Origin of the sequence: Cupriavidus agavae (genome assembly GCF_004217045.1) — a bacterium.
In the GTDB taxonomy this organism is placed as follows: Bacteria; Pseudomonadota; Gammaproteobacteria; order Burkholderiales; family Burkholderiaceae; genus Cupriavidus; species Cupriavidus agavae.
In genome coordinates this window covers 1-57671 of record NZ_SGXM01000014.1, presented here as the reverse complement: position 1 = coordinate 57671, position 57671 = coordinate 1, and the positions used below count along the sequence as shown (strand labels likewise).

Here is a 57671-nt window from a genome sequence, read left to right as displayed (position 1 = left end):
CGTGCATCAACTGCATCCGCACGCTGCCCTACCTGCGCGCCTGGGCCGAGAAGTACCCGAACCTGACCGTGGTCGGCGTGCACACGCCCGAGTTCGCGTTCGAGAAGAACCCCGAGAACGTGCGCCGCGCGATCGCCGATTTCAAGATCAGGTTCCCGGTGGCCCTGGACAGCGACTACCGCATCTGGCGCGCCTGGGGCAACAACTACTGGCCCGCCGCCTATTTCGTCGATGCGCAGGGCAACATCCGCCACCACCAGTTTGGCGAGGGCGACTACGCCGAGTCCGAGCGCGTGATCCAGGCGCTGCTGGCCGAGGCGGGCCAGCCGTCCGCCGCGCAGGGCCTCGTGACGCCCGACGCGCCCGGAGCCCAGGCCGCCCCCGACCTCAAGGACCTGCGTTCGGGCGAGACCTACCTGGGCTACGCGCAGGCGTCGAACTTCGTCTCGCCGGGCGGCTTCGGGCTGGACCTACTGCGCACCTACACGGTGGGCCCGCTGCGCCTGAACCAGTGGGGGCTGCTCGGCCCGTGGACCGTGAACGCCGATTCCGCCACGCTCGACCGCGCCGATGGCGGCATCCGCTACCGCTTCCAGGCCCGCGACCTGCACCTGGTGCTCGGCCCCGCGCCGGACGGCCGCGCCGTCCGCTTCGTGGTCACGATCGACGGCAAGCCGCCCGGCGCCAGCCACGGCGCCGACATCGACGCCAATGGCAACGGCGCCATCACGGCGACCCGGCTGTACCAACTGGTGCGCCAGGCCGGCGAGGTGGGCGAGCACACATTCGAGATCCGCTTCCTCGATCCCGGTGCCAAGGCGTACGTTTTCACATTCGGGTGATCTTTAGCTCACTCCCGGTCGTCGACGCGCCGCTTTGACCACCACGCCCGCGCGTGGCAGCATCGCGGCTCGTGCCTTTTCAGGAACAGGAGCCTCGATGACCGGATTTCGCGCCGTGCTGCTTGCAGCGATTGCCACCCCCTTGCTGGGCGCCTGCGCCAGCGGGACGAGCATGCAGTATCTGGAATCTCAGGATGGCAAGGAACTGCGTTCGGACGCCAGCGTGGGCGACCTCGTGCTCTGCCTGAAGCGCAAGCTCGGCGACGATGCCGACGTGCTGGCCTACCCCGAGCCGGGCAAGGTCGATGTGCGCGTGGGCTACGGCCACCGCGCGGACGCCGGCTATTCCTACCTGATCCGGCTGCGCGCGGCGCGCCAGGGCACCAACGTGGAAATCAACAGCGCGGGCGACTTCCGGCCGATGCTGAGCCAGGGCCGTGTGACGGGCTACATCAGGGACTGCAAGCCGGGCACGGCGGTGCGCTGATACGCTGCCACCCGGGCCGCGCGTTAAGTCCTTTCACGCGCCGATCTGACACCTTTCGAGCGGGGCCCGCACGCCGGGGCCCGTGCGGCATACTGCGCCGGCGGGGCGCCTGCCCCCGGAACATGAAAGGTGAGCCAGTGAAACAGACTCGTATCCTCCAGGTCATCGCCGGCACGGCGCTGGCCGTCGCCGCGGGCATGGCGTCCGCCCAGGACAAGCCCGTGGCAGCCGGCCATGGCGTACCGGCCACGCTCGACAACTTCGTGCGCGCCGAATCTGACATGTACCTGGCCAACCTGGCCAAACAGGGCGGCCTCGGCAAGCTGCACCACCGGCGCGAACCGGCTTCGATCGACAACCAGACCGTGATCCGGCTCAACCGCGACACGATTTATTCGTCCGGCGTGTTCGACCTCGACGCCGGCCCGGTGACCATCACGATGCCGAACCCCGGCAAGCGGTTCTTCTCGATGCAGGTCATCAACGAGGACCACTACACCCAGGCGGTCTACTACGGCGCGGGCAAGCGCGTGTTGACCCGCGACAACGTTGGCACGCGCTACGTGGTGGTCGGCATCCGCACGCTGGTGGACCCTGACGACCCGGAAGACCTCAAGCGCGTGCACGCGCTACAGGACGCCATCCAGGTCAGCCAGGCGTCGGTGGGCAAGCTCGAACTGCCAGACTGGGATGCCGCCAGCCAGAAGAAGATCCGCGACGCGCTGCTGGTGCTGGCCTCGGCCATGCCCGACTTCCGGGGCGCATTCGGCCGCAAGCAGGACGTCGACCCGCTGCGGCACATGATCGGCACCGCCGCCGGCTGGGGCGGCAACCCCGACAAGGACGCCCAGTACCTCAACGTCACGCCCAGGCAGAACGACGGCAAGACCGTCTACCGGCTGCGCGTGAAACAGGTGCCCGTGGACGGCTTCTGGTCGGTCAGCGTCTACAACGCCAAAGGCTACTTCGAGAAGAATCCGGCCAACGCGTACACCATCAACAACCTGACGGCCAAACGGGACACCGACGGCAGCATCCGCATCCAGTTCGGCGGCTGCGACACCGGCACGGCCAACTGCCTGCCGATCACGGAAGGGTGGAACTACACGGTCCGGATGTACCAGCCGAAGAAGGACGTGCTGAGCGGCAAGTACAAGTTCCCGGAGCCGGAAGCGGTGCGGTAGTCGTCTCCGCTCTCCCGCAGGACGGGAGAGCGGTGCAAGGCGCACTCAATGTGCCTTTTCCGCGTCCGGGTTGGCGGCCAGCAGGTCCAGCATCTCGTCGGCGTGCTCTTCTTCCACGGCCAGGATGCTTTCCATCAGGCGCCGTGACGTCGGATCCTTGTCGCCAATGAACTGGACGATTTCCCGGTAGGTATCGATGGCGATCCGCTCGGCCACCAGGTTTTCCTTGATCATGTCGGCCAGCGTCGTGCCTTCCACGTACTCGGCGTGGCTGCGCGTGGCCAGGCCCTGCGGCGCGAAATCGGGCTCGCCGCCCAGTTGCACGATCCGCTCGGCGATCTGGTCGGCGTGGCCCTGTTCCTCGTTGGAATGCGCCATGAATTCATCGGCCACGCCCTTCGAGTTCGGCCCCTTGGCCATGAAGTAGTGGCGGCGATAGCGGAGCACGCAGACGATCTCCGTCGCCAGCGCGTCGTTCAGCAACTGGATCACCTTGTCGCGGTCGGCGTCGTAGCCGGCGGTCACCGCGCCGTCGTCGATGTGCTGGCGGGCACGCTCGCGCAGCGTCTTGATGTCCGTCAGGAACGGTTGATTGTCAGACATGGGGACTCCTTCGTCATCGTTCGAATGATCCCGCCCCGGCACGACCCAGATTGCGTGCGGCAGCGGACTTTGCTCTTGCAGGCAAATTCGGTGCCACCCGCGCCAGCCGTGGTAAATCGGTGCCCGCGCCGGGCGCCATGGGCGTTTTTTACAATCGCCGGGCAACGCTGCCTGCAACGGTGCGCAGCGCAGGCCATCCGCCTCCGGTATGCCGTCTTCATGCCAAGGACCGACTTGTCCCCCTCCGGCAACCCGCGTAGGGTGACGTTTCGCGCGCATTTTCTCGTGCGATATCGCAAAAATACGAAAAAGCAGGGGGTACTTTCCTATGAAGTCATCGCTCCACCGGCCGCTGTCGGCCCTGATCCTCGCCGCCGCCGCCGCCGCCGTGGCCGGTGCCGCGCTGGCGCCGGCCGTTGCCCAGGCTGCGCCGCCGGCCCAGCAGAAGACGCAGGTGCCGGGCTACTACCGGATGATGGTCGGCCAGCTCGAAGTCACCGCGCTGTACGACGGCTACATCGACGTCGATCCCAAGCTGCTCAAGTACACCAGCGCCCGCGAGGTGCAGAGCCTGCTGGCGCGCCTGTTCGTGGCGTCCACGCCGGGCATGCAGACGGCGGTCAACGCCTATCTGGTCCACACCGGCTCGCACCTGGTGCTGGTCGATTCCGGCGCGGCGGCCTGCTTCGGGCCCACGCTCGGCGGCATTCTCGGCAACCTGCGCGCGGCCGGCTACACGCCGGAGCAGGTGGACACCGTGCTGCTGACCCACCTGCACGGCGACCACGCCTGCGGCCTGGCCACGGCTGACGGCAAGGCCGTGTTCCCGAACGCCACGATCCACGCCGACAAGGCCGACGCCGACTACTGGCTCAGCGAGTCGGTGGCCGCCGCCGCGCCCGAATCGGCCCGGGGCTTCTTCACGATGGCGCGCAACGCGGTGGCGCCGTATCAGGCAGCGGGCCGCTTCCAGACCTTCGACGCCGCCGCCGGCGACGCCCCGCTGCCGGGCGTGCGCGCCGTGGCCGAGCGCGGCCATACGCCGGGCCACACCGGCTACCTGTTCACGTCGGGCAAGGACAGCCTGCTGCTGTGGGGCGATGTGGTGCACAGCCACGCCACGCAGTTCCGCCGCCCGAACATCGCCATCGAGTTCGACGTGGACAGCCACCAGGCGGTGCAGACCCGCAAGCGCGTGCTGGCCGATGCGGCGAAGAACCGCCTGATGGTGGGCGGCGCCCACCTGCCGTTCCCGGGCCTGGGCCATGTGCGGCGCGACCACTCGGGCTACGCCTGGGTGCCGGTGGAATTCGGGCCGATCCGCAACGATCGCTGATTTCCCGAGGCCCCCGGGCGCGCGGTGTGCGAACATGGGCCTTCCGCCCGCCCCGTACACCGCCGCCGATGATCGTCCGCCCGCCGCTCCACTGGCTCCGCATGCTGTTCGTGCTGCGGGGCTCGGTCCTGCCCCGGATCACGCCGCAGCTCGTTGGCATCACGCTGTTCGCGGCGCTGATCACGCTGGCCCACGGGCGGATCGGCGACTGGAAGGTGTCGCTGAACTTCGTGCCGTTCTCGCTGATCGGCCTGACGCTGGCCATCTTCCTGGGCTTTCGCAACAGCACGAGCTACGCGCGCTACTGGGAGGCCCGCACGCTCTGGGGCAGCGTGCTCAACGAAACCCGCTCGCTGACGCGCCAGGCGCTGACGCTCGTGCATGACCGCGACGCCGCGCGGCAGCTTGCCTTCCGGCTCTGCGCGTTCGTGCACGCGCTGCGGCATCAGTTGCGCGGCACCGACGCCGGCCCGGACATCGCCCTGTTCCTCGACACCGCCGGGGCCGCCCGCCTGCAGGCCGCCCGCTTCAAGCCCGCCATCGTGCTGCTGATGGCCGGCGAGTGGGTGGGCGAGCAAGTGCGCGGCGGCCGGCTGGCGCCGTCGCTGGCGCTGCCGATGGAAAGCTCGCTGAGCCTGCTCAGCACGGCGCTGGGCGGCTGCGAGCGGCTGGCCGGCACGCCGATCCCGTTCACGTACTCGGTCATCATCCACCGCTGCATCTACCTGTACTGCGTGCTGCTGCCGTTCGGGCTGCTCGACAGCATCGGACTGATGACGCCGGTCATCGTCTGCTTCATCGCCTACACGTTCTTCGCGCTCGAAGCGCTGAGCGCCGAGATCGAGGAGCCGTTCGGCGAGGAAGCCAACGACCTGCCGCTGGCGGCCATGTCGTACATGATCGAGTCCACCGTGCTGGAAATGGTGGGCGAGCCGCCCCGCACCGCCGCGCCGGCGCCGCAGGGCTTCATCCAGACCTGAGCCGCCGGGCCACGCTAGGCCGGCCGCCTGACCGCGCGGATCTTGCCGCTGTTGCCGCCGCCACAGTAGAAGCGCCCGGCCCCGTCAGACTCCAGCCCCGAGACCCCGGTGCCGGCCGGCATCTCCACGGCTTCGAGCACCTTGCCCGTGGCCGGGTCGACGTGGCGCAGCTCGCTGCGGTCGGCCTCCCAGGTGCCATGCCAGAGTTGCCCGTCCACCCACGTCACGCCCGTGACGAAGCGGTCGGACTCGATGGTGCGCAGGATGGCGCCGGTCTCCGGGTCGACCTGGTGGATCTGGCGCGCCTGGTACTGCCCCACCCAGAGCGACCCCTCGGCCCAGGCCAGCCCCGAATCGTTGCCATTGCCGGGCGCCGGGATCGTGCCCACCACCTTGCCGGTCTGCGGGTCGATCTTCTGGATCTGGCGCTCGGCAATCTGGAACAGGTAGCGGCCATCGAACGCGGTGCCGGCATCGGCCTGCACGTCGATGGCCCGCCCGGTCTTGCCGCTGGCGGGGTCGAGCGCGAGCAACTGCTGCCCCACGGCAAACCAGACCTGCTGGCCATCCCAGGTCAGGCCGTGCACGGTGTCGTGGCCCGGGAACGGGCCGTATTCCTCGATGATCTCGGCGGCGTGTCGTTTCATGCTGGTCTCCTTGGTTTCCCCGGTGGGTATGGAAACCATGCTACGCGCCGGGCACCGGCAGGGGGAGTAACAATGCCGTCGTGAAACCGGGCGGCACCGGCGTCATCCAGCGCCGGGCACGGCCCTGCCCCACGGCTTCGACCTTGCCAGCCGCCGCCAGCGCGTCCAGCGCGCGCTGCACGGTGCGCTGGCTGGCCCCGAGCGCCAGCGCCAGCGCGGAACTGGACCACGACGCGCCATCGGCCAGGCAGGCCAGCACCGCCGCGTGCGCTTGCTCGGCCGGCGGTGCCAGCACGGCCACCGGCCGCCCGTCCTGCGGCAGCAGCGTGTAGCCCTGCGCGGTGGCGCTGACCGTCGCCAGCGGCGCCAGCGCCGCGCGCAGCCGGCCCATCTCCACCCGCAGCCGGGCGCGATGGGTCTCGTCGGCATGGCGGGTGCGAAAGGCGCTGGCGATCAGCGTGTCGCGCGGCACGTCGCCGGGCCACGCTTGCGCCAGCGCGCGCGCCAGCGTGAACAGCACGGGCCGGCGCGCCAACGGCACGCTGGCACCGAGCTGGCGCACGGCCATGCGGCAGGCGTCCACCACGAGCGTGTCGGTGGCGAACAGCGCCTCGACCTCGGCCAGCCGCAGCGGGCGCGCCGCGCCACCGGCCAGCAGCCGTGCCACCGGTGTCGCCAGCGCCCGGTGCGCGTGCTCCACCTCGGCGCGCAGGGCCGGAATGCCGGCGGCAGCGGCGGCCTCGGCCGCACGCGAGAGCGCCGCCTGCGCCGCCGCGCCGTGCAGCCGCCGCACCGCGATTCCCGCCACCACGAGTTCGTGCGCGGCGCGCAGCGGCGGCGGCAGGGCAGGATCGAGGTGAGAGTCGGGATGCGGAGCGGCGATGGTGCGTTCGGCGGCGTCGATCTGGCCCACCAGCAACTGGTGCCGCGCCACCAGGTAGCGTGCATGCGCCGCGTTGGCACGGTCGCCGTGGGCCTGCAGCACGGCGCCGGCGGCCACCAGTGCCCGCTCGGGCCATCCCAGGTCACGCGCCACCAGCGCGATCTCGGCCTCGGCCACCGCGCAGCGCGCCCGTGCCATGGCCTCCCTGGGACCGAACGCCCGCGCCGCCGCACGCACCAGCGTGCGGGCGCGCGGCAGGTCGCCAAGCTGGGCCATCGCAATGCCGCGCAGCGCCAGGGCCGGGGCGTCGTCGCGCAGCGCCACGCGGTTCAGCGCGCCGAGCGGATCGCCAGCCGCCAGCGCGCGGGCCGCGGCGGCAATCAGCGCGTCCACCGGTCAGGCGCCGGCCATCGGGCGCCGCCGGTCAGGCGCCAGCCTCGCCGGCCAGCGCCTGCATCTTGTGGACCACCTCCACCACGGTGCGCGCGTTGATCTTGCGCATGGCATGGCCCCGATGGATCTTGGCCGTGATCTCGGCCACACCCATCGCCGCTGCAATCTGCTTGTTGACGAGGCCCGCCGCCAGATGCCCCAGCACCTCGCGCTCGCGCAGCGTCAGCGTCTCCCAGGCCGCGCGCAGGCCGCGCAGCGACTGCTCGGTCTCCAGCCGCCGCGCGTCGTGCTCCAGCGCGGCGATCACGGCGTCGATCATGTCCTGCTCGCGGAACGGCTTGGCCAGGAAATCCACCGCGCCGGCCTTCATCGCCTTCACGGTCATCGGAATGTCCGCGTGACCGCTCATGAAGACAATGGGCATGTGCGGCTCGCCCTTGTCGACGATCGCGCGCTGGAAGGCCAGCCCGCTCTGCCCGCGCAGGCGCACGTCGAGCACCAGGCAGGACGGGCCGTCCACGGGCGGGGCTTCCAGGAACTCGGGGATCGAGGCAAACGCCCGCACGTCGAGGTCGAGCGATTCGAGCAGCGTGGTCAGCGCGCCGCGCACCAGGTCGTCGTCGTCGACGATATGGACGGTACGCGGCACGGAACGGGGCACGGCAGACGCCGGCGCGGACTTCAGGGCATGGCTAGTGGCGGGCATGATCGGTCTCCAGGGACTGGCCTCTGGTTTCGGGCAGGAGCAGGACCATCAGCAACACCACCCCATATGCGGCGCCCGAGAAGATCGCAATGGCCGTGGCAAGCCCGGTGGAATGGCTGAGCCAGCCCACCAGGGTCGGGAACAGCGCACCAATGCCGCGCCCGAAGTTGTACGTGAAGCTCTGGCCGTTGGCGCGGTTCTCCGACGGATACAGCTCCGTCAGGTACGCGCCCACGCCGCTGAAGATGCCGCACGAGGCAAACCCGAGCGGAAAGCCGAGCCAGAGCATTTCGGCATTGGACAGCGGCAGCGTCAGGTAGAGGCACACCGAGGCCAGCGACAGCGCCGAGAACACCATGAAGTTCCTGCGGCGCCCCCAGAAGTCCGCCAGATGGGCACCCACCACGTAGCCGCAGAACGAGCCGACGATGATCACCAGCAGGTAGCCGCCGGTATCGAGCACCGACAGGTTGCGTTCGAGCTTGAGGTAGGTCGGCAGCCAGGTGGACATCGCGTAGAAGCCGCCCTGGATGCCCGTGCACAGCAGCGCGGCCAGCACCGTGGTGCGCAGCTGCCGGCCCGAAAAGATGGCCCATACCGAGGTGCGCCGGCCCTGCTGCCGCGCGGCGTTGGCGGCCCGGAACACGTCCGGCTCGGGCACGTGCTTGCGCACGTAGATCACCAGCAGCGCGGGCAGGATGCCCACCCAGAACAGGCTGCGCCACGCCAGCGATTCGGGCAGCACCGAGAACGCAATGCTGTACAGGATGGCCGCCGCGCCCCAGCCCACGGCCCAGCCGCTCTGCACCAGCCCCACGGCCTTGCCGCGATGCTTCGGCGCGATGATCTCGCCGATCAGCACCGCGCCCACGGCCCATTCGCCGCCGAAGCCCAGCCCCTGCAGCGCGCGCAGCACGAACACCTGCTCGAAGTTCTGCGCAAAGCCAATCAGCAGCGTGCAGACCGAAAACCACAGGATCGTGCCCTGCAGCACCTTCACGCGGCCGTAGCGGTCGGCCAGCATGCCGGCCACCCAGCCGCCGATGGCCGAGAACACCAGCGTCACGGTGCCCAGCAGCCCGGCCTGGGCGCGGTCCAGGTGCCAGAGGTCGATCAGCGCGGTCAGCACGAAGCTGAACACCATGAAGTCGAACGCGTCGGTCGCCCAACCGGCGAACGACGCCTTGAACGCCCGCTGCCCGCCGGGCCCCAATTCCGCGTACCACGACAGCGGCGCGCCGCGCTGCGCTGTATCCCGATCCAGCTTGGTTGTAGTCATTGTTCTTTGGAATCCTGTGGAAGGGCGCGCAGCCTACGGCGCGGGACCGGGGCGGGCCGCCAGCGCCTGGCGCACCACGTCCGGCGTGGCGGGCGCCTGCCCGATGCGCGCGCCCGTGGCGTCGTGGATCGCGTTGAGGATGGCCGCCGCCGTGGGCACCAGCGCCGGCTCGCCGATGCCCTTGGCGCCGTAGGGCCCCAGCGGGTTCGGCGCCTCGACGAAGATTGCGCGCACCTCGGGCATGTCGTGCACCGTGGGAATCAGGTAATCGTGCAGGTTGTTATGTTGGCCGGGGCGGTACTGCTCCATCAGCGCCAGCCCCACCCCCTGCGCCACCGCGCCCTCGACCTGTCCGGCCAGCAGCGTGGGATTGACCATGCGGCCCACGTCATGGGCCGCCACCACCTTCAGCACGCGCACGCGGCCGCTCTGGCAATCGACCACCACCTCGGCGATCTGGGCGCCGAACGCGTAGGTGGCGTAGGGCTTGCCCTGCCCGTCGGCGTCGAGCGCGGTGACCGGCGGGTCGAAGCTTTCCTCGGCCGCCACGGCATAGCCGTGCGGGTCCGCCGGCAGCGCCGAGAGATCGAGCGGGTGGCCATCGACGCGGATGCCATCGGCACCGGCCGAGAGCGTGGCGTCGTGCGGCGCGCCGGCCAGCGCCAGCAGGCGCCGGCGCAGCGCCTGCCCGGCCAGGAACGCCGCGCGGCCGGTGATGAAGGTCTGGCGCGACGCCGAGGTGCGGCCGCAGTCCGGCGTCAGGTGCGTATCGGGGCCGACGATGCGCAGGCGGTCCACCGGCACGCCCAGCGCATCGGCGGCAATCTGCGGAATCACGGTATTGGCGCCCTGCCCCGCGTCCACCGCGCCCTGGTGCAGCACGACGATGCCGTCCGGCCGCACGCCAAAGCGCACCGTCGACGGGTTCGGCAGCGCGGTATTGCCGCAGCCGTAGAAGAACGCGGCCAGCCCCACGCCGTGGCGGAGTTCGGCCGGCGCCGACGCGTTCAGCGTGGCTACGCGCGCCTGCGCTTCGCGCCATGCCGGACGCAGCGCGTCGAGGCAGGCCAGCAGGCCCACGCTGCCGTCGAGCACCTGCCCGGTCGGCAGCGAATCGCCCGGTTGCAGCGCGTTGATCGCGCGGAATTCCAGCGGATCGATGCCGGCCTTGCGCGCCAGTGCATCGACCAGTTGCTCCTGCGACATCGTGGTCTGCGGCACGCCGAAGCCCCGGAACGCGCCGGCCGGCGTGATGTGCGTATGCACGGCCCGGGCGCGCGCCGCGTAGTGCGGCACGCGGTACGGCCCCCCGGCGTGCACCGGCACGCGGTTGGCCACGGCCGTGCCCCACGACGCGAACGCGCCGGTGTTGTAGTCGCCCTCGAACGACACGGCCGTGATACGGCCCTCGGCGTCGGCGGCCATCGACGTGGCGATGCGGGCCGGATGGCGCTTGGTGGAGGTTGCCATCGATTCCTCGCGCGAGAACACCATGGCCACGGGCCGGTCCAGGTGCCACGCGGCCAGCGCGAGCCAGGGCTGGACGGTCATGTCGAGCTTGCCGCCGAAGCCGCCGCCCACGGCGGTGGCCACCACGCGCACCTGTTCGGGCGCCACGCCGAGGATGCGCGCGAGATCGGCGCGATGGGGGTGCGGCGCCTGCGTCGACGAATGGACTTCCACCATGCCGCCCACGCGGCGCGCCCAGCCCGCCTCGGGCTCCAGATAGGCGTGCTCGACAAAACTCGACTCGAACGTGGCGCTGACCACGTACGGCGCCTCGCGCAGCGCGGCCGCCACGTCGCCACGGCGCACCACGCCTTCGATCAGCCGGTTGCCGGGCCGCTCGGCATGCAGTTGCGGACTGTCGGCGCGCACGGCGTCGGCCACGTCCAGCACCGGCGGCAACGGCTCCCACGTCACGGGGAAGTCGCGCAGGTCGAGCGCCTCGACCACCTCGCGCTCGCCCGCCACCAGCGCGATGGCTTCGAGGTAGTGGCGCGTCTCGGCCACCGGCAGCACGGGCTGGTCGGCATAGGGCGTTGCCACGCCGTGCAGGTTCAGGCCCGGCACATCGGCATGCGTGAACACGCGGTGCACGCCGGGATGGGCCGCGACGAACGCGTCCAGGTCACCCAGCGCGAAGCGGGCGCGATGATGGGGGCTGCGCACGGCGCGCAGGATCAGGCTGTCGGCCGGCCATGCGTCGGCGCCGAAGCGCTGGCTGCCGTCCACCTTTTCCGGCCCGTCCAGCCGCGTCAGCGGCACGCCGACCGCCGGCCCTTGCGCCGGGGGCGGCGTACAGCCCCGGGCCACGGCGCCGCAGCCCACTTCGGTCACGGCATCGACGATCTTCTGGTACCCGGTGCAGCGGCACAGCACGCCCTCGATGGCGGTGCGTGCGCTGGCGCGGTCGGTCACGCGGCCGGCATCGACCGCCGCCGCGGCAGCCAGCAGCATGCCGGGCGTGCAGAAACCGCACTGCACGGCCTGATGGGCGAGGAACGCATGCTGGAGCCGCGCGCCGCTGCGCGTGCCCGCGGCGATACCCTCCACCGTGACCACGCTGCGGCCGGCCATCTGCGCCGCCGGCACGAGGCAGGCGTAGCGCGCCTCGCCGTCCACCAGCACGGTGCAACTGCCGCAGTCGCCCTGCCGGCAGCCTTCCTTGGTGCCGAACTGGTGCAAAGCGTGGCGCAGATGGTCCAGCAGGCGGCGCGACGGGTCAGCGGGCAGCGGCACCCGCGCGCCATTGAGTTCGAACCAGCCGGGCTCTGCCGCCAGCGGCCGCGCCTGCACTGCCACGGCCTCATCGGCCACGGCGGCGCAGGGCGGGCCCTCAGAAAGCGGGGGCGTCATGGGCGAATTCCTCCAGGCAGAACCGGACCGCACGCGTGACGGCGAGCCGGGCAAGATCGATGCGATGGGTCGCCGTGGCGCGGCAATCGTCGATCGGCGAAAGCTCCGGCAGCGCGGCACCTGCGATGATGCCAGCCATTGCCGATGGCTGCAGGCCGGTCAGCGCCGCTTCCAGCCCGTGCAGGCGGCGCGGCACCGCCGAGGCGCCCCCCACGCAGATGGCGGCCCGCGCAAGCGCCCCACCGTCCGCCAGCCGCAGATGCACCGCCGCCGACACCACGGCCAGCGCCATGCCGTCGCGGTTGGTGCATCTGACGAAGGCCGTACGGTCGCGCGCCGCCGGCAGCGGGAAGCTGATGGCGACCAGCAGCTCATCGGCCGCCAACGCAGTCTGCTGGCGGCCCCGCAGGAAATCGCCCAGCGCCAGACGGCGTTCGCCGCGCATGCTGGCCAGCTCCACCTCGGCCTGCAATGCCAGCAGCGGCGGCACGCCATCGGCCAGCGGCGACGCGTGGCACAGGTTGCCGCCGAGCGTGCCCTGGGTGCGGATCTGGCGCGAGCCCACGCCCGCCGCCGCCTCGCGCAGCGCCGCCGGCAGCCATGCGCATTGCGTGATGTCATCCCAGGTAGTCGCCGCGGCAATGCGTGCCACGCCACCCTCGCGCGAGACGCCGCGCAGCGCCCCGATGCGGCCGATATCGACCCACTCATGGGCGGCCGGCACCAGCGCCGGGTCGGCGTAGCAGTCGGTGGCGCCGCAGACCACGCGGCGCGGCCGTTCGGCCAGCGCCGCGAGCGCCGTTTCCAGGGTCGGGGGGCGGAGGTAGTTCATGGCAGGGTGGGGCGAGGGTCAGGCTGGGGCGCGTTCGGCGCGCACCACGCGCAGCACGCTGTCGATCACGAACGACTCCCAGTGCTGCACGGCTTCGGGCGTGTCAAGTTCTTCGCCCAGGAATACCGACAGCGTGTAGCGGTTCGAAGTATAGAAATAGGCGGCCGAGGCGATCAACAGAAAAACGTCGCGCGGGTTCAGATCGGTCCGGAACAGCCCCTGCGCTGCACCACTGTGGAGAATGCCCGCGATGATGTCCACCGCGTGCGACGAATACTCGCCCTTCGATTCGAGCTTGGAGACGTGCCGGCCCTTGTGCAGGTTCTCGGTATTCAGCAGGTTCACGAAATCGGGGTTGCGCCGGTAGTAGTCGAGCTTGAAGCGGATCAGCGTCTTGAGCGCCTCGACGGGCGTGGCGGGGTCCGGCGCGACCTTGGCCTCGGCCTCGTCCATGCGCCGGTAGATGCCCTCCAGCACCGCCACGAACAGGCCCTCCTTGCTGCCGTAGTAGTAATAGATCATCCGGTCGTACGACTTGGCCAGCCGGGAGATCTTCTCCACGCTGCCGCCTTCATAGCCGTAGCGCGCGAAGACCTTGGTCGCCGCGCGCAGGATGTTGTCGCGCGTGGCCTGGGCGGCGGCTTCCCGCACGCCCGTGCCACGTACCGCCTTCTTTACTGCTTGCGTCATATCACTCCTATGGCAGCGGCTTTTTCCGCTGTCCCCGCTCTCCGGCGGGGCGGCCATCTGTGTTTCGTACAGGGAACACTACATGAGTGAAGGATCATACAAGGCGAACTTCCGCCTAGCAAGCATCACACTGTATCTCGTTATATATCAATGCGTTACATGCGCCCATGGCGTCTGGAACGACGGCTCGCACCATCGCAAAACAAAAACTGAGTTTGTCATTACCGGAAAGGTTGTGCTAAGGTTGGTTTATGGAGTGTTCACTACATGAACTAACGATGTGCGCGGCGCCAGAGGCAACCGAGATGAACGCAGAACCCGATTTTTTCCGCTCGATCTGTCCCCCGCCGGGCTGGCCGCTCGACGCGGACCGGCATGGCGCGCTGGCGCACGAGAATGCCCGCCTGCGCGAGTCGCTCGCCCGCCAGGCCACCCGCCTCGACGAGACCGAGCACAAGCTGCGCCACGCGCAGGCCGAACTGGCACGCGCCAACCGCCTGAGCCTGTATGGCGAACTCGTCGCATCGATCGTCCACGAAGTGGCACAGCCGGTCACCGCCCTCGATTCCGCGGCACGCGCCGGCCTGCGCTGGCTGGAACGCGACGAACCCAACGTGGCCCGGGCGCGTGAGGCGCTGACGCATATTTCCGCCTGCGCCAACCGGGCCCGCACCATCATCGAGAGCCTGCGTGCCCGGGCGCGCGAGGACGCACCGGGCTTTGCCGTCTTCGATCTGGGCGCGTCGCTGCGCGAGGTGGCGGACCTGGCAACCCACACGTTCGGCGCCATGAAGGTCACGCTGCGCCTGGACCCGCGCGTGCCGCCGCTGCCCGTGCGCGGCGAACGCGTGCTGCTGCAGCAGGCCATCCTGAACCTGCTGATGAATGGCGCCGAAGCGATGCAGGACCGGCCCGAAGGCCAGCGCGAACTGGTGCTGGACTGGGAACTGGCCGGGGACAGCCTGCGTATCCACGTGGACGACCGGGGCGAAGGCTTCGACCCCGCGCTGGCCGAGCGCGTGTTCGAGCCGCTGTTCACGACCAAACCGAGCGGCATGGGCATGGGGCTGGCCATCTCGCGCTCGATCGTGCAAGCCCATCAGGGGCAACTATTGCTGGCGCCGCGCCCCGATGGCGGCACGCGCGCCACCCTCACGCTGCCCCGGACCGCCGCCTGAAGCCTTGCCGGCCAACACGCCAGGCCGTTGCACGATTCTTTCTTGACTGATCGTTCCAGTATTACTAGAATCCGGTGCATGGCAAGACCTAAAGAATTCGACAAGGGCGAAGCCCTCGACGCCGCGATTGGCGTCTTCTGCGAGCACGGCTACGCGGGCACCTCGGCCACGATGCTGACCAGCGCAATGAAAATCGGCCGCCAGAGCCTCTACGACACGTTCGTGGACAAATGGCAGTTGTACTGCGCCGCGCTGCGCCGCTACGGCGAAGGCGAAACGCAGGCGCACATTACGGCACTGCGCACCGGCCCGAAGGCCATCGACGGCATCTACCGGATGATGGGCCGCGTGGTGCGCACCGCGCACACCCCCTGCCTCGGCGTTGGCTCGATCAGCGAGTTCGGCGACAAGCAGGATGAACTGAACGCGATCCGCGCCGAACTCGGCATGCCGCTGTCGGCCGCGCTGATCGCCACGATCGCCCAGGCGCAGGCGGACGGCGACGCCCAGAACGATGCCGATCCCAAGCTGCTGGCGGCGTTCCTGCTGGCGAGCATTGCCGCGCTGCGGATCTCGGCACGCGGCGGGGCGGGGCCGGATGAGCTGGAATCGCTCGGACAACTGGCATTGCGGGCCCTGCGTTAAGGCCGGGCCTTATTTTTTACTAATTCTGGAATGATCATTCCACAAAGGAGCAGGAACATGGCTGGAACGATGCAGGCAGTTCTCATGGCAACCGCTGGCGACCCGGCTGTGCTGCAGGGGGTGGAGCGTCCCGTGCCGTCGCCGGGGCCCGGGGAAGTGCTCGTCCGCGTGGCAGCGGCCGGGGTGAACTTCATGGACATGGGCGTGCGGCGCGGGCAGTTCTGGACCGAGATTCCCATGCCGCGCGTGCCGGGAGTCGAGGGCGCGGGGCGCGTGGTGGCAGTGGGTCCGGACGTGCAGGACTTCGCCCCCGGCCAGCGCGTGGCGTGGGCCTACGTGCCGGGCAGCTATGCGGACCACGTGGTGGCGCCCGCCGCCGCGCTGGTGCCGGTGCCCGATGGCATCGATGACGAGGCGGCCGCCTCGGTGATGATGCAGGGCCTGACCGCGAGCCACTTCGCCACCGAGTTCTATCCGGTGCAGCCCGGCGACGTGGCGCTGGTGCACGCGGCGGCCGGCGGCGTGGGCCTGCTGCTGACGCAGATCATCAAGCTGCGCGGCGGCCGGGTGATCGGCCGCGTGTCGTCGGCGGGCAAGGCCGATATCGCCAGGGCGGCCGGCGCCGATCACGTGATCGTCGATGCCGACGGCCAGTTCGCCGCCGAGGCGGTGCGGCTGTCGGGCGGCGAGGGCGTGAACGTGGTCTATGACGGCTCGGGGCCGGCCACGTTCCAGGGCTCGCTCGACGCGCTCAAGGTGGCCGGCACGCTCTGCTGGTACGGCCCGATCCTGGGCGGGCCGGGGCCGCTCGACATCATGTCGCTGCCGCGCAGCATCAAGATCGGCTACGCGGTCTTTGCCGACCACGTGCGTACGCCGGAACGCCTGCGCAGCCATGCGGCGCAACTGTTCCAGTGGATGCTCGACGGCCAGCTGCGCCCGACCATCGGCCGGCGCTATCGGCTGGCCGACGCGGCACGCGCCCACGCCGACATGGAAAGCCGCGCCACGACCGGCAAGCTGCTGCTGGTGCCGGGGCTGGCGGGGTAGTCGTCCTGCGCCACGGCGCGGGGGAGGAGGCGTCAAGCAGCGCCGTAATGCTATCGTTCGTCCTTCCCGCCCGGCTCCGCCCCCCGATGCCACAAAGCACGCTACAGACTCCCGCTGCCCCGCTGTGGCTGCGCATTGCCCCGGCGCTGTTCCTGCTGCTGTGGTCCTCGGGGTTCGTGTTCCTCAAGCTCGGGCTGCAATACGCCGATCCGCTCACCTTCCTCGCGCTGCGCTACGCGTGCGTGACCGGGCTGCTGATCCTGCCTTGCCTGCTGCTCAGGCCGCCGCTGCCGCGCGGCGCAGCGCCATGGCTGCACCTGGCGATGATCGGCCTGCTGATCCAGGCCGGCTATTTCGCATTCACCTATCTGAGCCTGAAGCTGGGGATGTCTGCCGGTGCCGTGGCGCTGGTCACCTCGCAGCAGCCGATCCTGATCGGGCTGCTGGCGCCGGCCGTGGCCGGCGAGCGCGTGGACCGCGTGCACTGGCTCGGGCTGGCGCTCGGGGTTTCCGGCGCCGCCGTTGTGATCGGGGCGCGGTCGTCGGTGGAAGTGGGTTCGTTGCTGGCACTGCTGTTCGCCGTGCTGGCGCTGCTGGCGATGACGGGCGGCACGCTCTACGAAAAACGTTTCGGCGCGCCCGTGCATCCGGTGCTGGCCAACACCGTGCAGTGCGGTGTGGCGCTCGCGGTCACCGCGCCGCTCGCGTGGTGGCTCGAACCGATGCATGTGGCGTGGACACCGGGCCTGTTCGGCTCGCTCGCCTATCTCGTCTTCGGCAACTCGCTTGTGGCGATTTCGCTATTGCTGGCGATGGTCCGACACGGCGAGGCGTCGCGCGTCTCCGCGCTGTTCTTCCTCGTGCCGCCCTGCACCGCCGTGATCGCGTTTCTGGTGCTCGGCGAGGCGATGCCGCCGCTGGCCTGGCTCGGCATGGCGATGGCCGCCGGCGGGCTGCACCTGGTCATGCGGCACCGGCCCGGCGGAGGGACGTGACGTACCCGCCTCGGCGTTCCACATCACGGATTCGCTTTTGATCGAGCGCAAACCACATAGTGGTTTCGCCAAAACCTGTCGCACGAAGGACTACCATCGATGGCGCCGGCACCTTTCCGCGTGCCGGCACCATCCATGGCCAAGAAATTTCCCATCCATCCCCGGCACCCCGAGCGCATCTGCTGGGGCTGCGACAAATACTGCGCCGTCGACGCCATGGGCTGCGGCAACGGATCGAGCCGCACGCAGCATCCGGCGGAACTGCTCGGCGACGACTGGTACGAACACGGCGACTGGGGCATCGAAGTCGACGCGCCCACCCGCCAGCCCGCTCAATAGCCGTAGTACGGCTGCGGCGCGTACTGGACCGGGGCCGGGCGGCCGCACGGCACGTAGGCACCCTGGTACTCGTTGTAGCAATAGCCGGGCGGCACGGCCGGCGCGGCATAGCTGACCGGCTGCGGCGGTGCGTAGACCGGTTGCGGCGGCATGTAGACCGGCGCCGGCGCAGCCACCACCGGCTGGCTGCTGGCCACCAGCGCACCGAGCGCCAGCCCTGCCACCGCCGCCACGGCAATCGCCGCCCCCGCCGATCCGCCACCGCCGCGATGGTGATAACGGTCACGCGCCGAGGCCGTGCCGGCAACGAGCATGGTGGCACTCAGGACAGCAATCCCGGCGTAACGAATCGACTTGCGCATTTCAGGCTCCCCGGGGCCAACTCCGGCCCGCTTTTACGGAAACCATGATGGACGCCGAATGATTACAGTGGGTTACGCACTGGTGAGCAGATGTAAATGCGCGTGCACGTGCCGATGTCGATTTCTGGCCGTTTTACGATGCGCGGAGGCTTTGTCAGCGTCACACGACAAATGCTGCGTTACAAATGACTGACGGTTGACAGCCCGGCGCCCGGTGCAAATACTGCTCCTCGCAACGCCTCAGTCAGTTGCTGCGCGAAGTCCGCTGAAGCGGTGCGGTAGGAAATGTCGAGACAACCCTCACCCGGAACGACCATGCACGCACCCCGCCCCGCCCTTCGCACCCTGTTGCTGGCCAGCGCCGCCGCCCTGCTCGGCGCCTGCGCATCGAACGTCGGCAACCCGCCCGCCCCCATCCCGCCCACCGCCGCAACGGCGCCCGCCACGGCGGGCAAGACCGAAGTGCTGTGGCTCGGCCAGGCCGCCATGCGGATCACCACCCCGGGCGGCAAGGTCATCGTGATCGACCCCTGGCTGACCCAGAACCCGAAAACCCCGGCCGGCTTCAAGCAACTGGCCGCCCTCGGCAAGGTCGATCTGATCCTCGTCACCCACGCCCACGGCGACCACCTCGGCGACGCCCCGGCGCTGGCCAAACTGACCAACGCGCCGATCTACACCGGCGGCGGCCTCGGCCAGCAACTGGTGCAACTGGGACTGGTCCCCGCCAACCTCTCGCAGCGCTTCAACAAGAGCGGCACCGTCATGCCGTTCGGCCCCACCGGCCCCAAGATCACCGCCGTCCACGCCGAACACTCGTCAGAACTGATCCACAAGGACCCCGTCACCGGCAAGGACGAAACCCACTACGGCGGCGAACCCGTGGGCTACATCATCGAAATGGAAAACGGCTTCAAGGTCTGGCACATGGGCGACACGGGGCTGTTCGGCGACATGACCCTGATCGGCACCCGCTACCGCCCCGACCTCGTACTGATCCCCATCGGCGGACATTTCACGATGGGCGCCGAAGACGCCGCCATCGCCATCCGGGACATGGTGAAACCGAAGTATGCGATTCCCATGCATTACGGGACATCGCCCAATATGACGGGGACGCCGGATGCGCTGAAGGGGTATTTGGGGGTGGGGACGGCGACAGCGGTGATTGTGCCGGCGCCGGGGGAGAGGGTGGTGTTTTGAGGGGGTCTTGGGGGATGGTGGTGGTTGACTGTCTCTCAAGACTGCATAGACCTTGAGACTCAGCTCCGTTGTCGGCGGCTCAACGATGGCGTGAGAAAGGTTTCCCGGACCACCTCCACGTCTCTGACCAGATCATTGTAGTACCCGGCATGATCTGAATGAAGTTGAGGGGGACGATGAGGACTCCTACGCTTGACATAAGCGGCTTACACCGACGACGACAGGAACTGACCCGGTTTTCCGCAACCAGATAGTAACCGCTGGTCCGACGCACCAGATCGTCGAAATCGAGCGCGGCGTACCTCAATATGCAAGAATTAGCGTCCGCATCGAGCCCGACTGTCTGAAAACGGTTTGAGATAAGTCTCCCGAACAACCGCCAGATCACCGATCAGCTCCCTGTCCTGGCAGAATGGAAATTCTTCGCGGTGCGCATCAAACTCCTTTGCTGAGCCCTCTAATTCCAATAGCACGTCCTCAGTGAACGGATCATCATACTCGAAGCAAATATGCGCCTCCCTTGCACGCATGAAAAGTGCTACCAGCAGGCAGCATCGCGTGAATATCCCTTCAGACAGTACAGTTTCCAGCTCGTCATACGTGTAGGCGAATGCCTGATATGGGCGCAGATTTCCATCTCGAATGCCCAACTGAAACTGATCCCTAACGAGACGCTGCCAGTAAATATAGGGTTCGACAGTATTGCTCATTTAGTAAAGATATTAAGCTGAATGTTGGGATACCTGCTCCGAAATTGCATGATTACGCCGGTGCAACTTGGACAAACTGCCTTCTCTGAAAACAGATTGACAGTGCCCGAAGCAGTCCGGTTATCGCCCAGCTTCTGGCTTCGGCGCGATCTCGTTTTTGCGTATGGTTCAGGTAGTTATTCTCCGTCGCCACCTTCCCCACATTCGCCCCGGCCGCCGCATCTCCAAGCGAACCGCCCGCAATTCCTCCCGCAGCCCCGCCCACGATTGCCCCGGCCAGTTGCACCAGCGCCTTGCGGTCCGACTCGCTGAGGTCTTTCTGGTCGAGCAGGGCCTGGCCGAACGCCTCCATGGCCAGTGAGGCGGCTGCGCCGCCAGCCGCGCCGGCGGCGAAGTTGCCGCCCATGGCTTCGGCCATCAGGCCGCCCACCAGCGCGTGGACGGCGGCCTTGGTCCCGGGGGAGCTGCCTACCAGCACATCGCCGACCTTGTTGTAAATCAAAGGCGCCGCCTGCTGCGCCACCTCGCGATGGATCACCGGCCCGATGTCATCGGCGCGTTGTACCTATGCGGTTTCCAAATGTCTGGAAGTTGTCCATGGCGTCCGATGCCGCAGCCGTGACGGCGGGGTCCTTCTGCAACAGCAGGAGGAGCTGTTCGACAAGCCCGTCATCGACGGAAGAATCTATCCACACCATGCCCAAGACAATTCACAGCAAGACATCTCTGCGCACTCGATTGATCGAAGGCAATATCCCGCAATCTGCTCAGTACCCGCTCACAATCGTCTTCGAAATACACCATGCTTAGGCAAGCATCGGCAACGGCTTCCGGTGAACCTGAACGAAGAGCGAGTCCAATGTCAGGTTTTGGAATCCGCTTTGGGACAGAGTATTGCAATGTCATATTTGAACACGGCCCCAGCCATAACCTTCGCGCAATAGGTTTAGTGTGAGCGATTATGTGTCAGTAATTCATTTGCCACTTCCTTTGCGATCGCCAACCTCACAGGGAGACCAATTCTCTCCGCCTCCACCCAGACCAAGTAACTTGACAGAACATCCAAGTCCGCACCTCTTTCTATTAGTTCTAAGATTGCAGGAATGTATGAGTCGTATTCATCCCTCGCCTCGGGCACGTCCTTGATGCCTATAGGATCCCATTTATTAATCAATACATTTCTTATTTCTAGCTCACGACCCTCATCGCTATCGTGCTTCATTTTCCTGGGCTCCCTGGAATGACCGTAATAACTTTTCCGGTATCAGAATTTACAATAACTCTAATTTTATTGATCGGGTCAAAATAACCGATTGTTCCCACACTCGTCGGGTAGACCGATCCGGCATTTATTACCTGTTCCACCACTGAAGGGGGAATACCCCTTCCTTGCATTCGATCTAGTGCGTGACCAGAATAGTCTCTACCATCAATCACAGCCGGTTTGTTAGTTCCGTTTTTAACCTCGCCCGGGCTTCCGCGACGTCCCGTAGGGGTGGTCGGATCCTTTCCCTCTCCGCTAAATATTGCACCTAATCCGTCCAAGGGAGCCAATGGATTCGGCAGGATAGTTCCAGCAACTTGCGAAAGTACATCGTTAGCTTCCTCCAGACGGTTCCATGCATCAACCAAAGGCTGATACATGGGAGGCGTACCATTCTCCCCCGCCTGATCCGGCGTCCCGGTCAGAACACGTTCCTCTCCGTCACTAATAGGCTTCCCCGGCGGCGAACTAGGCCCCTGCGTGTCCGCCGGTGTCGGCGGGAGAAGTCCGCCACCGGGCAAATGCATTGCCCAGTTGAACTCCGTACCCAGCCCACCTACCGCTCCCGCCGCAGCCCCTTCATGCCTTGAGTCGCCGATGGCCGCACCAGCGCCGGCCGCGATGATGGTGCCGGCGAGCTGCACCAGCGCCTTCCGGTCGTCTGCAGACATGCCTTGCAAATCCGGATTGCTGAGGATCTGCTGGCCGACCATTTCGGCGGCGGCAGTTGCTACGGCATCGCCTGCCGCGCCCGCCACGAACTTGCCGCCCATCGCCTCTGCCATCAAGCCACCGACCAGGGCGTGCACGGCGACCTTCGCTTCAGTCGGCTGACGCTGGATCAGATCACCCACCGCCGTGTAAATCAAAGGCGCCGCCTGCTGCGCCACTTCGCTCTTGATCCGGTTCAGCTCCTGCTGGTCCTTGACCTTCTGCGCGTCGAAGATCTTGTCGATGCTGTCGTTCGCGTTTTCGGTGTCGCGGTTCAGGTTGGCGAGGGTTTCGTCGGCGGTCTGGCCGGTCCTTTCCAGCTGTGCGGCATCGTCGGTGATCTTGACCGTGCCGGCGGCGATGGCGCTCTTCGTCTTGCCCGACGCGTCGCCGCCGAGGTCCTTCTGGGCGTTGCCGGCGGCAGTGGCCGCGAGGCTGCCGGCCACGCCCTGCAGCAGGTTGCTGTCGCCGCCCCACTTCACCTGGGCCGGTGCTGCCGGGCCGACGTCGGGGGTGTCGGCCGGCACGCTCTTGCCGCCGCTGTAGCTGCCGACGAACGTCGACGAGCCGCTCGTGTACGACGCGTGGTTGTCGATATCGCTTGTGGTCAGCGTGCCGGTGACCAGGCGGTTCTTCTCCGGGTCCGCCGTGCTGGCGAGGATGCCGCCACGGAGGTCGGTGTTGCCCTTGACCTCGATGTCGAAGCCGCCCTGGCCCGCGTAGATGCCGCTTTGTTCCCTGACCGAGCTGTAGGTGCTGTCGGTCTTGCCTTGCGTGTGGGTGCCGCTGGCATTGACCGTGGTGCCGACGCAGAACGGTGGTACGCACAGGCTGGCCTGCATGCCCGATGACGTTTCGCGCGAGGTGAAATCGTCGGTGTCCGGGCGGCTCTCGATGTTGAAATCGCGGCCCACCGAGCCGCCGATGGTGTCGGCGATCAGTTGTGCGCCCCGGAGATTGGCGTCGCGGCCGCTCGTGACGGTCAGCTTGTCGGTGGCCGTCACGCTGGCATTGCGGTTCGTCACCGAGTTGCCCCGCGCGTTCCCCTGCTGCTGGCTCGCGGCCAGTTCGAGGGTGAAGCCGTTCTGGTCGCCGCCGATGCCGAAGCCCACGCCCACGCTGGCGTTGTTGCCGCTGCTGCGGCTGTCCAGGCTAGTGCGGTCCCGGGCGCTTTCCAGATCGACATCCCGAGCGGCGCTGAGGTCCACCGTCCTGCCGCTGATCTGGACGCCACGGCCGCTGATGGTGCCCTCGCTGGCAAAGCCGTCCGCGTCCTTGCCGCCCGATCCGGCTGCCACGATGGTCACGGCATTGCCAGCCTTTACCGTCGTGCCCTGGAACGTGTTCGACTGGCTGCGCGATTCACTCGACTGGGTGCCGCCGCCCACGCTGGCGGTCACCTTGATCGCGGCGGTGGGGCTGGTGCCACCGCTGGTCACCGCCTGAATGCCCTGCACGCCATTGGCCACGGCCAGGCCGGCCTGCACGCCGTACAGCGTCGCCACGCGGCCGTCCTTCTTCTCCTCCACCGCCCGCGCGGCGTTCTCGACGGCCTGCGCCGCCGTGACCGTATAGCCGGACAGCGCGAGCGTGGTGCCGTACTGACTCACGCGGTGGCGCTCGTTCAGGCTCGCCGCATCCTCGGCGGGGTCGAGCACGACGTTGCGGCCGATCATCGTCAGGTCGTTGCCGGCGGCGATGTCGGCGCCGCGCGCGGTGATGTCGTCCTTCGCCACCATCGTCACGTTGCCGGTCTGGCTGACCACCTGGCTGCGGATCGTGTTCTGCGTGGCCTGCGTGCCGTCCGCATGGCGCGATTCGCTGCGCATGCCAACCGTGCCCGCGTAGCCGGTGCCGCCCAGGTCGCCGATCTTGCGGCTGACACTGTCGCTGCGTTGTGACAGCGTGTCCTGGCCGGACAGGATGTCGATCTTGCCCTGGGCAGCCGACAGGCCGATGTCGCCCTCGGCTGCAAGGCCGCTGCCTGTCAGCGTGATGTCGCCAGTGCGTGCCTTGATGCCGACGGTATTGCCCGTCACCATGCTGGCGTTCTGCCGGCTGCTGGCAACCTCGCCGCTACTGCTGGCGCGCTCGGTGCCGAAAGGCACCATGCCCACGCCGCTGTTGTTTGGTCCGCCGCCGATATGCCGGGCCACGTCGCCGAGCGAGGGCGAGGCGCCACTGATCTTCCAGCCGCTGTTGCGGGCGCTGCTGCGCTCGCTGTAGGTGTCGGTCGAGGCCTGTATCGTCACGCCGCGCTCGGCGTCCAGCAGCGCAGCGCCGCCAGCGCTGATGGTGCTGCCCGAGGCGAGGATGTTGCCGTCGAGCGCCTTGCCGGCAGCATCGGTCTCTCCGCTGCCGGTTGCGCGGACGCGAACGTTGCCGGCGCCCGTCAGGCTGCTGCCGCTACTGACCGTGGCGACGCTGGAGAACTCGCTGCTGCTGCGCTGGCTCCCGGCCGAGACCGCGATCTGCGGCGTGGTCAGCGCCGAGGCGCCCAGTTCCTTGACGGTGCCAAGCGCGCGGGCACGGCGCTGCCGTCCTTGTGCACCGCGTCGAGGTTCTTGTGGGTGTCGAACGGCGTGCCCACCAATGCCACCGACAGGCCGCTCGACCTGCGGCTGGCGCTGGCATCTTGCGCGATACGATCCACGCCCTCGGCGACCATCACGTTCTTCGCCTGGATATCGATGTTGCCCGCCGCTGGATCGGCTTCGGCGGCATGGCGCCCAGCCACGAGATCGCTGCCGATGATCGCCGCGTCCTTGCCGGCCACGATCACCACGTTGCCGTTGCTGGCGCCGACCATGCTGCGCGCGTCGCTCTGGGTGACGGCCAGCGTATGGCTCGCGCTGCTGGCGCGGCTGCTGCCAACGCCCACGCCGATGCCGCCCTGCCCGGCGAAGCCGGAAACGCCCGAGGTCTTGCGCGATTGCGACTGGCTTTCCTCGCGGATGTTCTGTCCGGCCGTGACGAGTACGTTGCCCTCGGTGGCACGCAGGGTCACGCCGGTGGTGCCGGCAATCTGGCTCTGGCGCACCAGCAGGTCGTTGCCGGCCTGGATCTTGACGGAATCGGCGGACAGCGTGCTTCCCACGCCGAGGTCGGCGCGGCTGCTCGTGCTGGCATTCTTCGACGTGCGGCGCACGAAGCTGCCGCTGCGCGAGCTGACATCGAGGCTGCTGTCGTGCAACTCGCGCGCTTCGGCCACGGTGACGTTGCGGTCACCCACTACCGTCAGGGCGCCTTCGCCCTTGCCATCGGCGCCGGCCGTGACCGTCGCACCGATCAGTTCGACGTTGCCCTTGCCGTCCGTGCGCTTGACGCCGCCGCCGTTGTCGCCGGCCTTCACGGCCGCCAGCGTGGCGTTACCGCCCGCCGAAATCGATACACCCACCGTGGCCTGGTCGCGGCTGTGTTCTTCGCGCTGGTGCTTGCGGCTGCGGCCGACGCTGTCGTGCGTGCGCTCGTCGGTCACGGCCTGGGCGACAAAGTCGCCGCCGGCGATCATCGTCAGGTCCGCCCCAGCCTGCACCTGGGCGCCGCGCAGCGTGGTATCGCCGCCGCTGCTGGTGGCCAGGCTGCCGCCCGTGCGGAGGGTCGAGACGGCGTGCCGGACCTCGCTGTCGGCGCTGTTCTGCCTCGGGCTCTCATAGACCGACTGCGCCGTCCGGCCGGCCAGCGCGTCGAGCGTCAACTGTCCGCCGGCCACCACCGTGCCGTCGCCGCCGGCTGCCAGCGTGGCGGCCGCCAGCCTGACATCGCGCCCGGCGGAGACCAGCAGGTCCCCGGTCGAGGTGATGCCAGCCTGCCTGCCGAACAGGCTCGCCGACGCCTGGGCATTGCCCGCCGCGTGCGTCACGCCTTGCTGGTCGAACAGCGTCTCGTTGCGAATGTCGCGGCCGGCCACGAGCCCGAGCTGGTCGGCCCGGATCTGGCCTGACTCGTTGACGATGTCGCGACCCGCCGTGATCGCCGCCACGCCCGCGCTGCGCAGCGTGCCGCCACGGTTGTGCAGGTCCTGCGCGGCGCCGATCGACAGCCGGCTGCCGGCGTCGATCACGCCACTGTTGCGCATCGATCCCGACTCGCGCAGTTCGATATCCTCGGCGGCGATCAATGCCCCGTTGGGCTTCAGGTCCGCGGCGTTGGCCTGCGCCAGGTAGACACGCGGGACCATGACGCTCTGCTTGCCGCCATCGGGCAGCGTGACCGTCTCGGAGACCAGCCAGACAATGTCGGTGGTCAGCGCCGACATCTGCGCGGCGGTCAGCGCCATGCCGGGCAGGATGTTGAACTGCTGGGCTACCTGGACGCCCGCCGCCATCAATGCCGTGTACTGGTCCTCGGCATTGTCATGGCCGGCCAGGTACACGCGGCCGCTCAGTTCGGTAATCTGGTCGCGGATCAGCTTCTGCTCGTAGAAGCCGTCGCCAAGGCGCTTCTGCGTCAGCGACGGATCGATGCCGAGCAGACCCAGCATGTAGTCCGACGACAGGAAGTTACCGTAGCTGGCGAAACGCGGGTCCGACTCGATCAGGTACGTGGCGTCGGGGTCGCTGCGATAGTGGAACAGCCCGTTCGACGGCAGCGTCAACGGGGTATTGGCCAGCGACGCCCTGCCGCCCGTGGCCCCGCCATCGATGCCCGGCAGGCCGGTGCTGCCCGTGCCGGCCAGCGGGTCCAGCTTGCCGACGTCCTCGTTGCGGATGCCGCCGCCGTATATCGTCAGCCTGTTTCCGGCGGTGATCGTGCCGCCGATCGAGCCGACTTCCTTCGGCGTTTCGATGATGCTCGGCTGCACCACCGGCCCCACGTCCTTGTCGATCTCCTTGTTCCAGGCGTAGGTCGAGACAATGTCGTGGCGCGTGCGTTCGAACAGCGTGCGGCCCGTGTTGACGACCTTGGTGGAGCCAAACTGGCCGGAGGCGACATCGCCCGACTGTTCCACGTCGCCGATCAGCATGTCGCCGCCCGAGGCGATCTGGCTGTAGGCGTTCGTCAGCGTGCCGACGTTGGCCAGTATCATGCCCCCGCCGCTGATCAGGTTGGCGCCGCGCTGGTCGGGATTGGCGTCGCGCTCCGTAGTGGTGGTGGTCGTCGTGTCCCGGGCGATCTCCACCCGCTGCCAGTTCTTGCGCGCGTCGTTGCGCGTGGCGTACTCGCTGGCCGGGTCGTAGTGGATGTCGCGGTCGTAGCCGTCCCAGTAGTTCACGGCCAGCACGCCATCGGTGTCCGTCAGCGTGTTGTAGTCGATCCGGGTCGCCACGCCGTTGATGTTGACGACCAGCCGCTTCTTGCCGGTATCGTGCGAGACAATCTGCGCCGCGTCGAACGTGCCGTCGACAGGCGTCTTGTAGGGCCCGGCCCAGACCGCCCAAGTACATCCCATCTGCGGGTAGGCGTTGGACGTGGCGCAATGCACGTACTTTTCGCGCTTCCGCTCGTGCTTCGTCTCGGTGGTGGTGTCGCGCTCCACCACGGGCGCGGGGCGCTGATTGACCAGTTCCTGCGCGGCGATTTCCACCACGCCATAGCTGCTGCCGCCCTCGATGGTGCTGCTGTCGTTGACCACTCGCGCCGCGCGGTGCTTCAGCAGGCCCCGCTCGTCGCGCTCGCCATCGGCGGCGATGTTGATATCGCCGAGGCTGTAGACCGTGGCGCCGTTGGTGTTGCTGACCAGCGCGCTGCCGTACAGGTTCAGCACGCCGGTAGCCGCCATCACGGCATGGGGGCCATCGTTGCCGATGCGCTCCGCCTGGCTGGTCAGCACGTCGGCGAGCATGGTGCCGCTGTTCGCGAGCGTGGCGCTGGCGGTGGTCAGCGTATCGCCCTCGATCCGGCCAGCGTTGCTCAGGGCCCCCAACGTGGTCAGCGTGGTGGTGCCGGCGTGGATGACGGCGCCGGCCTGATTGTCGATGCGTGCGGCGTCGAGCTGCAAACCCCGTACCGCTTCCAGCCGCGCCTGGTTCGTGAACGCCCCGTGCGCCTTGATTGCCAGGTCACGCTCGGCCCTCAGCACGTTGCCGGCGGCATTGACATAGGCGCCGCCAAGGGTCAGTGCGAGGTCACGGCCGGCATGGATCGTGCCGGGGCCCGTGAGCCGGCCGGTTTCGAGCGCGATATCGGCGTCCGCGAGGACTTTGCCGCCCGCGTTGCTCAGGCTGCCTGCACGCAGCACCGCACTGGTGCCGGCCGCCAGGCTGCCGCCATCGTTACTGACGGCCGCGTCCTGCGCGTCAAGCGCCAGGCCGGTGCCGGCGTAGGTCTTGCCGCCGGCATTGTCGAAGGACTCGCCTGCCGCGATGGCGAGCGCACCGCCCGAAACCAGTTGTCCCCCGGCAGTGTTGGCAATCCGATCCGCCCGGATGCTGGCATCGCCATTGCCGCCCAGCATGGCCTCGCCCGTGTTGTCGATCGTCGCGGCCGCCACCTGCGTGCTGCCCGTGCCGGTGTTGATGATCCGGCCGTTGGCATTGGCGAGTTTGCCGCCGGCTTCCACGTCCAGCGAGCCGGTTGCCTCCAGCGTGCCGCCCGAGTTGTCGATGTCGCCTGATGCTTTCGCGTCGATCGTGGCCGCCGCAACCTGGGCGCCGCGCGTGTCGATCGATCCGCGCGCTCCGGCCTCCAGCCTGCCCGCTGCGTACACGCGCGCGCCGGCCAACCCAACGCCGCCGTTGCGCGCCGTCACGGCGATATCGGCCCCGGCCTGGGTCCGGCTGCCGCCGAGCTGGATGCGGGCCGCATCGATCTCCACGCGTTGGCCGGCGAGGTTGTCGCCAGTCGCCGTGGCGACGCCCCCCGCCTTCAGGCGCAGGCTGCCGGACTGGCTGGCCCTGCCGTTGGCGTCGATGCCGGCCGCGAGCGTGCCCGTCGAGTGCAGCGTCTGCCCAGTCAGGGCGAGATCGCCGCCCGCAATCAAGGTGCCAGTGTTATCGACCGAGGCGTCACTGGCCAGCGTCATCGCGTCGCCAGCGGCCGTCGAGCCCCGGTTATCGATACCCTGCGCGCCGCGCACCGCGAGCGCGCCGGTGGCCGAAGTGGTTCCGCCAAGCACCACGCGCCCGGCGCTGTCGATCGAGAAGTCCCCCGCCTGGGCTGCCAGTGTGCCCGCGTTGCGCACGCCGACGCCCGCCTCGGTGCCCACCAGCCGGATACGGTTGGCGTACATGCCGCCGAGGCTGGCCACGTCGATGCCCACGGTGGGCCGCTCCCCCTCTCCTTCGATCACCTGCACGCCAAGGCCCGGGTAGTCCACGCGGTTCGCTCCGGAGACCACATTGGCGCGGTCGGCCCAGAGCTTGCCATTCAGCGTGACCGAGCGCGCCACGAGGTCCACCTGCTCCAGGCCCGAGCCGTTGAAGCCTGCCCCTTCCACCTGGATGCCGCCGCGGGTGACCCGGAAGGCGGCCAGGCTGCCATCGCCGCCGAAGACCGGTGCGCCCGTGGTCAGTGTGGCCCGATTGGCGTTGATGAAGCCCCCGCCGTTCACTGAGATGCCGTTGCCGTTCGAGATCACCACATCGGCACGCTGGCCCGCCACTTCCACGAAACCGTTGAGCCGGGATGGACTGCCGCCAGTTACCTCGTTCAGGATGATCCGGGCCGGGCCGCTCGTGCCAAGGTTGGCGTTGCCGGGCACATGGCCGCCGAGTTGGGTCTGGCTGATCGCGGCGCCGTTGTTGAGGATCGCGCCCCGGCCATCGACCGAGAACTGCTGGTACTGGTTGTGCGACACCCCGGCGCCCGAAGGCCGGTTGATGTTGACCAGCGGCACGCCGTTCGGTGCCGTGGTCACGCCCGGCCCCCGCCCGGCGGGGTCGGCCACGATCTGGGCCGCCGCCCCGTGCACCACGCCGAGCAGCAGCAGTGCGCTCCAGGCGATGGCACGCAGCGTCGCGAGCACGGGCGAGGCCGGCGCGGCACGCGCTCCAGACTGGCCGCCGGCGGACTTGCCGCGCGATGCCGCGCACTCGGCAACAGCCACGAGCATGCCGCGCGTCTTGTTGAAAACCAGGCGATAGCGATTGTTGTTCATGATCGACGATTCAGGCGCGCTGCGGGCCGCGTTCAGTACTGATGGGAGACAGAGAAGCCGCCGGTTGGCTTGCGGGTCGGGAAGGTGTCGGGCTGGTAGAGCGGCCAGCCGAGAAAGGCGTCGAAGTACAGGCCCCGGAACGGGCTGCCGCGCAGGCCCACGGCGGTGCCGGCCAGCGTGCGGCCAGCCAGCCATGCAGCGCTGGGACCGCCCACGGTGCCCGCGTCGAGCGCCAGGTAGGCGGTGTAGCCGCTGCCGCCGAGCGGCACTTCGAGGTCGTTGCGCCAGTAGGCACCGCGCTCGGCGGCCAGCGTCAGGTCACCGTCGAAGCCGCGCACGGTCCAGCGGTTGCCGATCGACAGGAACTCGCTGGAGAACGTGGCTTGCCCGGTGTACTGGCCATGAACCGTGGTGACGTAGCGCAGCGGCAGACGGCGCGAATCGCCCGCGGGCAGGCTGAGCGGCACGGCCAGCGTGGCATCGAGCACCGCCACGCGATAGAGGAACCTGTTGCGCAGGCCTGGCGCGTCGGGTTCCAGCGTGCGGACCTGCGTCTGGCCGCCAAACCACGGCACGCCAAAGCGGTAGGCCAGTTGCAGATCGAGCTGGGCCGGGCCCAATTGCCGCCGATGCAGCCACGCCAGCTCGGCGAACGTGGTGTTGCGCTGCTGGTTCAGGATCTCGGTATCGGCGATGAACGCGTGGCTCCACCGCCGGCCCAGCCGGAACTGCAGCGTGTTCTTCTGGAACTGGTCGCGCTGCAGCAGGTACTGGGCCTTCAGCTCGGCGGATCTGGAATCGCCGCTCGACTCGAACGTCTCGTTATTGCCGGCGATGCGCTGGAAGTACTGGTAGGTGGAGGCGCTGGCGCCGAAGGTCCAGTCGCCCCAGGGCACCGTGTAGCTGGCATTGGCGCCCCACGTGCCGCGACCGCCCTGGCCGGTGTTGGCATCGTGGCTGCCGCCGACGTTGAACAGGTCGTTCAGCCCCAGAAGATTGTCGATGCCCACCGAGGCGTTGGCTTGCAGCTTGCCGGTGCCCGGGCTGCCGCTGTCGTCGAGTCCGGCCACCAGCTTCCACGGCTTCTGCCGTCTCACCGTGATCACGACATCGGATTCGCCGGGCAGCTCGGCGGGCACGATCTGCATTTCCACGTCCTGGCTCGGCACGCGTTTCATCTGTTCGAGACCTTGTTCGAGGTCGCGGATGTCGAGCAGGTCGCCCGGGCGCGCCGGGAAGGCCGTGCGCCACGTGCCACGCGTAGCCGCGTCGGCGAAGCGGATCTGCCGGATCACGCCGGGTATCAGCGTGAGGCGCAGCGTGCCGGAAGCCAGGTCCTGTGCCGGTACGGCCACCCGCGTGGTGGTGTAGCCACGCCCGAGGATCTGGGCGCCGAGCCGGCGGACGATGGTGTTGATGCCGTCGCGGCCGATGCACTGGCCCGCGAAGCGGTCGAGGTAGTCCTGTGCGAAGCGGAAGGGGTCCATCGGCAAGGTGCTGGCGCCGAGGCGGTGGGTCTCCGGTGGCATCTGCGCCGGAACTTCGAGCACCAGCGTGGCGATGTCGAAGCACGGCGACTCCACCGGCAGGTCTGCCGAGAACGCGTCGGATGGGCGGGCTTCGCCTTCCAGCGCCACGGTGGGCGCCTGCAGCTGCCGGGCACGTTCGCTGGCGTCCTCGACGCTGCGCTCGCGCTGCAGTTGCTGGCTCTGCTCGCGCTGCGTGCGGCGCACCGCGTCCGCGACATCGGGCGGCACCTGCGCCAGCGCCAGGCCGCCCCACCACACGCCCGCCGCCGGAATGGCGCGGCTCAACCGATAAGCCAGGCTTCGACCCATGCTGCGATTTCTTATGCCAAATAGGAACTGGCCGGCCCTCGCGCCGGCAGATGTCACGCGGCGCGGAAGTGCGTGGCGTGCAGGCTCCGGACACTAGCAGCGGGCTGTCCTGGCAAAAATCGCCGAACTACGAAAATTGCAACGTGGGAACAAAAAAGAAAAAGGTCCGCACGGAGGCGGACCTTTTCGGGTGATGCAGTGGCGGCGGGTGCCGCCGGGCAGGGCTTTACTGGGCTGCGGTCGGGCGCAGGACCGAGACGTCGAAGAAACGCGAGGCGGCGTCGAGGCTGATCAGAACGCCAACACCTGTGTTGCCGAGGGTCAACGAAATGCCTTCGCGGGCCGTCGCGTCGTTCGTCCGAGCGCGATAGCGCAGGCCGGGGGCCGGGCTGTTCTGCATCCAGGTGTCGATACGGCCGTCGCTGACGCGCTTGCGCGTGTAGACGCCGGTCGAGGGCTCGGCAGTCATGATCTCCGTGCTTTCGGCCGAGGAGGTCGGGCTGCCGACCGGGAAGTACGTCGTGTCCCAGTAGCTGCTCTTGCTGCCCGCCACCGGAAGCGCGCGCGTCACCTGCTTCGAAGCGATCAGCACGCCGTTCTCATGGGTGATCACCGCCGTGTACAGGCCGTCCGTACCCCTGAAGACCAGCACCTTGGCGGTACCGCCTTCATCGGTCAGGACGAAGGAGCCATCGGTGGCGGCGGTCAGCGTGGGCAGCTCGTTGGCGGCCCAGGGCTGGCACGAATTCACGCCCGTGCAGTCGGCACCCGCCGAGAACTTGCCATCGGCGCCAACCTTGAACGTGATGCGCGACGGGATGTAAGGCTGGGTGTTGTCGTCGCGTTCGAAGCCGAGCGCGTTCCAGTCGCCAGCCAGTTCAGCCAGGGCGATCTGCTGGGCCGGGATCATGAAGCCCGGCACCTGCTCCATGCCGCTGCCGTTCACCAGCGCCAGGCCGGAGCTGGAGACCTGGAAGTCGATCGGGTTGCTGCTGCTATCGGACGTGAAGCGGCAGTTCTGGCCCTGGGTCGGAACGAACGTCATCAGGGACGAGGCATTGCCCGACTCGTCGGTGGCCGTAAAAGCCAGCGTAGCGGCGTCGAACTGCGCCGGCGCCACGCCGCCGTTGCCCACGGCCCAGTACTTGCCGGTCCGCAGGCCGGCGCAGGTGGCGGAGGCCGGCTGGAGCGCCGTCTTGATGGCGGCGGTGCCGGCGTTGCTGGCCACGGCCTGCGAGAGATCGGACACGCTGGTCTTCGACTTTTCCAGGATGTCGGCCAGCTGATCGAGCAGCTTGTCCAGCGCGTTACCGGCATTGTTACCGTTGGCGGCGACCAGCGTGCCCTTGATAGCGTCCGTCGAGCTCAGGTCGACCAGCCCGGCCAGCATCTGGGTCACGGTACCGTTCGCGGCAGTCAGGTTCGCAGTGGTCAGGCGGCCTTGCGCCGTGGCGTCGAATTGCGCGAAGAATGCGTTCGTGTCGCCCTGGGCCAGTGCCGCCGTGATCAGTTCGGTCAGCGGCGTGATGTTTGCCACGACCGTGGTGTCCGTGCCGGCTTCCACCACCGAGTGCAGCACCGTCTTGTCCGGCGCCGTCACGCTCAGCACGCAGGGGCGCTTGACGTTGGGAATATTGATCGTGAAGGTGCCATCGGCGGCTGTGGTTGCCGTACCGCTGCCCGACGCGCACTTGGCCTGCACCTGGGCGTTGCCGATGGCGGCGCCCACTGCCGCCGTGCCCGAGATTTTCGTGGTCTGCACGGTGCCACCCGTGCCGCCAGTGCCACCCGTACCGCCAGTGGCCGACCCACCATCCCCACCACCGCCGCAAGCGGTCAGCACGGCCGCCATCAGGCCCGTCAAAATAAGCTTCGATTTCATCCCGGTTTGTCTCTTCTAAGGTTGGATTTTCGTGGCGCGCGCCGGAGTAGCCGACCCCTGGCTCCCGTGTTTGATATAGGCGCGCGCAATCTGCCATGGCGTGACACGTCAATGGCAGTCGGCGTGGAGTGTCACGCAGGCGATGTGAGTCGGATAACCCCCCTCGGGGGCATTGACAGATGACCGTTTTGTCATCTTTTTGTGACAAAGCCGGTACACGATCGCGACACCTTCCAGATGTTAGCGATCACTTTCTTGAAGAAGCCGCATCGACGCGACGTTCAGCTGTAGAACGCCCGTCCAAAACACTCGGCTCCACCTGCTCGCCGCGCTGCACATAGCGAAAACGCCACTATTGCCTATACTCCTCTGACTGTCCCCCACACCAGGCAGAACGTCGCAAGAATCCCCATTGACCGGACCATGATCCGGTACAAGGAGGTGTCCCCATGGTTACGATGAACCGCCGACAGTTCCTGAAGTTTTCAGGCGCGTCGCTGGCGGGCTCCAGCCTGGCGCTGATCGGGTTCGCGCCCGATGTGGCGCTGGCCGAGGTACGTGCCTACAAGCTGGCGCGCACCACGGAAACCCGCAATACCTGCCCCTACTGCTCGGTGGCGTGTGGCGTGCTGATGTACAGCCTTGGCGACAAGGCCAAGAACGCCAAGGCCAGCATCATCCATATCGAGGGCGACCCCGACCACCCGGTGAACCGCGGCACGCTCTGCCCCAAGGGCGCGGGGCTGATCGACTTCATCCACAGCCCCAACCGGCTGCAGTACCCCGAGTACCGCGCGCCGGGTTCGGACAAGTGGCAGCGCATCACCTGGGAAGACGCCATCGACCGCATCGCCAGGCTGATGAAGGCCGACCGCGACGCCAACTTCGTCGAAAAGAACGACAAGGGCCAGACGGTCAACCGCTGGCTGACCACGGGCATGCTGGCGGCGTCGGCCAGCAGCAATGAAACCGGATATATCACGCACAAGACGATCCGCAGTCTTGGCATGCTGGGGTTCGACAACCAGGCACGTGTCTGACATGGCCCGACGGTGGCAGGTCTTGCCCCGACGTTTGGCCGTGGAGCGATGACGAACCATTGGGTCGACATCAAGAACGCGGACGTGATCCTGATCATGGGCGGCAATGCGGCCGAGGCCCACCCGTGCGGTTTCAAATGGGTGACCGAGGCAAAAGCGCACAATAAAGCACGTCTGATCGTGGTGGACCCGCGCTTCACGCGCTCGGCCTCGGTGGCAGACCTCTACGTGCAGATCCGCACCGGCACCGACGTGGTGTTCCTGGGCGGCGTGATCCGCTGGCTGCTCGAACAGGACAAGATCCAGCACACCTACGTGAAGAACTACACGGACTTCACGTTCATCGTGCGCGAGGATTTCAAGTTCGAGAACGGGCTGTTCTCGGGCTACGACCCGGAACGCCGCTACTACGACAAGGCGAGCTGGGACTACGAGATCGGCGACGACGGCTACGTGAAGGCCGACGCCACGCTGCAGCACCCGCGTTGCGTCTACAACCTCATGAAGCAGCACTATGCGCGGTACACGCCCGAGATGGTGGAGCGCGTCTGCGGCACCCCGCAGGACAAATTCCTGAAGGTCTGCGAGATGATGGCCAGCACGGCCACCGCCGACCGCGCCATGACGATGATGTACGCGCTGGGCTGGACACAGCACTCGATCGGCTCGCAGATGATCCGCACCGGCGCCATGGTGCAGTTGCTGCTGGGCAACATCGGCGTATCGGGCGGCGGCATGAACGCGCTGCGCGGGCACTCCAATATCCAGGGGCTGACCGATATCGGGCTGATGTCGAACCTGTTGCCCGGCTACCTGACGCTGCCCGGCGAGAGCGAGCAGGACTACCGCAAGTACATCGAGGCGCGCGCCTTCAAGCCGCTGCGGCCCAACCAGCTCAGCTACTGGCAGAACGTCGAGAAGTTCCACGTCAGCCTGATGAAGGCGTGGTGGGGCGAAGCGGCCACGGTGGAGAACAACTGGGCGTTCGACTACCTGCCCAAGCTGGACAAGCCGTACGACCTGCTGCAGGTCTTCGAGCTGATGCACGCCGGGCGCATGACCGGCTACATCGCGCAGGGCTTCAACCCGCTGGCGGCCGCGCCGAACAAGGCCAAGCTGATGGCGGGGCTGAGCAAGCTGAAGTTCCTGGTGGTGATGGACCCGCTGGCCACCGAGACCTCGGAGTTCTGGCGCAACGCGGGCGAGTCGAACGACGTGGACCCGAAGACCATCCAGACCGAGGTCTTCCGGCTGCCCACCACCTGCTTTGCCGAGGAGAACGGCTCGCTGGTCAATTCGTCGCGCTGGCTGCAATGGCACTGGCAGGGCGCCGATCCGCCCGCCGAGGCGCGCTCGGACATCGAGATCATGGCCGAGCTGTTCCTGAAGATCCGCCAGATGTACGTGAAGGACGGCGGCAAGTATCCGGATCCGATCGTCAACCTGTGGTGGCCTTATGCGCTGCCAGCGTCCCCGACGCCTGAGGAATTGGCGAAAGAACTATCCGGCCGCGCGCTGACGGACCTGGTCGACCCCAAGGACGCCACCAAGGTGGTGCGCAAGGCCGGCGAGCAACTGAACAGCTTTGGCGAACTGCAGGCGGATGGCAGCACCATCAGCGGCTGCTGGGTCTACTGTGGATCGTGGACGCAGGCCGGCAACCAGATGGCCAAGCGCGACAACAGCGACCCGACCAACATCGGCCAGACGCTGAACTGGGCGTGGTCGTGGCCGGCCAACCGGCGCGTGCTCTACAACCGGGCCTCGTGCGACCCCGAAGGCAAGCCGTTCAACCCGGCGCGCAAGCTGATCGCCTGGAACGGCAAGAGCTGGACCGGCTTCGACACGCCCGACTTCAAGCTCGACGAGGACCCGGCCAAGGGCATGGGCCCGTTCATCATGCAGGCCGAGGGCGTAGGCCGCTTCTTCGCGCGGCAGAACCTGGTGGAGGGGCCGTTCCCCGAGCACTACGAGCCGTTCGAGAACCCGCTCGGCTACAACCTGCTCAACAACAAGTCGCCGCAGGCGGTCAGCAACCCCGCGGCGCGCGTGTTCAAGAACGACTGGGCGCAGTTCGGCAAGGCCGACGCCTATCCGGTGATCGCCACCACCTACCGGCTGACCGAGCACTTCCACTACTGGACCAAGCACGCGCGCATCAACGCGATCCTGCAGCCGGAACAGTTCGTGGAAATTGGCGAGGAGCTGGCCAGGCAGGTGGGGGTGAAGGGCGGAGATCGCGTGCGCGTGACCTCCACGCGCGGCTACATCAAGGCCGTGGCGCTGGTCACCAAGCGGATCAAGCCATTCAGGATCGACGGGAAGGTGGTGCACATGGTGGGCATTCCGCTGCACTGGGGCTTCACCGGCATCGCCAAGCCAGGGTTCCTGGCCAACACACTGACGCCATACGTGGGCGACGGCAATACGCAGACGCCGGAGTTCAAGTCGTTCATGGTGAAGGTGGAACGGGCATAGGGAGCGGACCATGGCACTACAGTCACTCGATATCGTCCGGCAGTCGGCCACCACCACGCAGACGCCCAACGTGCGCCAGCCGGTCACGGGCAGCGTGGCCAAGCTGATCGACACCACCAAGTGCATCGGCTGCAAGGCCTGCCAGGCCGCCTGCATGGAGTGGAACGACCTGCGTGGCGACGTGGGCGTCAACGTGGGCGTCTATGACAACCCGGCTGACCTCGACGAGCACACCTGGACCCTGATGCGGTTTGCCGAGTACGAGAACCCGAACGGCAACCTGGAATGGCTGATCCGCAAGGACGGCTGCATGCATTGCGAAGACCCCGGCTGCCTCAAGGCTTGCCCGGCGCCGGGCGCCATCGTGCAGTACGCCAACGGCATCGTCGATTTCCACGAGGAAAACTGCATCGGGTGCGGCTACTGCATCACCGGGTGCCCGTTCAACATCCCGCGCATCTCGAAGACCGACCACAAGGCGTACAAGTGCACGCTGTGCTCTGACCGCGTGGCCGTGGGACAGGAGCCGGCCTGCGTGAAGACCTGCCCGACCGGCGCCATCGTCTTCGGCACCAAGACCGACATGATCGCGCACGCCGAGGAACGCGTGGTGGACCTCAAGGAGCGCGGGTTCGCCCACGCCGGGCTCTACGACCCGCCCGGCGTGGGCGGCACGCACGTGATGTACGTGCTGCATCACGCGGACGATCCCACGCTGTACAACCACCTGCCCGCGGACCCGCACATCAGCCCGCTGGTGAGCCTGTGGAAGGGCATGGCCAAGCCACTGGCCGTGGCCGGCATGGCGCTGGCGGCGCTGGCCGGCTTCTTCCACTACATCCGCGTGGGACCGAACGAGACCGGGCCGGAGGACGAGGCGGCCGCCGAGGACGAGATCGTGCGCAGCGGGCGCGACAGTCCCAAGCCGCGCGGTACCCCCGACGAAATCGTGCCACCCGAGGAGGAGGTCCGCGATGAGAATCGATAAGCAACGCGAAGCGTTCATCCGCCGCTACACGGCCGGCGAGCGCACCAACCACTGGCTCGTGGCGCTGACATTCGTGCTGCTGGCGCTCTCGGGGCTGGCGCTGTTCCATCCGTCGATGTACTGGCTCAGCAACCTGTTCGGCGGCGGCACCTGGACGCGCATCCTGCACCCGTTCATCGGCGTGGTGATGTTCGTGGCGTTCGCCATCCTGGCCGTGAAGTTCTGGCATCACAACCTGATGACCTGGAGCGACCGCGAATGGCTGCGCCACGGCCGCGAGGTGCTGGCCAACCGCGAGGAGAACGTGCCCGAGGTGGGCCGCTACAACGCCGGCCAGAAGCTGCTGTTCTTCGTGATGGTGGCGTGCCTGGTGCTGCTGCTGGCCAGCGGCATCGTCATGTGGCGCGCCTACTTCGCGTTCCTGTTCCCGATCTGGGCCATCCGGCTGGCGTCGGTGGTGCATGCCGTTTGCGCATTCCTGCTGATTTGCGGCATCATCGTGCACATCTATGCGGCGGTCTGGGTCAAGGGATCGGTGCAGGCCATGACGCGCGGCACCGTGACGCCGGGCTGGGCGTGGAAACATCACCGCGCCTGGTTCCGCGAGAACTTCCGGCCGGGCGACAAATAGCGGCGCCGCCGGCTGACCGGGGCGCTCGCCAAAGGACGATACGATGGTGCAGCGCATTCTGGAGCCGGCGGAAATCGAATCGAACGACCACGTTGCCATCGCGCGCGTGCGCCTGCCCGAGCGCGGCGAGCTCTTCGCCGCCCGGGCCGCGCGGCTGCGGCAACTGGCACCGGCCAGCCCGATCGGCGCCTACCTGCTGCTGATGGCCCACGTGGCCGACGCCCAGCACGCACTCGCCGCCACGCACGACGTTCCCCCGCCCTCCCCCGCCGATATCGAGCGCGCCGCCGAGCACTGCATGCCGCTGCTGGCCGCGCCCGACCTGACGCTGCACGGTGCCGACGCGCTGTTCGCCCGGCTGGCCGACCAGCCCGAACTGGCGGCGCCGGTCGGGAAGCTCCGGGCCATGTCCGCCGAAGCCCGCCACGCGCAGTTGCAGGCGCTGCTTGGCCTGCCGGGCGCCGACGGCGAGGCCGATGTCGATGCCACGCTCGCCCCGTTCCTGATGGCCGCGCTGCAGCTGGACCGCACCGTGCTGGCCAGCCGGCTGCGCGAGCAGGACATTCCGATGCTCGACGTGCACACGGTCTGCCCGGTCTGCGGCACCCCGCCCGTGGCCAGCATCGTGCGCATCGGCGGCCGCTACCAGGGCCTGCGCTACCTGCACTGCGGCCTGTGCGCCACCGAATGGCACATGGTGCGCGTGAAGTGCAGCCATTGCGAATCGACCGAGGGCATCTCCTACTACGCGGTGGAGGGCCAGGGCGACGCGCTCAAGGCCGAGACCTGCGAGCCGTGCCATCACTACCGCAAGGTCTGCTACATGGAGAAGGACCAGCTGGCCGAGCCGCTGGCCGACGACCTGGCCTCGCTGGCGCTCGACGTGATGATGGGCGCCGCCGGCTACGGGCGGCCCAACGGCAACCCGCTGCTGTGGCTGGCCGATGACGACGGGCCCGATGACGATGAACGATAGCGTCTCGATGCCGGCCCGGCCCGCCGATATCCCGTCCGTCGACCGGCTGCTGAACCTGCCCGCGCTCCAGCCACTGCTCGACCAGTACGGCCGCGCGCCCGCCACCGCCACGCTGCGGCGCCTGCTCGATACCCTGCGCGCACGCGCCGTCGCCGGCGAACTGACGCGCCAGGCGCTGGCCGAACCCGCGCTCGTGCAGGCGCTGGCCGCCCGGCTCGCCCGCGAGCACCAGCCCCGCCTGCGTGCCGTCTTCAACCTGACCGGCACCGTGCTGCACACCAACCTCGGCCGCGCGCTGCTGCCAGACAGCGCCGTGCAGGCCGTGATGCGCGCGATGACCGCGCCAGCCAACCTCGAATTCGACCTCGCTACCGGCGGCCGGGGCGACCGTGATGACCTGATCGGCGACCTGCTCTGCACGCTGACCGGCGCCGAGGCCGCCACCGTGGTCAACAACAATGCCGCCGCCGTGCTGCTGATGCTGAACACGCTGGCCACGCGGCGCGAGGTGGTGGTGTCGCGCGGCGAACTGGTGGAGATCGGCGGCGCGTTCCGCATCCCCGACATCATGCAGCGGGCCGGCGCCCGGCTGGTCGAGATCGGCACCACCAACCGCACGCATCCGCACGATTACGCCAACGCCGTGGGGGCGCGCACGGCCCTGCTGATGAAGGTCCACTGCAGCAACTACGAGATCACCGGTTTCACGCGCAGCGTGGACGTGGCCGAGGTGGTCCGCATTGCCCAGCCGCACGGCATTCCGGTGGTGGTCGATCTCGGCAGCGGCACGCTGTGCGACCTCACGCGCTGGGGCCTGCCGCGCGAGACCACCGTGCGCGAGACGATCGAGGCCGGCGCCGACCTCGTGACCTTCAGCGGCGACAAGCTGCTGGGCGGCCCGCAGGCCGGCATGATCGTGGGCCGCGCCGACCTGATCGCGAAGATCAAGAGGAACCCGCTCAAGCGCGCGCTGCGCGTGGGCAAGCTCACACTTGCCGCACTGGAGCCGGTGCTGCAGTGCTACCGCGACCCCGACACACTGGCGCAGGCCCTGCCGACGCTGCGGCTGCTGACGCGCCAGTCCGGCGAGATCGCGGCGCTGGCGGAACGCCTGCTGCTCCCGGTGCAGGCCGCGCTGGGCGAAGCGTGGCAGGTGGCAGCGGTGCCGATGGTCAGCCAGATCGGCAGCGGCGCGTTGCCGGGCGGCCAGTTGCAGAGCCACGGGCTGGTCATCGGCCCGCGCGAGCAGGAGAAGCGCAGCGGACGCCGGCTGCAGCAACTGGAAGCCGCGCTGCGCGCGCTGCCGCGTCCCGTGATCGGCCGCGTGGCCGAACAGGCGCTGTGGCTGGACCTGCGCTGCCTCGAAGCCACGGACGAGGCCGCCTTCGCCGCGCAGTGGCCCGCCGTTGCGGAGGCGCTGCGCCGATGATCGTTGGCACCGCCGGCCATATCGACCATGGCAAGACCACGCTGGTGCGGGCGCTGACCGGCGTGGATACCGACCGGCTCAAGGAAGAGAAGGCGCGCGGCATCTCGATCGAGCTCGGCTATGCCTACACGCCGCTGCCCAACGGCGACGTGCTGGGCTATATCGACGTGCCCGGCCACGAGCGGCTGATCCACACGATGGCCGCCGGCGCCAGCGGCATCGACCTGGCCCTGCTGGTGATTGCCGCCGACGACGGCGTCATGCCGCAGACGCGCGAACACCTGGGCATCGTCGCACGGCTCGGGGTGCCGCGCGCCGTCGTGGCGCTGACCAAGGCGGATCGGGTCGAGCCCGGCCGGCTGGCTGCCGTGCAGGCGGAGACCGGCGCGCTGCTGGCCGGCACGCCCTACGACAACGCTCCCTGCTTCGCCGTGAACGCCACCGATCCGGACGATGCCGGCGTGGCCAACCTGCGCGCCTGGCTCCATGACATCGCGCAGCAGTTGCCGGCGCGCGCCGCGCCCGGACGCTTCCGGCTGGCGGTGGACCGCGTCTTCACGCTGGCCGGCCACGGCACGGTCGTGACCGGCACGGTGCTGAACGGCCAGATCAACGTGGGCGAGATCGTCGAAGTGGCGCCGGCCGGCCTGCCCGCGCGGGTGCGCAGCCTGCACGCGCAGCAGCGCGAGGCCAGCGTGGGCGTGGCCGGGCAACGCTGCGCGCTGAACCTGGCCGGCATCGAGAAAAGCGAGATCCGGCGCGGCGACTGGATCGTCGATCCGGCCCTGATGGCGCCCGCCACGCGGCTCGATGTGCGGCTGTCGCTGCAGCCGGGCACCGGCGCGCGCCTGGGACACTGGGCGCCGGTGCACGTGCACCTTGGCGCCGCGCACCGCGTGGCCAACGTGGTGCTGCTCGAGGGCGAAGCGCTCGACGCCGGCGGCTCGGCGCTGGCGCAACTGGTGTTCGGCGCGCCGGTCTGCGCGCTGGCCGGCGACCGCTTCATCGTGCGCAACGCGCAGGCCACGCAGACCGTGGGCGGCGGGCTCGTGCTAGACAACGTGGCGCCCGAGCGCCACCGGCGCGCGCCGGCCCGGCTGGGCTGGCTCCATGCCGTGGAACGCCTGACCGGGGGCGAGGGATTGCTGGCGCTGCTGGAACAGGCGCCGCACGGCATCGAGCGCGGCCGGCTGCTGCGCCTGACCGGGATCGACGCCGCGCAGTGGGTGCTGCCCGAAGGCGTCGTGCCGCTCGGCGACAGCCTGATCCTGCCGGCCTTCCTGGCCGCGCAGCGCACGCGCGTGCTCGACACGCTCGCCGCGTTCCACGACCGGCTGCCCGACGAACCCGGCATGGGCGCCGGCTCGCTGCGCCGCGTGGCATTCGCCGGCGCGCCGGTGCCGGACGCGCTCTGGTCGGCGCTGCTGGACATGCTGCTGCGGGACGGCGCGCTGGAGCGGCAGGGCGGCTGGCTGCGGCTGCCGGGCCGCACCATCGTGATGTCGGATGCAGACCAGGCACTCGCCGCCAGCGTACTGCCGCGTACGGTAGCCGGCGGCTTCGACCCGCCCTGGGTGCGCGACCACGCCACCGCGCTGCAGGCGCCCGAGGAGCAGGTCCGGCAACTGCTGCGCAAGCTGGCGCGGCAGGGCACGGTCCACCAGGTGGTGCGCGACCTGTTCTACGACAGCGCCGCCGTCGAGGCGCTGGCACGCATGTTCGGCACGCTGGCCCGGCAGCACGGCCGCGTGGAGGTGGTGGCGTTCCGCGACGCGTCCGGGCTCGGCCGCAAGCGCGCCATCCAGATTCTGGAGTTCTTTGACCGCGCGGGATACACTCGCCGCGTGGGTAACGCCCGCATGGTGCGGCCCGACAGCGAGTGGCGACCGCTGGCCTGACGCATCATCGCCGGTCGATCAAGAGGAAGGCATCCGTATCCGGTGATGCGGCCGGGCTTCAAACCCGGTTGGGGGCGCCAGACGTTCCCAGGTAGGTTCGACTCCTGCTGCTTTCCGCCACCCCTCTTTTCCCCGTTTCCCTGTTCGCGGCCTGTCACCTACCATGCATGAGCAGCGGTTGGGCACGTTTCGAGTCTCGAACTACTCATCCAGGGGAGCACCATGGACAGACGCAACTTCCTGCGGCTCGGCGCCGCAGTCCCGGTTTCCATCGGCGCCGCGGGCATCGCCCCGGCATTTTCCGCAACCGCCGCGCAGGATTCGGTCTCCGCTTCGGATGGCTGGCGCGTCTACGAGATGACCACGGAAGTCGTGCTGCCCGGCTCGGCCGGCCCGGCCACCGTCTGGCTGCCGGTCACCGCCCGGAGCCTGGGCGACTACCAGCGGACGCTGTCGAGCGAGTGGATCGCGCCGGGCGCCCAGGCCCGCGCGGCCCGCGCCGGCCGCTATGGCGTGGACATCGTGGTCGTCGACTGGCCCCAACCCACGCACGGCGCCCCGCTGACGGCCCGCATGGTCAACACCGTGGCGCTGCGCGACCGCGATGTCGACCTCGGCGCGGCGCCGTCGCGCGCTGCCCGCGAATCCGCTGCGGCGCAGCAGGAATACCTGCGGCCCACGCAACTGATGCCTACCGACGGCATCGTGCGCAAGACGGCCCTCGCCATCACCGCGGGCATGACCGACGACATGACCAAGGCGCAGGCCATCTACCAGTGGGTGGTCGACCACACCTGCCGCGACTCCGCCGTGCGCGGCTGCGGCACCGGCGACGTGGTGACCATGCTGAAGACGGGCGGCATCATGAACGGCAAGTGCGCCGACATCAACGGCCTGTTCGTGGCACTGGCCCGCGCCGCCGGCATCCCGGCGCGCGACGCCTACGGGGTGCGAGTGGATAATTCGGCACTCGGATTCAAGGCGCTCGGCAAGGCCGGCGACATCTCGAAAGCCCAGCACTGCCGCGCCGAGTTCTACGCCGCCGGCCTCGGCTGGATACCGGTGGACCCGGCCGATGTCCGCAAGGTGGCCCTCGAAGAAGTGCCCGGCGGCCTGCCGATGACCGATGCCAAGGTCCGCGCCGCCCGCGCCATGCTGTTCGGCGCCTGGGAGGGCAACTGGGTGGCCTACAACCACGGCCACGATGTCCGCCTGCCCGGCGGCACGACCCAGGTGCCATTCCTGATGTATCCGCAGGGCAAGACCACCGCGGGCATGCTCGACAGCCTGGACCCGGCCGCATTCGGATACCGGATTACCTCGCGGCGGGTGGCCTGAGGCAGCGGGCGGCGGGGAGCGCCCCTCGAACGCTCCCCGGCAATCCTCTCGAAACTTTCACAAAAAACAACTTGAAATGAGATCGATTCCCATTTACTATCCATTCACTGTCTGACGCACGGCACGGCCGAGACCGGACAGGAACAGATTGCAGAGGGTTGTTGGAAGCCGGCTGACGCGATAGTCAGTGTTCACCAACAACGTTCGATACCGTCTTTTGTGGGGACCGCTCCGACACACGGAGCGTTTGGTAGTAGCCAGTCGCAGGAAGATCGGGAAAACATCCAGACCCCGTTTTCCCGATCGCGTCATCCAGCGACAAGCCAGGCCACCTTTTTATTCCGCGCGCCGTCCAGGCACGGTGCGCCGTCCAGGTCGATCCGTCACGGGTCGGCCCGCACGATTCCCGCCTGATTCCGACCAGCCCCGGCAGGGGAGCGCCCGACCGAATGCGTCGGGGCCACGCCCCCTGCCCCGGTTCCACCGATCTGGAGTTCCAACCGAGCGTCCGCTATGCGGCGCGAGCTGCCGCATGACTACGTCCACCGTGAATACCGATGCCGTCCCACTGAAGCGCGCCGGCCTGAAGGCCACCTCGCCGCGCATGCACGTGCTGGAGGCGTTCCGCAACAGCGATCGCCGGCACCTGAGCGCGGAAGACGTCTACCGGATCCTGCTCGACCACGAGATCGACGCCGGGTTGTCCACCGTCTACCGCGTGCTGAACCAGCTCGTGCAGGCCAATATCCTGCTGCGCCACAGCTTCGAGCAGGACCACGCCGTCTTTGAGCTCAACGAGGGCGGGCACCACGACCATCTGATCTGCGTGACCTGCGGCGTGGTCGAGGAATTCCGCGACGAGGGCATCGAAGCCCGCCAGAAACACGTGGCCGCGGAGAACGATTTCGTCCTGCGCGAGCACATGCTGGTGCTCTACGGCCTGTGTCCGGTCTGCCAGGACGCCGCGAAGTAAGCCGCGAAGTCAGCCACGAAGTAAGCCGACTGAAAGTCAGCTGCGCGTTTCTTACACGATCGCCAGGGGCTGTTACAAAGGCGTGCGAATGGTAATACGCCACATGGGTAGAGTGGAGTCATGTCCTCTCACCCCTGGTGAACACCATGAGCAAGCGCCCCCTCTATCTCTCCCTGATCCTTGCCGGCACGGCCTCGCTGGCCGTTTCCACCGCCGCTCTCGCCCGTGTCGATGTCGACGTCAACCTTGGCGTGCCCGTTGCGCCCGTGGTCGTGGCGCCGGCGCCGGTCTACGTGGCACCGCGCCCGGTCTACGTGGCGCCGCCCCCGCCGCCGGTGGTGTACCGCCCGGCGCCGGTGATCGTGGCCCCGCCGGTGGTGATCGGCTGGCACGGCGAGCGGTACTGGGATGGCGCCCGCTGGTACAACCGCCGCGAATACCGCGACTACCACGCGCACTACCGCCACGAGCACGACCGCGGCCCGTGGCACCACTGAGCCGTCGCGGCGCCGTCAGGTCCGCGCCGCCGCCGGCGCCACAGCCGGGGCGGACGGCCTGAGCACCAGCCAGACCGCCACGCCGATCAGCAGCATGCCGCCCGCATGGGCCCAGGACAGCGCCTCGCCCAGGAACAGCCATCCCCAGACGATGCCGAACGGCGGAATCAGGAACGTCACGGTCAGCGACCGCACCGGCCCCAGATCGGCAATCAACCGGAAATAGAGCACGTAGGCAATGGCCGTGCAGAACATGCCGAGCGCCAGCATGGCGGCCCAGAGCCCCAGGCCGGTATCGGGCAGCGTGTTGTGCCGGATCAGCGCGGCCACGCTGAACGGCAACAGGAACAGCGTGGCGCCGAGCAGGCTGCCGGCGGCCACCAGCCGGTTATCGAGTCCGCCCTGCGCCGTGATCCAGCGGCGCGTCAGGAATCCGGCCAAGGCATAGCACGACGTGGCCACCAGGCAGGCCAGCGCGCCCAGCAGCACGTCATGCGAGAACACCACCGGCCCGGTGCGCGTCAGCACCGCCACCCCCGCCAGCCCGATCAGCACCCCCAACCCCTTGGCCCGGTTCAGCCGCTCGGCAAAGAACAGCGTGCCGATGACCACGCCCATCAGCGGCGTCATGGCGTTGAAGATCGCCGAATACCCGGCCGGCAGCCACAGCGCGGCCACCGCGTACATCACGAACGGAATCCCGGAGTTGATGACGCCCAGCACGATGACCGCGCGCCATTTGCCCTGCAGGTCCCATCGCACACCGAGGAACGGGAGGCAGGCGGCCAGCGTCACCGCGCCAATCAGCACGCGGAAGAAGGCGGTTGGCAGCGGGCCGAGCACGGGCGCGGCGATGCGGATGAACAGGAAGCTCGCGCCCCAGATGGCGGACAGCACGAGCAGGCGGACAAGGTGGGCGGGTTGCATGGGCGGGTTACGCAATGATGAGGAAAAGAAGGGACTGACTGTTGCGGCAAGGCGACAAATCAGGGGGTAAGGCCAGTATTGGGGCGAATCGGGCGGGCCGCAGCCTCCATCAGACGCGCTTTTGGACGAGAACGCTCGCTGGTTTCGGACCTGTGCCGGGACATCGCCACGGTGAGCCAGCGCCGCCAAGTTGACGCCAGATCGTGGTCACATGGCCTCGAAACGGTGAAAAAGCGACCGTTGTTGCATTTTTGCTGCACTATCGCTTTCGAAAGCCTTTCGAGGTCACCCCCCCGATGGAGGGGGCAATACCACATGGCGTGACATCGCGTATTAGATTCCTTTAAACTCTGTTCTGCGCCAGAGTTAATTGACCCCTCCGACGCATTCCCGACAAGCCGCCAGGCAACTCCTGGCGGCTTCTTTTTTTTCGGGACGCCGCAAAAACGCGAAAACACGTATCGTAGCGACTGCGGCGCGTCCCTGGGGTAGGACGTATCGTGCACGTTGCATTCCCGCGTCAACCCATTGCCCCGGTTTTGCGTTGCCCGTCTCATGAAACGACAGTTCCTTGGCCTGCTGGCCCGCGTCTACGTCATGCAATTTGCCATGGAGGTGCCCGCCACCGTGGCCATGCTCGCCGAAATGCTCATGGAGTACGGCTTCCAGGTGGATATCGGCACCGTCCGGCCGCTGTTGCGGGCGCTGCAAATGGAGGGATACCTCGAAAGCGTGCTGCGCGACGGGATCGGCCGGGTCTACCAGCTGACCGAGCAGGGCCGGGAAGAACTGGCCAGCAGCCGCGTGCGCATCGATGAACTGTATCGCCGGCTGCACAATCCGCTGCTTGACGATGACAGCGCCGCGGCACCGGCCCGGCTGGCCAAAGTGGCCGCCACGGCGAATTCCTGACGAATACTGACCGACTTTTGAGCGCCCCCGCTCGCGGAAACCCGGCTGCACGCGTGTGCGTCAGCCGGGTTTTTGTTTTTTCCGGCAGCCCCAGGGCTGCCAGAGCGTACCCGTTTCTGCGTGGATGCCGTGGGGCGTGCCGGCTTTACGCGGCGTGCGCAAACCCCTTGCCGCCGTGGAGGATCTTGCGCAGCGCATCGAGGCCCACGGGCTGGCTGAACAGGTAGCCCTGCACGGCGTCGCAACCCTCGCCGCGCAGGAAGTCGAACTGTTCGCGCGATTCCACGCCTTCGGCCACCACCTGCAGGTGCAGCTGATGCCCCAGCGCGATGATGGCGGCAGCCACGGCGCGGTCGTGGCCCGGCACTGCGAGGTCGTCGACGAATGACTTGTCGATCTTGACCTTGCTGATCGGCAGCCGGGTCAGGTAGCCCAGGCCCGAATAGCCGGTGCCAAAATCGTCGATCGATACGCCCACGCCCAGTTGGCGCACGCGGCGGAACGTCTCCACGGTGGTTTCGCCGCCGTCCACGAGGATGCCTTCGGTCACTTCGATGGTCAGGCTCGCGGCCGGCAGGTCGGCCGCCTGGAGGCAGCGCGCCACGGTGTCGGGGAAATTGGCCTGGCGCAGTTGCAGCGGCGAGATATTGACCGCCACGTCGATATCGCGCCCCAGTTCGCGGCGCAGTTGCTGGATGTCGCGGCAGGCGGTGGCCAGCGTCCATTCGCCAAGCGCGCCGATCAGGCCGCACTGCTCGGCGATCGGGATGAATTCGGAAGGCTGCATCGTGCCGCGCTCGGGGGTTTCCCAGGCAATCAGCGCCTCGACGCCGATCACCGCCAGCGTGGCCACGTCGACAATCGGCTGGTAGCGCAGGCGGAATTCCTGCTCGGCCAGCGCGCGGCGCAGCAGCGCCTCGATCGTGAAGCGTGCCAGCGTGGCCTCGGCCATTTCGCTGGCAAACCGGCGCAGTTGGGCACGGCCGCTCTGCTTGGCCGCGTACATCGCGGAATCGGCCGATTTCAGCAGGTCGGTCAGCGTGTCGCCATCGTCCGGAAAGATCGCCATGCCGAGCGACGGCGTGACGCGCAGCAACTGTCCCGCCAGCTGCAACTCTTCGGACACCCGCGCCAGGATCTTGGCCGCCGCCAGTTCGGCCTCGCTGTCGTGGCGCAGGCCGCCCAGCACCACCGCGAACTCGTCGCCGCCCATGCGCGCCACCACATCGCGCGGCCGCACCGCGCCGCGGATGCGGTCGGCAATCGTGCGCAGCACGTCGTCGCCCACCGGGTGGCCGAGCGTCTCGTTGATGTGCTTGAAATGGTCGAGATCGAGCAGCAGCAGCGCCACGCGGCCGTCCTGGCGCCGCGCCTCGGCCAGTACCGCCTCGGTACGGGCATGCAGTTCGGTGCGGTTGGGCAGGCCGGTCAGCGCATCGTGCTGGGCCAGATGGCGGATGTATTCGTCCACGCGGCGCCGCTCGGTCAGGTCGTGCGCGATGGCCAGGAACGTGGTGTCGGCGCCGCCATCGGACATCGCGGTCAGCGTCAGGTGCACCGGCAGCCGGGAGCCGCCCTTGCGCAGGTAGGTCCATTCGCGCTCGTCAGGCACGCCGAGCCGCGGCTTGGCGACCAGCGCCGGCAGCCCTGCCGAGACCGGCGCGCCGATCTCGCCGGCCAGCACGCGCGCGTGGGCCGCCACCTCGTCGGCATCGTGCAGGCTGGCATACGGCACGCGTCCCACCAGCTCGGGCTCGCCGTACCAGAGCATGCGCTGCCCCGCACGGTTGATGCCGGTGATCATGCCCGTGGCGTCGAACGTGATCACGCAGAACGGCGCCTGGTCGAGCAGCCGGGCATAGCGCAGGCTGGCGGTGGCGGCGCTGCGCTCGGCGCGGGCCAGGCTGGCGCGCAGACCGGCGGCCTCGGCGTGGCTGGCCGCGCCGGCCAGCACCACCTGGCGCCGGGCTTCGCGGCGTTCGCGCGCCAGCCTGAATGCCAGCCCGGCCATGATCAGCGTGGCCAGCCCGCCCAGCAGCAGCACGCGCACGCCGTAGCGGCCGGCGTGGGTGGCTTCGAAGGCGGGGCGGGTGGCGGCATGCAGCGTCCAGGCACGGCCGCCGAATTCGAGCGGGCGCTCGGCCTCGATCATCGGCCGGCTGCCGTGGCGGCGCCGCTCCGCTTCGGCCGGCTCGCCCGACAGCAGATCGCCGCCGGCGCCGGACGGGCCTTCGAACAGCGTCAGCACGAGATCGCTGGCGGCTTCGCCCGATACGCCGCGCATCAGGTCGCCCAGCCGCAGCGACACGTGTACCACGCCGGTCATGGCCTGGCGGCGCTCCTCGGCCGTGGCGGCGGGCGCGCCGGCCGGGAACACCGGCACCACCAGCAACGCGCCGCGCTGCGGTGCCTGGGCCTCCACCTCGCGGATCAGCGCCAGGCCGCGTGTGAGGCGGGGCTGGCCGCTGTCGCGGGCGGCCTCGATGGCGTCGCGCCGGGCCGGTTCGCTGAGCAGGTCGAAGCCTTCGGCGCGCGCGTTGCGTCCGCTATAGGGTTCGATGAACAGGATCGGGGCATGCAGCGGGCCTTCGCCAGGGGGATAGACCTCGTAGCTGGCGCGGCCCTCGGCCTGCGCCGCATCGACCACTTCACCGAGCCGCGCATGCGGCACCACCGGTGCGTAGCCGATCGACTGCGTGCCGGCGGGCAGTTCGTCGAGTTGCGCCGAATAGAGGTAGTCGCGCCACTGCTGGCGCGTGGTCTGCGCATTGGCGCCCATCAGCGCCGCCGCGCCGCGCAGCAGGCGCTCGTTCTCCTGCAGGCGGTCGGTCAGCGCATCGGCGGTACGAGCCAGCAGCGCCTGGACATCGCGCTCGGCCATCTGGTGTTCGAGCCGGTCCGCCAGTCGCCACGCGCCGGCCGTCAGCAACGCGCCGCCCGCTGCAACGAGCAGCGCGAGCAAGGCGGGAGACAGCGATGGCAGTTTCATGGTCGGGCTGGCTGGATCGCGAATGGCAAGGTTGGCGCGCAAGCGGTTGGCTGGCGAAGTTGGCCGCACTATAACCCGGCACCTTACGCCCGGAACATCCCGGACAGCCCCGACAGTGCCGGGACGCACACTTCCGCGAGACGTCCCCGGCCGCTCACCGGTGTCGGCCATCGCGCACCTGCCGCACCGCCGCCATGTTGTCAAACCCCGGTTATTCCGGAATCCCTCGAACGGGTGAGCCGTGTTAGCTTACGCTTGGCCGCTCTATCGGCCCCCCCCGCCGCCCTTCTTCATCGCATGCCCAGGTTATTGCCCTCGCTCAAGGTGCGTATCGCACTGATCACCACGGTGCTGGCCGCCGTGCTTGGTGGCGGCATCGTCATGGGTTCGCTCTATTACGCCCACCGCGACCTCGAAGACGCGCTGCAGAACCAGCAGGATTCCATCGTCAAGCTGTCAGCCGACCAGCTCGACACCGCCATGGAAGACCGCATCGTCATGCTGGCCCACCTGGCGCCGCAGTTGCGCGAGCCGCTGGGCCGTGCGGCGCATCTGGCTCCCGACGTGCTGCGCGAGCAGCTGCGCGACACCGTGGCGCGCACGGTGCCGGTCCCGTCGGCCTTCGAGGCGGTGATGGTGGCCGATGTCCACGGCACGATGCTGACGATGGACGGCATGCCGGCCGACGTGAGCGACCGCCACTACTTCCGCGAGGCCGCCCGTACCCGCAACGTGGTGGTGGCGGCCCCGCTGCGGGCGCGCACCGATGGCTCGCGCGGCGTGCTGGTGGTGGTGCCGGTGCTGGGCGAGGCGGGCACGTTCATGGGGCTGGTGGGCGGCTGGCTCAACCTGGACCATCCGAACTTCCTGGTCGAGATCGGCCATAGCCGACTGGGGACCACGGGCTTCTACTGCCTGGTCTCGGCCGGCGCCGCGCCGGTCTACGTGCAGCATCCCGATCCGGCGCGCGCCCAGCAGCCCGCGCGGCCGTTCGGCGATACCTGCGGCGTGGACGACAGTGCCTCGGCCCTGGAATTCCTCACCCCCACCCGCCCGGTGATCGCGCGCCGGCTGATGGCCACCACCGGCTGGGAACTGGTGGCCGTGCTGCCCGCGCAGGAGGCGTACGGGCCGCTCCGGCAGATGCAGCAACGCTTCCTGATGATGTCCGGCATCGTGCTGGCCGTGGTGGCGCTGCTGATCTGGCTGGCGGTGCGGCAGTTGCTGATGCCGCTGTCGCGGCTGCACCAGGTGGTTCGCGCCAGCAGCAGCGACGTGGACGCCTTCGAGCGGCTGCCCCGGCGGCCCCAGCGCGACGAGATCGGCGACGTCACGCGCGCCTTCATCCGGCTGATGCGCGACGTGCGCGAGCGCAGCCGGCAACTGTCGCGCAGCGAGCGCCGGCTGCGCGCCGTGACCGATACCTTCCCTGCGCTGCTGGCCTTCATCGACACCGACGAGCGCTATATCTTCAACAACCTGGCCTACGAACGGGCGTTCGGCATCCCGGTGGACCGCGTGCGGGGCATGACGGTGCGCGAGCTGCTCGGCGAGGAGCGCTACCTGCGCGCCCGGCCGTACCTGCAGCAGGCGCTGGCCGGCGGCGTGGTGAGTTTCGAGGGCGAATACCTGTTCCCGAACCACCACTGGATGGAAACCAGCTACCGCCCCGAATGGAGCGAGGATGGCGCCCAGGTGGTGGGCGTGCACATCCACGTGCAGGACATCACCGAGCGCAAGCTGGAGACGCTGCGGCTCTCGCACATCTCGCGCACCGATCACCTGACCCAACTACAGAACCGGGCCGCCTTCGAGAGCCACCTGCGCGACGCCATGGCGCTGAGCCGCGCCGAGCACCGGCTGATGGCGCTGCTCTACCTCGACATGGACCGCTTCAAGGCCGTCAACGACGCGCACGGCCATGCCACGGGCGACCTGCTGCTGCAGGCTTTTGCGCTGCGCCTGCGCCGTTGCGTGCGCGAGCAGGACCACGTGGCCCGGCTCGGCGGCGACGAGTTCGCGGTCATCCTGTCGGATATCGGCTCGGCGGAATCGGCGCAGCGCGTGGCCGAGGCCATTCTCGAATCGGTGGGACGGCAGTTCTACTTCGACGGCATCCTGGCCGACGTGGACGTCAGTATCGGCGTGGCGCTGTACCGTGGCGCGCTGCTGAGCGAGGAAGCGTTGATGCGCATGGCCGACGTGCTGCTCTACCGGGCCAAGGCGATGGGACGGGGCAGGTTCGAGATGGGGCCGGCGGAGCTGGTGGCGGTAGAGGCTTGAGCGGCGTTCTGTCGACGCCCCTCTCCCGCAATGCGGGAGAGGGGCGTCAACCGGCAGGCCGAACAAATTTTCAATGGCGCGTCGATTCCTCCGACGCATCCGACGCCTGCGGGGCGTCAGCGTCGAAGGCCACGTGCCGGCCGTCGGCTGACTGGTAGCCCAGCTTGGCGCTCTCGCCCATCATCCGTTCGTAGGCGAGCATCGCCTCGGCCACGGCTTTCGATTCGCCACGGAAGACCACGACGTCGTTGCCGCAGCTCGGGCACTGGCCGCCGAACACGGCGTCGATGCCGCGCAGGTCCGGCGCCGGGATGGCATCGAAATTGGTAAAGGCGGTCTTGCAATGTCCGCAGACCAGTTGCGCGGGCCGCAGTGCGTCCACGCGGGCCTGCGCCTGTTGTGCCCGTTCCTCGGGCGTGCCACGCCGTTTCGCTTCACCCATGATGTTTCCTTTCAACGTCGTGATTGTCGTCAACTGCCGCGTTCTTCGCGCTTCTGCGGACAAGGCCATCCGCAATGGACCCTTGCCGCGCCCGGGGGCGATGCAGCGACGGCCCATTGTAGAACAGTCCGCCTCCGGCCTGCCTCCCGCTCCCGGCACACTCCATGCACGCCTGCTATGGTGAATAACGGTTCCCCCGGGTCCGTGCCGGCTGGCGCGGGCCCTCCCACCCCCCTCAGGAGGCCCACCGATGATCCGACCCACCGTGCAGGAAAACTTCGCCCGCTACGCCGACTGCATTGCCGCCTGCAACGCCGCGGCCGCCGCCGCCCTCAAGTGCGCCGCCGCGTGCCTGGAAGAGCCCGACACCCGCAAGATGGCCCGCTGCATCGCGCTGGACATGGATTGCGCCGGCATTGCCAACCTGGCCGCCTCGTACATGCTGCGCAGCAGCGAGTTCGCGCCGCTGGTCTGCGAGGACTGCGCCGAAGTCTGTAAATGGTGCAAGGAAGAATGTGAACGCCATGACCATTGGCACTGCCAGGAATGTGCCAAGGCATGCCAGGCCTGCATGGAAATGTGCCTCAAGATGACCGCCTGAGCGCCACCGGGCAGTGACGGCCGCCGGCACCGTGCCAAGCACATGCCGGCGGCAGGGGCATGCGGCGCATGTAGCACCGGAGGACTATGCTTACGGTCTCTGCTCGCCGATCTCTAGTCCGAAGGAGTCCGTTCATGTCCGAGAAGTCGTCCGCCACCCGCATCGAGAAAGACAGCCTGGGAGACGTTGCCGTCCCCGCCGACCATCTCTGGGGTGCCCAGACCGAAAGGTCGCGTCAGAATTTCCGCATCGGCAGCGAGAAAATGCCGCCGGCGCTGATCGAGGCGTTCGCGGTGCTCAAGCTCTGCGCCGCGCGCGCCAACCGCGAGCTGGGCGTGCTCAAGCCCGACGTGGCCGACGCCATCGAACGCGCCGCCGAGGAAGTGATCGCCGGCAAGTGGCCGGCCGAGTTCCCGCTGTCGGTGTGGCAGACCGGCTCGGGCACGCAAACCAACATGAACCTCAACGAGGTCATCTCGAACCGCGCCATCCAGATGCTGGGCGGCGAAGTGGGCAGCAAGAAGCCCGTCCACCCGAACGATCACGTCAACGCCAGCCAGTCGTCAAACGACAGCTTCCCGACTGCGATGCACATCGCAGCCACTCGTGCCATCCAGCAGACACTGTTGCCGTCGCTGGAGAAACTGCAACAGACATTCGCAAAAAAGGTCGAGGCGTTCTCTGACATCGTCAAGGTGGGCCGCACCCATCTGCAGGACGCCGTGCCGCTGACGCTGGGCCAGGAGTTCTCGGGCTACATGACGCAGGTAGCCGATGCGCAGTCGCGGCTGCAGCAGGCCATGCTGCGCGCCATGCCAGTGGCCCAGGGCGGCACCGCCGTTGGCACCGGGCTCAACGCGCCGGCCGGTTTCGCGCCGGCCTTCGCGCGGGCCCTGGCGTCCTACACCGGCCTGCCGTTCGAGCCGGCCGCCAACCGCTACGCGCTGCAGGCGGCGCACGATGCGCTGGCAGACCTGTCGGGCGCGCTGAACACCACCGCCTCGTCGTTCCTGAAGATCGCGCGCGATTTCATGCTGCTGGGCTCGGGCCCGCGCGCCGGCTTTGCCGAATTGCAACTGCCCGCCAACGAACCCGGCTCCTCGATCATGCCCGGCAAGGTCAATCCGACGCAGGCCGAGGCGCTGGCGATGGTCTGTTGCCGCGTGATCGGCAACCACACCACGGTGACGCTGGCCAACAGCCTCGGCACGCTCGAACTCAATGCCTACAAGCCGGTGATCGTCTACAGCCTGTTGCAGTCTGTGACACTGCTGGCCGATGCCGCGTCGAGCTTCGCCGAACATATGGTGGAAGGCGTAGAGCCGGACCGCGCACGGATTCAGGAACTGCTGGAGCGGTCTCTGATGACGGTCACCGCGTTGAATCCGCACATCGGCTACGACAAAGCCGCCGAGATCGCCAAGCTCGCCGTGAAGAAGAACCTGTCGCTGCGCGAGGCGGCGATCGATTCCGGCCATGTTACGAACGAGCAGTTCGACCAGTGGATCGACTTCAAGGCAATGACGAAGGAAGTGTGAGCCCCGCACGGCGGGGGGCGCCCGCCCCCTTGCCTCGCGTGGCGGACTCGCGTGGTGCTTCGCGCGCCGCCGCCCGTCCCGCCTCGCGCGCCGCGATCCGCGCCAGCAGATGGCCGTTGAGGCGGGTCACCACCTCTCCCCAACCGCCCCGGAAAGGGTGGCGGAACAGCATGACAGTGGGATACCACGGGCTGTCGTCGCGCGCGTAATGCCAGCGCCAGTCCGCGTAGGCGGGCAGCAACAGCCAGGTGGGCTTGCCCAACGCGCCCGCCAGATGGGCGACCGAAGTGTCCACCGTGATGACCAGGTCGAGGCAGGCCACGGCGCGCGCCGTATCGAGCATGGTTTCGGCCGTCACGCCGATATCGTAGAAGTTCGATCTCTGCGCCGCGTGGACGGCCGCTTCCTGTGCGCCGGAACCCTTCTGCAGGCTGTAGAAGTCCACCTCGGCATGGCCGAACAGCGGATCGAGCATGGACAGGCCCGGCAACGAACGGGAGCGATCGTTCTCGTGATTCGGTTCGCCCCGGAACACGATGCCGACCTTGAGCGCACCATAGCGGCCCGGCAACGCGTAGCGGCCCGCCTCCTGCGGCACGCGCAGATAGGGCACGGAGGTTGGCAGGGCGTCGAGTGACAGCGGCAGCCAGGCCGGGATGTCGTGGGGGTAGACCCAATAGTCGTGTTCCGGCAGCGTTGCGCTGTCTTCGGCGGCGACCACGGCGTTCGCCTCGCCCGAGGCGGCGAACAGCGTCTTGAGCGGCGTCTGGCACAGCACGGTCACGCTGGCCGCGCCGGCCCGTTCGCGCAGGATGCGCGCGAAACGCAGGAAGAAGATCTCGTCGCCAAGGCCAAACTCGCTCCAGATCACGATGCGCTTGCCCGCCAGCGGCTGTCCGGTCCACGCCGGGTAGGCCGAAGGCGGCTGCGCGGTGGTGCGACGGCGCCACGGCCAGTCTTTCACGGCGGCCAGCCGCAGTTGGAAACCTTCCTGAAGCCGCCCGCTGGCAATCACATGCAGGAACCGGTAGAGCCGGGGTTCGCGCGCCTCGGGCTGGCGCTCGACGGCCTGCTGCCAAAGCGTGTCCACCGCATCGATCAGATGCCATTTCATCAGCAGCATGGCGGCGCCATGCGCCACATCGAAGCGCAAGGGATGGCGCCGCAGCGCGTCCTGACAGCGCCGCAGGCAGTCTTCGGCGGTGCGTGCCTGTTCGGCGGGCGCCAGGATCTCGGCGCCGCTGGCCCGCTGTTCGCGCCAGGCTGCCGTATCGAGCTTCTCGTTCCAGAGCCCGAGCATCCGCTCGCCCAGTATCTCCGGGCGCCCCTTGAAGATCAGCTTCTCGATGGCCTGCGGACCCGCCAGCTTCGCCGTCAGCGCCTCGCGCTCGCTCCGGTCATCGATCAGCCGCAGCGCCGCCTCGACGTAGTCCTCCCGCGTGCGGGCGATCGTCCACTCCGGGAACCCCAGCCGGCGGAACATCCCTTCGTCGATGTGCTCGTGCACCTCACGCCCCGTCTTGCACACCCCGATCAGCCCCGCCCAGACCGTATCCACAATGCCGTTCGTGTTGCCGAACGGGAACGGGTTCAGGAACAGGTCACACTCGGCAATCACACGCATGTAATTGTGATAATTCTGATGCTTATGTACCACCACTGAGTCACCCACGATCCGGCGCACCAGGTTGCGCACCTGTGGGAACACCAGCCCACTGGCTTGCCCCACCAGAAAGTGGAACTGCACCGGCACCTTGGCCCTGCGCGCGATCTCGGCGCAGGTTTCGAAGAACCG

General features: G+C 68.3%; 44 protein-coding genes and 1 tRNA gene (1 of these 45 running past the window's edge). 25 read left to right on the top strand and 20 right to left on the bottom strand.

Features of this window, described 5'->3' with window-relative positions; translation table 11 throughout:
• The 3 genes from EV147_RS25455 to EV147_RS25445 all read left to right on the top strand — a co-directional run.
• Positions 1-842 carry the end of a cytochrome c biogenesis protein DipZ gene (locus EV147_RS25455; RefSeq protein WP_130394009.1) on the top strand. Its footprint begins 937 nt before the window's first position, so the window shows 842 of its 1779 coding nt (coding positions 938-1779); its start codon lies off the left edge, out of view; its stop codon occupies positions 840-842.
• Positions 843-939: 97 nt separating this feature from the next.
• Complete coding sequence (locus tag EV147_RS25450; protein WP_130394008.1) at positions 940-1329, top strand: hypothetical protein; 390 nt, start codon at positions 940-942, stop codon at positions 1327-1329.
• A 137-nt stretch (positions 1330-1466) separates the two neighbouring features.
• The gene (locus EV147_RS25445; protein WP_407923290.1) at positions 1467-2513 is read left to right on the top strand and encodes a DUF1254 domain-containing protein; all 1047 of its coding nucleotides are present in this window, start codon (positions 1467-1469) and stop codon (positions 2511-2513) included.
• Between the two features lie 45 nt (positions 2514-2558).
• Here EV147_RS25445 and EV147_RS25440 read toward each other — a convergent pair whose 3' ends face one another.
• A complete protein-coding gene (locus EV147_RS25440; protein ID WP_130394007.1) occupies positions 2559-3116 on the bottom strand; it encodes a ferritin-like domain-containing protein in 558 nt (185 codons plus the stop codon).
• Between the two features lie 328 nt (positions 3117-3444).
• On the opposite strand from EV147_RS25440, the gene EV147_RS25435 reads away from it, so the two are divergent.
• The gene (locus EV147_RS25435; RefSeq protein WP_130394006.1) at positions 3445-4452 is read left to right on the top strand and encodes an MBL fold metallo-hydrolase; all 1008 of its coding nucleotides are present in this window, start codon (positions 3445-3447) and stop codon (positions 4450-4452) included.
• A 68-nt stretch (positions 4453-4520) separates the two neighbouring features.
• Complete coding sequence (locus EV147_RS25430; RefSeq protein WP_130394005.1) at positions 4521-5432, top strand: bestrophin family protein; 912 nt, start codon at positions 4521-4523, stop codon at positions 5430-5432.
• A 14-nt stretch (positions 5433-5446) separates the two neighbouring features.
• Here the strand turns inward: EV147_RS25430 and EV147_RS25425 are convergent, their stop codons facing one another.
• Genes EV147_RS25425 through EV147_RS25395 form a run of 7 tightly spaced genes read right to left on the bottom strand, consistent with a single transcriptional unit; the run spans position 5447 to position 13721 of the window.
• Complete coding sequence (locus tag EV147_RS25425; protein WP_130394004.1) at positions 5447-6079, bottom strand: Vgb family protein; 633 nt, start codon at positions 6077-6079, stop codon at positions 5447-5449.
• Between the two features lie 40 nt (positions 6080-6119).
• The gene (locus tag EV147_RS25420; protein ID WP_130394003.1) at positions 6120-7355 is read right to left on the bottom strand and encodes a helix-turn-helix domain-containing protein; all 1236 of its coding nucleotides are present in this window, start codon (positions 7353-7355) and stop codon (positions 6120-6122) included.
• A gap of 31 nt (positions 7356-7386) precedes the next feature.
• A complete protein-coding gene (locus EV147_RS25415) occupies positions 7387-8061 on the bottom strand; it encodes a response regulator transcription factor (protein WP_130394002.1) in 675 nt (224 codons plus the stop codon).
• The gene (locus tag EV147_RS25410; protein ID WP_130394001.1) at positions 8048-9340 is read right to left on the bottom strand and encodes an MFS transporter; all 1293 of its coding nucleotides are present in this window, start codon (positions 9338-9340) and stop codon (positions 8048-8050) included. The genes EV147_RS25415 and EV147_RS25410 overlap by 14 nt, the downstream gene beginning before the upstream one ends.
• 33 nt (positions 9341-9373) lie before the next feature.
• Positions 9374-12199, bottom strand: a complete 2826-nt coding sequence (locus EV147_RS25405; protein WP_130394000.1) for a molybdopterin-dependent oxidoreductase — start codon at positions 12197-12199, stop codon at positions 9374-9376.
• Positions 12180-13031 carry an FAD binding domain-containing protein gene (locus EV147_RS25400; RefSeq protein ID WP_130393999.1) on the bottom strand — a complete coding sequence of 284 codons (852 nt, stop codon included), beginning with the start codon at positions 13029-13031 and terminating at the stop codon, positions 12180-12182. Before EV147_RS25400 ends, EV147_RS25405 begins: the two co-directional genes overlap by 20 nt.
• Before the next feature lie 18 nt (positions 13032-13049).
• The gene (locus EV147_RS25395; RefSeq protein ID WP_130393998.1) at positions 13050-13721 is read right to left on the bottom strand and encodes a TetR family transcriptional regulator; all 672 of its coding nucleotides are present in this window, start codon (positions 13719-13721) and stop codon (positions 13050-13052) included.
• Positions 13722-14026: 305 nt separating this feature from the next.
• Between EV147_RS25395 and EV147_RS25390 the strand changes: the two genes are divergently transcribed.
• The 5 genes from EV147_RS25390 (at position 14027) to EV147_RS25370 (ending at position 17928) form a co-directional block, all read left to right on the top strand.
• The gene (locus tag EV147_RS25390; protein ID WP_235845027.1) at positions 14027-14899 is read left to right on the top strand and encodes a sensor histidine kinase; all 873 of its coding nucleotides are present in this window, start codon (positions 14027-14029) and stop codon (positions 14897-14899) included.
• Positions 14900-14977: 78 nt separating this feature from the next.
• Positions 14978-15544 (top strand): TetR/AcrR family transcriptional regulator, encoded by a 567-nt coding sequence (locus EV147_RS25385; protein WP_130393996.1) that lies wholly within the window; start codon positions 14978-14980, stop codon positions 15542-15544.
• 84 nt (positions 15545-15628) lie between these two features.
• A complete protein-coding gene (locus EV147_RS25380) occupies positions 15629-16594 on the top strand; it encodes a quinone oxidoreductase family protein (RefSeq protein ID WP_235845025.1) in 966 nt (321 codons plus the stop codon).
• Between the two features lie 86 nt (positions 16595-16680).
• Positions 16681-17589, top strand: a complete 909-nt coding sequence (locus EV147_RS25375) for a DMT family transporter (RefSeq protein WP_130393995.1) — start codon at positions 16681-16683, stop codon at positions 17587-17589.
• Positions 17590-17724: 135 nt separating this feature from the next.
• Positions 17725-17928 carry a DUF3079 domain-containing protein gene (locus EV147_RS25370; protein WP_130393994.1) on the top strand — a complete coding sequence of 68 codons (204 nt, stop codon included), beginning with the start codon at positions 17725-17727 and terminating at the stop codon, positions 17926-17928.
• Here EV147_RS25370 and EV147_RS25365 read toward each other — a convergent pair.
• Positions 17922-18290, bottom strand: a complete 369-nt coding sequence (locus EV147_RS25365; protein ID WP_130393993.1) for a mechanosensitive ion channel protein MscS — start codon at positions 18288-18290, stop codon at positions 17922-17924. The genes EV147_RS25370 and EV147_RS25365 overlap by 7 nt on opposite strands.
• 315 nt (positions 18291-18605) lie before the next feature.
• Between EV147_RS25365 and EV147_RS25360 the strand changes: the two genes are divergently transcribed.
• Positions 18606-19493: a metal-dependent hydrolase gene (locus EV147_RS25360; protein WP_130393992.1), complete on the top strand. Its 888-nt coding sequence runs from the start codon at positions 18606-18608 to the stop codon at positions 19491-19493.
• A 317-nt stretch (positions 19494-19810) separates the two neighbouring features.
• On the opposite strand, the gene EV147_RS25355 is transcribed toward EV147_RS25360, so the two are convergent.
• From EV147_RS25355 to EV147_RS25325, 7 genes are all read right to left on the bottom strand, one after another.
• Positions 19811-20203, bottom strand: coding sequence for a hypothetical protein (locus tag EV147_RS25355; protein ID WP_130393991.1), 393 nt, complete (start codon positions 20201-20203; stop codon positions 19811-19813).
• Positions 20200-20298 carry a deaminase domain-containing protein gene (locus EV147_RS26520; protein WP_407923291.1) on the bottom strand — a complete coding sequence of 33 codons (99 nt, stop codon included), beginning with the start codon at positions 20296-20298 and terminating at the stop codon, positions 20200-20202. Before EV147_RS26520 ends, EV147_RS25355 begins: the two co-directional genes overlap by 4 nt.
• The gene (locus tag EV147_RS25345) at positions 20256-20741 is read right to left on the bottom strand and encodes a VENN motif pre-toxin domain-containing protein (protein ID WP_130393990.1); all 486 of its coding nucleotides are present in this window, start codon (positions 20739-20741) and stop codon (positions 20256-20258) included. Before EV147_RS25345 ends, EV147_RS26520 begins: the two co-directional genes overlap by 43 nt.
• A 680-nt stretch (positions 20742-21421) precedes the next feature.
• A complete protein-coding gene (locus tag EV147_RS25340) occupies positions 21422-24649 on the bottom strand; it encodes a hemagglutinin repeat-containing protein (RefSeq protein WP_268907517.1) in 3228 nt (1075 codons plus the stop codon).
• 11 nt (positions 24650-24660) lie between these two features.
• Entirely contained in the window at positions 24661-30216 is a 5556-nt protein-coding gene (locus tag EV147_RS25335; protein WP_130393988.1) for a two-partner secretion domain-containing protein, read from the bottom strand.
• Positions 30217-30248: 32 nt separating this feature from the next.
• The gene (locus tag EV147_RS25330; RefSeq protein WP_130393987.1) at positions 30249-32054 is read right to left on the bottom strand and encodes a ShlB/FhaC/HecB family hemolysin secretion/activation protein; all 1806 of its coding nucleotides are present in this window, start codon (positions 32052-32054) and stop codon (positions 30249-30251) included.
• Positions 32055-32280: 226 nt separating this feature from the next.
• Complete coding sequence (locus EV147_RS25325; protein WP_130393986.1) at positions 32281-33936, bottom strand: hypothetical protein; 1656 nt, start codon at positions 33934-33936, stop codon at positions 32281-32283.
• A gap of 449 nt (positions 33937-34385) precedes the next feature.
• On the opposite strand from EV147_RS25325, the gene fdnG reads away from it, so the two are divergent.
• From fdnG to EV147_RS25275, 10 genes are all read left to right on the top strand, one after another.
• Positions 34386-37454 (top strand): formate dehydrogenase-N subunit alpha, encoded by a 3069-nt coding sequence (fdnG, locus tag EV147_RS25315; protein ID WP_157994730.1) that lies wholly within the window; start codon positions 34386-34388, stop codon positions 37452-37454.
• Between the two features lie 10 nt (positions 37455-37464).
• Entirely contained in the window at positions 37465-38442 is a 978-nt protein-coding gene (gene fdxH, locus EV147_RS25310) for a formate dehydrogenase subunit beta (RefSeq protein WP_130393983.1), read from the top strand.
• Entirely contained in the window at positions 38429-39073 is a 645-nt protein-coding gene (locus tag EV147_RS25305; RefSeq protein ID WP_130393982.1) for a formate dehydrogenase subunit gamma, read from the top strand. The genes fdxH and EV147_RS25305 overlap by 14 nt, the downstream gene beginning before the upstream one ends.
• Before the next feature lie 43 nt (positions 39074-39116).
• Complete coding sequence (gene fdhE / locus EV147_RS25300) at positions 39117-40049, top strand: formate dehydrogenase accessory protein FdhE (protein WP_130393981.1); 933 nt, start codon at positions 39117-39119, stop codon at positions 40047-40049.
• Entirely contained in the window at positions 40033-41478 is a 1446-nt protein-coding gene (gene selA, locus EV147_RS25295; protein ID WP_235845023.1) for an L-seryl-tRNA(Sec) selenium transferase, read from the top strand. Before fdhE ends, selA begins: the two co-directional genes overlap by 17 nt.
• Positions 41475-43376: a selenocysteine-specific translation elongation factor gene (gene selB, locus EV147_RS25290; RefSeq protein ID WP_130393980.1), complete on the top strand. Its 1902-nt coding sequence runs from the start codon at positions 41475-41477 to the stop codon at positions 43374-43376. Before selA ends, selB begins: the two co-directional genes overlap by 4 nt.
• Before the next feature lie 24 nt (positions 43377-43400).
• Positions 43401-43496 (top strand) — tRNA-Sec (locus EV147_RS26055).
• A 102-nt stretch (positions 43497-43598) separates the two neighbouring features.
• Positions 43599-44714, top strand: a complete 1116-nt coding sequence (locus tag EV147_RS25285; RefSeq protein ID WP_130393979.1) for a transglutaminase-like domain-containing protein — start codon at positions 43599-43601, stop codon at positions 44712-44714.
• A 532-nt stretch (positions 44715-45246) separates the two neighbouring features.
• Positions 45247-45687, top strand: coding sequence for a ferric iron uptake transcriptional regulator (gene fur, locus EV147_RS25280; protein WP_130393978.1), 441 nt, complete (start codon positions 45247-45249; stop codon positions 45685-45687).
• 146 nt (positions 45688-45833) lie between these two features.
• Positions 45834-46184 carry a hypothetical protein gene (locus EV147_RS25275; RefSeq protein ID WP_130393977.1) on the top strand — a complete coding sequence of 117 codons (351 nt, stop codon included), beginning with the start codon at positions 45834-45836 and terminating at the stop codon, positions 46182-46184.
• Positions 46185-46199: 15 nt separating this feature from the next.
• Here the strand turns inward: EV147_RS25275 and EV147_RS25270 are convergent, their stop codons facing one another.
• On the bottom strand, positions 46200-47111 hold the full coding sequence (locus EV147_RS25270; RefSeq protein WP_130393976.1) for a DMT family transporter: 912 nt from the start codon (positions 47109-47111) through the stop codon (positions 46200-46202).
• A 555-nt stretch (positions 47112-47666) separates the two neighbouring features.
• Between EV147_RS25270 and EV147_RS25265 the strand changes: the two genes are divergently transcribed.
• Positions 47667-48023 carry a PadR family transcriptional regulator gene (locus EV147_RS25265; protein ID WP_130393975.1) on the top strand — a complete coding sequence of 119 codons (357 nt, stop codon included), beginning with the start codon at positions 47667-47669 and terminating at the stop codon, positions 48021-48023.
• A 145-nt stretch (positions 48024-48168) separates the two neighbouring features.
• On the opposite strand, the gene EV147_RS25260 is transcribed toward EV147_RS25265, so the two are convergent.
• A complete protein-coding gene (locus EV147_RS25260; RefSeq protein WP_130393974.1) occupies positions 48169-51012 on the bottom strand; it encodes a bifunctional diguanylate cyclase/phosphodiesterase in 2844 nt (947 codons plus the stop codon).
• A gap of 297 nt (positions 51013-51309) precedes the next feature.
• Between EV147_RS25260 and EV147_RS25255 the strand changes: the two genes are divergently transcribed.
• The gene (locus EV147_RS25255; RefSeq protein WP_130393973.1) at positions 51310-53295 is read left to right on the top strand and encodes a diguanylate cyclase domain-containing protein; all 1986 of its coding nucleotides are present in this window, start codon (positions 51310-51312) and stop codon (positions 53293-53295) included.
• Positions 53296-53365: 70 nt separating this feature from the next.
• Here the strand turns inward: EV147_RS25255 and EV147_RS25250 are convergent, their stop codons facing one another.
• Positions 53366-53737, bottom strand: coding sequence for a hypothetical protein (locus tag EV147_RS25250; RefSeq protein ID WP_130393972.1), 372 nt, complete (start codon positions 53735-53737; stop codon positions 53366-53368).
• A gap of 250 nt (positions 53738-53987) precedes the next feature.
• Between EV147_RS25250 and EV147_RS25245 the strand changes: the two genes are divergently transcribed.
• Positions 53988-54338 carry a four-helix bundle copper-binding protein gene (locus EV147_RS25245; RefSeq protein ID WP_130393971.1) on the top strand — a complete coding sequence of 117 codons (351 nt, stop codon included), beginning with the start codon at positions 53988-53990 and terminating at the stop codon, positions 54336-54338.
• 134 nt (positions 54339-54472) lie between these two features.
• Positions 54473-55876, top strand: coding sequence for a class II fumarate hydratase (fumC, locus tag EV147_RS25240; protein WP_130393970.1), 1404 nt, complete (start codon positions 54473-54475; stop codon positions 55874-55876).
• Here fumC and EV147_RS26050 read toward each other — a convergent pair.
• On the bottom strand, positions 55851-57671 hold a 1821-nt coding region (locus EV147_RS26050), incomplete at its 5' end, for a glycosyltransferase family 9 protein (RefSeq protein WP_157994729.1). The two genes, fumC and EV147_RS26050, sit on opposite strands and share 26 nt — an antisense overlap.

Bases quoted from the DNA above. Each gene is read 5' to 3' on its own strand.
- EV147_RS25450 (WP_130394008.1), top strand. From the start codon at position 940: ATGACCGGATTTCGCGCCGTGCTGCTTGCAGCGATTGCCACCCCCTTG.
- EV147_RS25435 (WP_130394006.1), top strand. From the start codon at position 3,445: ATGAAGTCATCGCTCCACCGGCCGCTGTCGGCCCTGATCCTCGCCGCC.
- EV147_RS25305 (WP_130393982.1), top strand. From the start codon at position 38,429: ATGAGAATCGATAAGCAACGCGAAGCGTTCATCCGCCGCTACACGGCC.
- EV147_RS25415 (WP_130394002.1), bottom strand. From the start codon at position 8,061: ATGCCCGCCACTAGCCATGCCCTGAAGTCCGCGCCGGCGTCTGCCGTG.
- EV147_RS25430 (WP_130394005.1), top strand. From the start codon at position 4,521: ATGATCGTCCGCCCGCCGCTCCACTGGCTCCGCATGCTGTTCGTGCTG.
- EV147_RS25410 (WP_130394001.1), bottom strand. From the start codon at position 9,340: ATGACTACAACCAAGCTGGATCGGGATACAGCGCAGCGCGGCGCGCCG.
- fur (WP_130393978.1), top strand. From the start codon at position 45,247: ATGACTACGTCCACCGTGAATACCGATGCCGTCCCACTGAAGCGCGCC.
- EV147_RS25375 (WP_130393995.1), top strand. From the start codon at position 16,681: ATGCCACAAAGCACGCTACAGACTCCCGCTGCCCCGCTGTGGCTGCGC.
- EV147_RS25265 (WP_130393975.1), top strand. From the start codon at position 47,667: ATGAAACGACAGTTCCTTGGCCTGCTGGCCCGCGTCTACGTCATGCAA.
- EV147_RS25405 (WP_130394000.1), bottom strand. From the start codon at position 12,199: ATGACGCCCCCGCTTTCTGAGGGCCCGCCCTGCGCCGCCGTGGCCGAT.
- EV147_RS25355 (WP_130393991.1), bottom strand. From the start codon at position 20,203: ATGAGCAATACTGTCGAACCCTATATTTACTGGCAGCGTCTCGTTAGG.
- EV147_RS25245 (WP_130393971.1), top strand. From the start codon at position 53,988: ATGATCCGACCCACCGTGCAGGAAAACTTCGCCCGCTACGCCGACTGC.
- EV147_RS25285 (WP_130393979.1), top strand. From the start codon at position 43,599: ATGGACAGACGCAACTTCCTGCGGCTCGGCGCCGCAGTCCCGGTTTCC.
- EV147_RS25250 (WP_130393972.1), bottom strand. From the start codon at position 53,737: ATGGGTGAAGCGAAACGGCGTGGCACGCCCGAGGAACGGGCACAACAG.
- EV147_RS25270 (WP_130393976.1), bottom strand. From the start codon at position 47,111: ATGCAACCCGCCCACCTTGTCCGCCTGCTCGTGCTGTCCGCCATCTGG.
- EV147_RS25400 (WP_130393999.1), bottom strand. From the start codon at position 13,031: ATGAACTACCTCCGCCCCCCGACCCTGGAAACGGCGCTCGCGGCGCTG.
- EV147_RS25255 (WP_130393973.1), top strand. From the start codon at position 51,310: ATGCCCAGGTTATTGCCCTCGCTCAAGGTGCGTATCGCACTGATCACC.
- EV147_RS25380 (WP_235845025.1), top strand. From the start codon at position 15,629: ATGGCAACCGCTGGCGACCCGGCTGTGCTGCAGGGGGTGGAGCGTCCC.
- EV147_RS25325 (WP_130393986.1), bottom strand. From the start codon at position 33,936: ATGAAATCGAAGCTTATTTTGACGGGCCTGATGGCGGCCGTGCTGACC.
- EV147_RS25330 (WP_130393987.1), bottom strand. From the start codon at position 32,054: ATGGGTCGAAGCCTGGCTTATCGGTTGAGCCGCGCCATTCCGGCGGCG.
- EV147_RS25440 (WP_130394007.1), bottom strand. From the start codon at position 3,116: ATGTCTGACAATCAACCGTTCCTGACGGACATCAAGACGCTGCGCGAG.
- EV147_RS25370 (WP_130393994.1), top strand. From the start codon at position 17,725: ATGGCCAAGAAATTTCCCATCCATCCCCGGCACCCCGAGCGCATCTGC.
- EV147_RS25385 (WP_130393996.1), top strand. From the start codon at position 14,978: ATGGCAAGACCTAAAGAATTCGACAAGGGCGAAGCCCTCGACGCCGCG.
- EV147_RS25335 (WP_130393988.1), bottom strand. From the start codon at position 30,216: ATGAACAACAATCGCTATCGCCTGGTTTTCAACAAGACGCGCGGCATG.
- EV147_RS25365 (WP_130393993.1), bottom strand. From the start codon at position 18,290: ATGCGCAAGTCGATTCGTTACGCCGGGATTGCTGTCCTGAGTGCCACC.
- EV147_RS25360 (WP_130393992.1), top strand. From the start codon at position 18,606: ATGCACGCACCCCGCCCCGCCCTTCGCACCCTGTTGCTGGCCAGCGCC.
- fumC (WP_130393970.1), top strand. From the start codon at position 54,473: ATGTCCGAGAAGTCGTCCGCCACCCGCATCGAGAAAGACAGCCTGGGA.
- EV147_RS25390 (WP_235845027.1), top strand. From the start codon at position 14,027: ATGAACGCAGAACCCGATTTTTTCCGCTCGATCTGTCCCCCGCCGGGC.
- EV147_RS25275 (WP_130393977.1), top strand. From the start codon at position 45,834: ATGAGCAAGCGCCCCCTCTATCTCTCCCTGATCCTTGCCGGCACGGCC.
- EV147_RS25395 (WP_130393998.1), bottom strand. From the start codon at position 13,721: ATGACGCAAGCAGTAAAGAAGGCGGTACGTGGCACGGGCGTGCGGGAA.
- fdxH (WP_130393983.1), top strand. From the start codon at position 37,465: ATGGCACTACAGTCACTCGATATCGTCCGGCAGTCGGCCACCACCACG.
- EV147_RS25260 (WP_130393974.1), bottom strand. From the start codon at position 51,012: ATGAAACTGCCATCGCTGTCTCCCGCCTTGCTCGCGCTGCTCGTTGCA.
- fdhE (WP_130393981.1), top strand. From the start codon at position 39,117: ATGGTGCAGCGCATTCTGGAGCCGGCGGAAATCGAATCGAACGACCAC.
- selB (WP_130393980.1), top strand. From the start codon at position 41,475: ATGATCGTTGGCACCGCCGGCCATATCGACCATGGCAAGACCACGCTG.
- selA (WP_235845023.1), top strand. From the start codon at position 40,033: ATGACGATGAACGATAGCGTCTCGATGCCGGCCCGGCCCGCCGATATC.
- EV147_RS25425 (WP_130394004.1), bottom strand. From the start codon at position 6,079: ATGAAACGACACGCCGCCGAGATCATCGAGGAATACGGCCCGTTCCCG.